Here is a 45,262-nt window from a genome sequence, read left to right as displayed (position 1 = left end):
GTTCGTTTCATCCTCCATGAAGTGTTTGATCTCCGCCTTCATAATGGATTCCAGGTTTTCTTTTACAAACTGAGTGACAAGATTTTCAAATAGGTTTGTGAGCTGGTTTTCTGCTATTATAGTCATGGAGTAGAGTCCCTTCTTGGTGCGTGGTAACCCCGAGGATACTCTACTTTTTTGTTCCCTGTTAAGGGGCCAAATCTTGGTACACAAACTATTGTACGTCATCCTAGAGCGGGAGAAAAGCCTGCTTTTTTGCAGGGATGCTCGCGGTTCCGACGGAACGCTAGTCGGGCCAGGTGGCATAGATCGGCGTTTTTGCAGGGATGCTCGCGGTTCTGGCGGAACGCTAGTCGGGCCAAGTGGCATAGATCGGCGTTTTTGCAGGGATGCTCGCGGTCCGGCGGAACGCTAGTCGTTCCAGGTGGCATAGATCGGCATTCTAGCAGGGATGGTCGCGGTTCCGGTAAAGCCGTCCCACTGTACAGGCCGTGGTAAACTGTTTTGCGGATAGCGGGTGGTCGGCCTTCTATTTCCGCTTGGAGGAGAATAAACATTATAGAACCAATACTGGGCGAATATCATAGGATGAGGAATGAGAAGTCCGATGACCGAGGAGGGAAACGACTGGTGATGGTGAACAAGCAAACGCGTGATTGGTATCCGTTTGTCGGCCCGTTTGATCCATGCCCGCCGATTTATGTGAAATCTTATTATGTGCCGCCGAATCAATATATCCCGTTTCAGCCGATGGGTTTACAGCAATTCTCGCTTCAAGAGGCGCTCAGGCTGGGCACATTATGGCCTGCTTTGTACAGCCCTTATGAATCGAAATGCGGCAAGGGGGCAGGCAATGAATAAGAAGCTGGATGCGAATTATTACAGCAAGCTCCTTGAGCTGCAGCAGCTTGATTTTGCACTCGTTGAGCTGACGCTGTATTTGGATACACATCCGAATGATCTGCAGGCGATTCAGCAGTTTAATCAACTCGCACAGCAGCGGCAGCAGTGCGCCCATCAATTCGAGATGCAGTATGGGCCGCTATTGCAATTTGGACATAGCTACTCCAAATATCCGTGGCAATGGATAGAGACCCCTTGGCCTTGGCAGGTGTAGGTCAGGTGTAGCACATGATAGTTAAGAACATAGAAGCGGGTACGGGAGGGATGGACACGAATGTGGATTTATGAGAAGAAGCTGCAGTACCCTGTTCGAGTGAGCAAGTGTTGTCCGCGTACGGCAAAATATTTGGTCGAGCAGTATGGCGGAGCGGATGGAGAGCTGTCAGCGGCTCTGCGGTATTTGAACCAGCGGTATACGATACCGGATAAGGTTGTGGGTTTATTGACAGATATTGGAACGGAAGAATTCGCTCATCTGGAAATGATTGCCACAATGATCTACAAGCTGACGAAGGACGCAACGCCCCAGCAGCTGCAGGAAGCCGGATTAGGAGAGCATTATGCCAATCATGACAGCGCGCTGTATTACAATAATGCTGCTGGCGTCCCGTGGACTGCCGCATACATTGCCTCCAAGGGCGATCCGCTCGCCGATCTCTACGAGGATATTGCTGCTGAGGAGAAGGCGCGGGCGACCTATCAATGGATTATCGATATGACCGATGACGTAGATCTGCAGGACAGCTTGAAGTTTCTGCGAGAGCGGGAGATTGTGCATGCGATGCGGTTTAAGGAAGCGGTCGAGATCATCAAGGCGGATCGGGATACGAAGAAAATATATTAATGAATAAAGGGCTGATTGCGTCGTGCTTGTAACGCAGTCAGCCCTTTATTGCGGCATTTCTAATATACATCCCGTGCGTATCTCTTGGATTGTGCCATTTCCTTCACATAGGCCTCCGCTTCGGCGGGATTCATTCCGCTATGCTGCCCAATAATCTTTTTCAGTGTGGCATCCACCTCCTTGGCCAGCTTGCTTGCGTCACCGCAAATATAAAAATGGGCGCCCCCTTTGATCCATTCCCACAACTCGGCTCCTTGTTCCATCATTCGATGCTGAACGTATATTTTCTCCGGCTGATCCCGGGAGAAGGCGGTATCCAGGCGGTGCAGGTACCCGTCTCTTTGCATAGTTTCCAGCTCATCCTTAAAGTAGAAATCCAACGCAGCTCTTTGTTCGCCGAAGAGGAGCCAGTTTCTCCCCTTTGCTCCGGTTGCCTGACGTTCTTGAAGGAACCCGCGAAATGGCCCGATTCCAGTGCCTGCCCCCACCATAATGATCGATACATCGGAATTAGCGGGAAGGCGGAAATGTGCAGACTTCTGGATGAAGACAGGGATCTCGGTATAATTCTCCGCCCGATCTACGAGGAAAGCGGAGCAGACCCCTTTTCTAAGTTTGCCATCATGCTGGTAACGGACGGTTGAAACTGTAATATGAACCTCGTCCGGACAGGCTTTCGGGCTTGAGGAAATGGAATATAAGCGATGCTGCAAGGGCTTGAGTATGCCGATAAAATCCTCCGCGCTAACGGACAACGGGAACTGCAGCAGCAGGTCAGCCAGTTGCCGTCCCCACAGCCATTTTTTTAACTGCGCTTTATTCTCGCTTCGGAGTAGGTTGGCAAGCTCCTCGTTATTCGAGCGCTCCTGAACGAATTGAAGTATCGCCGGGGTTATGCGGGCAATCTCGAAATGCCGGAGCAATGCTTCGCTGAGGCTCATCTCCCCGCGTTCTTTAATCGTGACGCGGTCGAGCGGATTGAGCTTGGCTGCTGCTAGTATCTCTTCCACGAGATCCGGGCAGTTGGTTGGCCATATGCCCAGAGCATCGCCGGCTTCGTATTGCAAACCGCTGTTTTTGAGGTCGAAGACGTAGTGGCGCACCTCTTTCTCTGAGCCTTCTTTATTTAAATGCCGGCTGGCGGCGACATGTGTGAGCAGCGGATTATGGCGGTCATAAACCTTAGTCTCTGCGATCTGATCCGCAGCAGCAGCGGCAGATGATTCAGTCTCTCGAATCGCATTATCGAGCGCCTTCTCGGATGCAGCAAGCCATGCACTGGCCTTCTCTTCATAATCGGTATCGCAATCGCTGCGATCCAGAAGCCGCTGCGCGCCAAGCTGCTCAAGCCGGGCATCCAGATTGCGGCCGAATCCGCAGAAGGGATCATAGCTGGAATCTCCGAAAGCGAGCACGGCATAGCGGAGCTCAGGCAGCCTCGGCGTGTTGTCATCTTGCAGGGATTTCCAGAAACTCTCGCCATTATCTGGCGGATCACCGGCTCCGAAGGTGCTTGTTATGAACAGGACATATCGTTCTGTGGCCAGTTCTGCGATGGGATAAGCATTCATGCTTACAAGCCGGATACCGTAACCGGACTGCTGTAATTTTTGCGCACAGCCGTTTGCCACCCCTTCCGCATTTCCGGTCTGTGACGCCCAAAGAATAGTAACTGCCGGTTTGGCTGCTCCCTGCGCTTCTTCTGGAGAAGACGAAACGGACGCCTCGGTTTCTGCTGGCCGTATGGGCAGCGCAGGAGCTGGCAGCAATTCTGCGCCTTGCAGATAGGTGCGGGAGAATAGTCCGGCCAGCATGCCATCCAGCCAAAAACGTTTGGCCGGCTCAAGGGGAGCGGTGGGCGGCAGTACCGGAATGCCAGGAGCGGGCCGTGATTCCTCGGCGCGCAGACTGGTTATGAAGCCAGCGAGATAAATTTTCTCATGGTTATCCAACGTCATCGTCGATGAGGATGGAATACCCAGCATGTTTGCAAACGTGTCGATTTGTGCCATGTACACGGCCTCCTTCTGTTTGACGACCGCTTCGTCAGCATGAATGTGAGCCTTGGTTTCATCCTGCTGCGGCGGTGAATGTTCCCTTATTGGCTGCTCAGTAACGGGAGTAAGCGAAATTGCGCAATATTTGAATTCGGGTTGAAGGGATATCGGATCGATCGCGTCGTTGGTGACGGCATTGATCGCCAGCTTCTCGCCAAATACGTCATTCCAATGAAAAGGAGCGAAGCAATTGCCAGGCCGTACCCTGTCGGTAACTGCCGCAGGCAGAACGGCGAGACCGCGCCGTGAGCGGATTTCTATGCGCTGCCCTTCGCTAACGCCGAGCATCTCCGCATCTTCAGGATGAATTTCGATAAAAGGGCCCGGGTTTAGCTTGTTTAAAGTCGGTATCTTCCCAGTCTTGGTCAGGGTGTGCCACTGATGCTGCAAGCGGCCGGTGTTCAATACGAAAGGAAACTCCTTATCCGGCATCTCCGCAGGCGGCAAGAACGGTCGGGCGAGGAAAATGCCCTTTCCGCTTTCGGTCGGAAAGACGATTCGCGGGCGGCTGCCGTCCGGATTCTCCTTTAATGTCTGGCTAGCTCCATTGTTCAAATAGCGAATTGGATTCCGATCATTTTCGCTATCTGGAGCACAGGGCCATTGCATCGGCGTCTGGAGCAGACGTTCATAGGTAGCGCCGCGAATGTCGTAACCGGTCTTCGGGTTCCAAGCCTGCTGAATCTCAAGGTAGACCTCGGCCGAAGAATTGTAGGAGAAAGCGGAGGCATAGCCCATTTCGCAGGCGACTCGGGCGATGATCTGCCAGTCCGGCAGTGCCTCTCCGGGAGGATCAACCGCTTTCTGCATCAAAGTCAGGTTCCGCTCGGAATTGATCATGACCCCTTCGGCCTCTGACCACAACGCGCCAGGGAGCATAATATCGGCATATCGGTTGGTCTCGGTATCGAAGAAAGCATCTTGTGTTATGACGAGCTCGGCTGCCTGCAGAGCTGCAATGACGTTCTGGCGGTTCGGGACAGTTGCAACGGGATTGGTGCAAATAATCCAGCATGCTTTAATCTCTCCGGCCTGCATGCTTTGGAACATGGAGATTGTTCCGGAGCCTAGCTCGGTTCTAAGAGTGCCAGGGGGGACTTTCCACAGCTCCTCAATAAAGGTGCGCTCGGATTCGACGAGCACCGAACGCTGTCCGGGAAGCCCCGGGCCCATATATCCCATCTCTCGGCCGCCCATTGCATTGGGCTGGCCGGTTAGCGAGAAGGGGCCGCTGCCGGGGCGGCATATGGCGCCTGTAGCCAGATGCAGGTTGCAGATGGCATTGGTGTGCCATGTGCCGTGTGTGCTCTGGTTAAGTCCCATCGTCCAGCAGCTCATCCACTCCGGAGACTTGCCAATCCACTCGGCGGCTTTGCGAATATCCGCTTCAGGGATGCCGGTTATGCCGGCTACCTTGTCAGGCGGGTAATTTTCCAGGAAGGTGGGCATGTTCTTCCAGCCCGATGTGAATGCAGCGATGAAAGCCGGATCAGTATGTCCGTTCTTGACAATCAGATGCAAGAGGCCATTAAGAAGGGCGAGATCAGTGCCGGGCGTAATTTGCAAGAAGAGCGATGCCTTATCTGCGGTCGCGCTGCGGCGCGGATCAACAACAATCAGCCTGGCTCCTGCTTTGACCCGATCCATAACCCGGAGGAATAGGATGGGATGACAGTCAGCCATATTTGCTCCAATGACGAAAAACAAGTCGGTATGATCCATGTCCTGATAAGAACCGGGAGGTCCGTCGGCGCCAAGCGACAGCTTGTAGCCGCTGCCTGCGCTCGCCATGCACAATCGTGAATTGGACTCAATGTTATTCGTGCGAACGAAGCCTTTGGCCAGTTTATTGATGAGATACTGCGCTTCCAATGACATCTGGCCTGAGACATAAAAGGATAGAGCGTCAGGGCCATGTTGATCAAGGATGGCACGCAGTCTCAGCGCCGTTTCGCTGATGGCTTGATCTGCTGAGGTTTGTACCGGTTCGCCGTTGCGCGCTGGACGTCTATAAGCGTATTCCATCCGCCCGGATTCAGCGATCGCTTGAGCACAGGTGCTGCCTTTTGTACATAGTCTTCCGAAATTGGTCGGATGCTCCTTGTCGCCAGCAGCTTTCACTACGCGATTGCCGGACACTTCGAGTACGATGCCGCAGCCGACGCCGCAGTAAGGGCAGACACTTTTAATTTTTTTAGTTGACATGTTTGTTCACCAGCATTGACGTGCATAGCACGAATGGATTTGATTGATCGAAGGATGGCGAGAAATGGGTTATAACCAAACATAACTAAACATAACTGATTATGCTTAATATATATCGCACTACGATTGAAGTCAATACTTTATGTTAGGTAAAATGACATAAAAATAGCGGAATAGGATATTGTCGCTGGATCCCCTTCTTTTATTCGGAAATATCTTTCGTTCTATGTCAGGTTTAGGGTAATTGTCCTCTTTCTTGGTATGCGGTACACTGAAATTATTATGCTGCAAGGAGTTGGAGACATGGCTGATGAGCGTTTGCCGAAGCATGTGTATGAGCAATTGGCTCTCTTTCGATATCGTATTCGCAAATTTATCAGGTTCAGCGAGGAAGCGGCGCGGGTGAAGGGACTGACTCCTCAATACCATCAGCTCATGCTTTCTATTATGGGGTTCTCGGGTCGGGAGCAGGCTACGCCGAAAGAGCTTGCCGAGCGTCTGCAAATTACCCGTCATGCTTGCGTGGAGCTTATTAAACGCTGTGAAGAATTGAAGCTGGTGCAGCGACTTCCTAATCCGGAAGATGGCCGCAGTATTTTTATTCGACTCACCGATTACGGAATGGGTATTCTTGAGGAATTATCCGAAATTCATCGGGATGAATTAATGAGAGCGGGGCTGCTGGAGTTTCGGTACGACCCCATTCCACGGGAACAGGATTAACTTCGGAGCCGCTGCAATACTCGAGCCTTAACGGATTCATTCCTATCCATCGGCCTCTTCGATAGCCGAAGAGGTTTTTTGTTATGTTATTAAATATAACATCAGTATTGACTTTATCGCAGAACGATATATATTTAAGTATAAATGATTATGTTTAGATATAATTGGTTAATCATTTTTTTGATGAGTTTATTGTAAATTATGCTTGTACACGATGGGGATGCAGCTCTAATCGTCGTGACTTGAGGGAGGGGATTAACGCCGGCGGGGTAAAACGGACAATGGCCCCTTAGGGCCATATAACAGACGAGCATCCCCGTAAGGATAAGAATCATTGCTGTGGAGGCATAACGTTCAGGTTTCGTACAAAATTTGTCCTGTTCGGGACAGATCATAACCTGCAATTGCTGTAAGCTCCTGTATGAAATCCTCGGAATGAAGAACGGCCATAAGGGAGCGTATCCAGGATTGATTGTCCGGTTTTTTGATCACAACGAGGTCATAGCTTTCTTGAATCAGGGGCAGAAATTCGACATTGCCGACAATGGACACTGCTTTCTCGATGCCTACGCCAATATCAGCTTCGCCGGAAGCTACTTTGGCAGCTACAGACAGATGATTGGTGAGCACATGGTCATAGCCATGAAGCTGGTTCGGTTTGATGCCGTGAAGCCGGAGCTGTTCATCAAGCAGCACTCGGGCGCCTGAGCCCCTCTCCCGGTTAACAATACGCAGCTGGCTGCGGCTTAAGTCGGCCCAGCCTTTAATGTTATGCGGATTCCCTTGTGCGACAACCAATCCGGCGCTTCTGGCAAGCAGATTGACGACCATATAGGAGGAACCGACAAACAGCTTGCGAATATAGGGCAGGTTGTACTCGCCGGTATCGCCGTCCAGCAGATGAGTGCTGACAATATCCGATTGGCCCGAGTACATGCTGATCAGGCTGTCGAGACTGCCGACATGAGACCGCAATGGCCTGACGCCGGCCGCATGTTTCTCCAGATGCTTGGCCAATATGTCTAGACTAATGTCCTGGCCTGTAATAACAAGCGGACGGATGCCATGATTAACCGAGGTTGCAGAGGTGACGGCGGGAGCTGGATGCTCTGATTGAGCCTGGGGCGGAACTCCCTTGCTTTTGAGCTTGTACGCATTCAGATCAGAGGCATCGACCCGCATTTGTTTGCCCACCCGATAGGAGGGGAGCTCGCCTTTTTTGATCAAATCGTAAACGGTGAGCTTGGAAATCTTTAATAGCTTGGAAATTTCTTCTGCTGTATAGGATATATCCTCGGACATCTTATACCTCCTGGTAGAAGGATCAACGAAAAATCTCTTTATATTGTATCACACCTGATATTGTTAGCGTTAACACAGGGCGTTGCAGTTAGAATTGCGTTTAGCTGAAGAACATATATAGACGGAGGGAACATCATGTTTAAATTTATGAAAAGCAGTATGCTGGTATCGATTATCTTGATCTTGTCGCTTCTATTGGGCGCATGCGGTGCGGGTACGAATTCGAATTCGCAAACAACGCCCCCGGCACAATCACAGGCTGAGGCGCAAGGGAACGAGACGCCAGCGGAAACAGTTGAACTGACCGTCTCGGCAGCGGCAAGCTTGACGGATGCTTTGAAGGAGATTCAGACTCTGTATGAAGCAAGCCATAAGAACATTAAGCTTGTTTATAATTTTGGAGCATCGGGAGCGCTGCAGAAGCAGATCGAGCAAGGAGCTCCGGCGGATTTGTTCTTCTCCGCATCATCCAAGAATATGAAGGCGTTGGTAGAGGGGGAATTGATTCATGCCGACAAGCAGCGCAACCTGTTGTCTAACGAGCTTGTTGTTGTCATGCCTTCTGATGGAGCGGCGGGCATTGGAAATGAACAGGATTTGAAGAAGGATGATGTGAAAATAGTCGCCATCGGCATTCCAGAGAGCGTGCCTGCCGGAAATTATGCGAAAGAAGCGCTGACTAATGTTCAGTTATGGGACGAGCTGCAGCCGAAAATGGTACAAGCCAAAGACGTTCGCCAAGTGCTGCAATATGTAGAAACAGGCAATGCGGATGCAGGGTTTGTGTACAAAACGGACGCCTTGACCACGTCAAAAGTGAAAATTGCGTTTACAGTCGACCAGAGCGCTTATACGCCTGTGAAATATCCTGTCGGTATCGTGGAGGCTACAAAGCATGCCGGAGAGGCGGAGGAATTTTACAATTTTCTAGGAACCAAAGAAGCGCTGGATGTATTTCTTAAATACGGGTTCACAATCCCGAAATGATAAATCGACATAGAAAATGGAGCTGAGATTTCTAAAAAGTCCTTTTTTGGAAATCTCAGCTCCCACTTTAAGAAGCTGTACGATGTGGAAGGCCTGCGGCCATGGGACTGTTCACGTACTCCTCGCCAGAGGACGATCCGTCATTCAAACGCCGAGACAAACGAGATACGACATGCGAGCCAGGCGAAACATGCGAAACGGCATTAATGTTCTCGTTTCTGACCCCATGAAGGTGAAATGCCTGCCAGAGCGCAGGTATTTCACCTTCATTTCCCCTTAACGGCCGATTTCTTCTCACATTCATGCTTCATCGCAGGAATTTCATCATTATGGCGTCTTCTAACCGAAATTCATGCACATTCGCAGGCTTCTTGCTCCGTCACTCCCCCTTCAAAAACAGTCGGAGTAGGGGGTGCCCCCACCCCCAGAACAGTTGTTTAATGATTTCAGAGTCCCCGCTAAGACGCCCTATAGGATGAAAAAGATGTTTCCAGCCCCTCTTTTAGCTTTTAGAGTGGTTTTCGAGGCATCTTTTCACATCTTTTGGGACTGACTCCTTGGATATTGGACTATTCGGACAGCCTCATTTGCTATTCTGCCGACCTAATTCCCCGATCAGCAGTGACAGATTAATCATTTTTCTGTTGATAAACGAACATACATTCGCTTATAATAACAGAACATACATTCGCATTTAAGGAGATGTTCCTCATGCTTGATGAAAAGTATGCAGGGCGGGTAGTTGAAGTCATATATGAGGATCGGACGGGCAAATTTACGAAGCGTCATATTGAAGTGCGTGGGATTCGCAATGGCATAGTGACAGCTCGGTGCCTGAGAACGAATGCGCCCCGAACCTTTCGGCTGAGCGGCATTTTGGCTGTCAATCTGGTGAGCAAGAATGCCGGCTGACAATCGGACGATCTTCCTTGCGGACTGCGAGTCATTCTATGCATCAGTGGAGAAGGCGGCGAATCCCGCTTTGGCGCATAAACCGGTCGTGGTAGCTGGCGATTCGGAACGCCGCTCAGGACTTATACTTGCCGCATGTCCGCTGGCGAAAGCCAGAGGGATTGCAACCGCCGGGCGGCTTGGCGATGCACTTGGCAAATGCCCCGATCTGGTCATTGTAAAACCCCGCATGCAGCTGTACATTGACGTGTCCCTTCAGATTACGAAGATTTATGAAACTTACTCCGACCTTGTAGAGCCTTATTCGATCGACGAGCAATTTATCGATGTAACAGGCACGCTGCACTTATTCGGAGACGCACGCATGACCGCCCATAAGATACAGCAGCATATCCTGGCCGTCACAGGTGTCTATACCCGGTTCGGTATTAGCGATTGCAAGGTTCTGGCCAAGCTGGCATGCGATAATTACGCGAAAAAGAACGAGAGTGGCATTTATGTGCTGGAACGTGAAGGGCTGGGAGATTCCCTCTGGCAGCTTCCGATAGGGCGCATGTTTATGGTCGGCAATCGAATGGCGAATCATTTCCTCAGGATGGGCATTCATACGATGGGTGACCTCGCCCGAATGCCGCTTCAGGAGCTAAAGCGCAAGCTGCGTGCAAGGTTCGGCAGGAACGCCGATGTGCAAGCTGAGGTATGCTGGAGAATTGCCAACGGAATCGACGATTCACCGGTTATAACCGGCAAGCATGCGGGTGAGAAGTCAGTTGGACATATGATGACGCTCCCGCGGGAATATGCTGCGCGAGATGAGATCAAGGTCATTATTCTCGAATTATGCGAACTGGTGGGAAGGCGCTGCAGATCCATCGACAGGCTGGGGCGAACGCTCTCATTAGGATGCTATGGCGCTGGCTTCAAACGGTCAACAGGCTTTAACCGCCAGATGACGCTGCCGTATTCTACGTATGTGACGAATGATCTCTACCAGTACGCCCTTCAATTGTTTGATCGCTATTGGGATGGTTCGCCGGTGCGCAGAGTCGGGCTCTCCTTGTCAGGCTTTCAGGAAGATGGACAATATCAATTGATACTGGATGACCACAGGGAGCGTCTTGGAGCATTGGAGGCTGCAACAGACAGCCTCAAAGACAAGTACGGAGACGATATTATTATTCGCGCCGCGTCCAAGTCAAAGGCTGGACAGGCTGTTGACAGGGCAAGCAAGCTCGGCGGACATTACAGGTAAAGGGGCGGCATCATGGGAGACTTGAGAAAATTAACGCCCGGCGGCAACTGGCTGTGGGAAGGCAGCCGCATGATGCTTCCCGAGCACAAGCTGGGGCTTAACGGGCATCAGAATGAATTGCTGCAGCGGCGGCAGGTCGAATTAAGCGGTGATGAATGGGAACAGATTTCATTCCTGTTCCAACAATCTATGCAGCACCTGATTGCGATTCAGATCAAGCTATTCGACGAGAATGAGGATTTATACGTTGTCGGTATTGTGTCACGACTTGATCCATTGGGCAGAAGATTTATGGTGGACGGGGAATGGTTTGCTTTTTCCAAGATCGAGGGAGCCAGTTTGCTCTCATACTGACTCTATGAAGCTTTCTTCTGCATAAATATTGGGCGGCATGGGAAAATTCTAACTGTCGCACGCATGTTTCGGGGCGGGCAATGGAATGGCAGACGGGAGGTAGTATGATGATGTGGAGGACACTGGTTGCTTACCTTCCAGGCTGGGAAGTGCTCCTGCAGGCTGCAATTGTATTTCTGGTTCCTTATGTCTTATCGAGCTGCTACGGCCGGATTAGCAAGCAGGGGAGAGATAGATGACAAGGGGGTATTCCGGCGGGGCAGCGGGATCGGATCAACTGGCGAAGTCGGAGCACTTCACAGGAGATATGGAGCTTGATCTGAGGATTGTCGGGCAGTGCTGCGAGCGTCATTCTGATGCACGCATTCGTGAGCTTTATATCGGTCATACGGATATTCGTGCAGCGATTGTCTTCATAGAAAGTCTGTCGGACAATAGCGAGATCCAGAACAATATTATCCGGCCGTTGATGTCCGATTTTGCCGAAAGGTATGAAGGGGACGCCTCCTATGCGGAGGGAACGGTATCGGGTTCATTCCTTATCAATAAAGTTCTGTCAGTCAGTGAATGGGCGGCACAGTCGCGTGTACAGGAGGTTATGAGCGCAGTATTGTCTGGCAGCACCGCACTTCTAATCGCCGGGTCAAAGGAAGTCCTCGTTCTCGGAACTGTCCAAGGAAAGGCCAGATCGCTGGAAGAGCCGGTGTCCGAAGCGGTCGTAAGAGGGGCTAGAATCGGATTCACCGAATTATTGAGCGATAATATCGCTATTTTGCGGCAGCAGGGCATATGTGATGAGTTGAGCGTCGAGCGGTTCCTGGTCGGCAAGCGAGTGAAGAAGGAGCTTGTTATCGCTTATATGGAGGAGATCGCCAATCCGCAATTGGTTGAGGAGATTAAGCGGAGAATAGCCGGGATCGATATCGATATGGTTCAGGAATCCGGTTATGTGGAACAACTGATCGAGGATAATTATCTCAGTCCCTTTCCACAGCTTCAAAGCACAGAGAGACCGGATCGAGTCATGGCCGCATTGATGGAAGGCAGGGTTGGCATTCTGCTTGATGGAACACCCTTCGCGCTTATTGCTCCCGTCACGTTCAGCATGCTGCTGCAATCTCCGGAAGATTACGCTGAACGCTGGATTTCGGGCACGCTCTTTCGTCTTCTCCGGCTGCTGGCTGCAATCAATTCACTGCTTATACCTGCGCTGTATATTTCGTTCATCTCATTTCATCCGGGATTAATTCCGACGAAGCTTGCCATGTCGATTCTTGGAACGAGAGAAGGAGTCCCTTTCTCCTCGCTGGTGGAAGCGTTGATTATGGAGGTTTCCATTGAAATATTAAGGGAGGCGGGGTTGCGTTTGCCTAAGCCGATCGGGCCTGCTATGGGAATCGTTGGAGGACTGGTCATCGGTGAAGCCGCTGTGCAAGCGGGCATCGTCAGTCCGATTCTTGTTATCGTGGTAGCGGTGACGGCGATCTCCTCCTTTGCCATTCCTCAATACAATGCAGGGATTACGCTGCGGATGCTTCGCTTCATCGCTATGTTCTGTGCGGCTGTGCTTGGATTATATGGCGTTGTGCTGTTTTTCCTTCTGCTTTGCAGCCATATGGTCAAGCTCAAGAGCTTCGGCGTACCTTATGCCAGTCCTGCTTCATCCATCCGGATAAGTGATTGGAAGGACTTCTTCATTCGTGCTCCTATTCCGTTCATGAAAAGCAGGCCTAAGCTGCTCCATACGAAGAACACGAAACGGAAGGGCTAAGGGGTGAAGCTGCATGAAGGATGAGAATGATTATTTAACGCCGGTCCAAGTAGCAGTCGTCATTATTAATACGATGCTCGGAGCAGGGATTCTCACCCTTCCCCGTACAACTGTGAATGCGGCGCATACGCCCGATGTATGGATCAGTATTATGCTAGGCGGATTCATTATCATTCTGCTTGGAATGGTGATAGTGAGATTAGGGCTGAGATACAGGGGACAGACATTCTATCAATATGTCAGCAGAATTACCGGGAGATGGATTGGAGCATTTCTGAGTGCGATAGTTATTCTTTATTTTATGCTCGTTGCCTCCTATGAGGTTAGAGCTTTGTCTGAGGTGACAGGGCTCTATCTGTTAGAGGGAACCCCCTCTTGGGCCATCATCATGCCCTTTTTGTGGGTAGGAGGCTATTTGATCCGCGGGGGAGCAGGTGCCTTGGCCCGTCTGTGCGAGGTCATACTTCCGATCACGGGCATTATCTTTTTTCTGACGATGTTTCTGAGCTTTGGCATCTTCGATATTCACAATTTGCGTCCGGTGCTGGGATTAGGCGTGACACCGGTGCTTAAAGGAATCGAACCGGCAATACTCTCTTTTATCGGCTTCGAGACCCTTCTCGTTCTGCAGGCATTTATGAAAACACCCGAGAAAGCTGCCAAATCTGTCATCGTAGGGACATTGATTCCGACTGCGTTCTATGTCACGACTGTAGTTATGGTGATTGGAGCATTGACTGTAGATGGTGTTGTAACGAGAACATGGCCGACAATGGATCTGATACGCAGCTTCGAATTGTCAGGTCTCATCTTCGAGCGCTTCGAATCCTTCCTGCTCGTCATCTGGATTATGCAGATTTATTCTACCTTCACTGTAACCTGTTATGCCTCGGCTCTTGGCATTGCGCAGCTGACCGGAAGGAATCTGAAATCCGTCATTAACGTGCTGCTGCCTGTTATCTATGTACTATCTATGGCTCCGCACAGTCTCAAGGAATTAAACAAGCTCGGGGATGTGCTGGGCCTTACTGCTCTCTGCTTGTTTGGCCTGCTTCCGCCGCTGCTGCTCATTCTGTCCAAATGGAAGGCGGGAAAGAAGGATGGGATTGTATCCTAATCTCAAACGGGTGGTTGTCATCCTGTGGCTGTTGTTATTAACCGGCTGCTGGAGCAGCAATGAGATCGAGGATTTAAGCGTCTATGTGGGAATCGCGCTGGATAAAGGCAGAGAGACTGCTGAAGAGCAGCAATTGAGAGAGCAAGGCGCGACAGATGAGAGCATGGACAGGGTTACCGCAACGCTCCAGATCATTTCATCCAAATCATCCAGCAGTGGAGACCAGTCTGCGAAGGCCAACCAGAAGCCGTTCATGAATACGGCAGGGACTGGAGATTCTGTATTCGAGATTTTTCGCGAGTTCGCCTCAAGAAGAGATCTTCCTGTTATCGGTCATCATATGAAGATCGTTGTCATTAGCGGAGGGCTGGCACGGGCTAATCGGCTGGACGATTTGCTGGACTTCTTTTATCGGGACAATGATATCAGGCCAAGCTGCTATGTAGTGGTGAGCAGAGGAGAGGCCAGGAAGACGCTTGAGACAAAGGTCCCCGGCAGCATTCCCGCTTTTCGGCTGGTTGGCATGATGGATAATCGGAATCGGACACTGGAAGTTATTCCGGCAGTCTCGCTTTCCAAGCTGCAGGGCTATCTGCAATCCGGGACGAGCTTTATACTGCAAAATGTTTTGTCCGCCCAGGGAGAAATCAAATTTTCAGGCGCTGCTGTCATAAAGGGGAAAACGAAGAAGCTTATCGGTTATCTCAATGAAGGGGAGCTTAAAGGGATTGTCTGGCTGAAAGGCAGCGGCAAAGGCGGGCTGGTCAAAGCCTATGACCGCGATTCCGGCAGGGCAATGGCCTATGAGATAAAGTCGATGAAGAGCACAATCAAATCCCGTGCAGACGGCGAGAAGCTGTCGTTTGATGTGAATATCGAATCCGAAGGCCGATTAATCGAATTATGGAACCATGCTAATCTATTCAATCGGCCTTCAACGAAGCAGCTTGAAGCTATATTTGAGCAGAAGGTTCGGCTGCTGATCGATCAAGCAATCAAGAAGATGCAGCAGCAGTACCGGGTAGATGCCGCTGACTTTGGCAGCCATGTTCGTATTGAGCATCCCCGATTGTGGCAGTCGGTGAAGAAGGACTGGGATTCGGTATTCAGCCAATCTCCGATCCATTACAAGGTACAGCTGAAAATAACGGAGTTTGGTAGTTTGATCAATTAGGGTCACAGTGGAGGCAGGTTCCCCAATGAATGGCTTTCAAGGAAACAGGCCAAATTATAAGGGAACGAAACCGAAGGGAGACCATGACATGATTGAAACCAATGATATGAAGCAGGTGCTTCATTATCTGCATGCGGAGATAGTCCGGATCGAAACGATGAGTGGAACATTATCCAGTGTTGAACGTGAACATTACCAGAAGCTGACGAACTTTGAACAGAAGGAGCTAATTGACATTGCGGTGGAGGAGCAAAGCGCTGCCCGCCAGCTCGGTACAATTAAACAGATGTGTCTCAATATGTCCCAGCAGCTTGACGGTTTGATACGCAACATGGATCGGGGAGCCGACAATGAAATTCATTAAGAACATGGTCCGCTCCGTCATGAATGAGGCCATGGATGAAGCACTGTCCCGCTTAATAAAGGATCAATATACCGAGAATATGGCAGCGATGGTTCCGGTCGGGAGGAAAGTCGGCTTTCCGAACTTCATGGAGATTCTGATGCGGTCAGCGCAAGGAACGCCGGTTCCCCGGCCGCTCGGAAGCTATATTCATTTCTCCCCCTGGGAGAGCCTGCTGTTCAACCCTGTCCATTTGTTCCGCATGCCGACACCGGAGCAGCTTGGCATTGGAACATCGGTCACAATCGGACCGCTCGCAAGAAAGCCGCTTACGATCTCGATCCCGATTATGATTGCTGCCATGTCGTTCGGAGGCGCCTTGAGCAAGAGTGCCAAGCTCGCCCTTGCCAAAGCAGCAACAGCCGTCGGAACGGCCACTAATTCGGGAGAAGCCGGGCTGATGAAGGAGGAGCGGGAAGCAGCCCGATTGTTCATTGGCCAGTATAATCGTGGAGGGTGGATGAATACGCCCGACAAATACAAGCAGCTGGATGCGATTGAAATTCAGCTCGGCCAAGGAGCACAAGGCTCCACCTCGCAGCGCACCTCGGTCAAGAACATCGGAGAGGAGTATCGGGAAGTCTTCGAATTAAAAGAAGGAGAGCCCGCAATTATTCACTCCAGGCTCCCTGGTGTTAATACGACAGACGATTTCATTCAGCTTGTGAGACGTCTAAGAGATGAAACCGGCGTTCCGGTCGGACTGAAGATCGCCGCCACGCATCACCTGGAGAAAGAGCTTGAAGTTGCGCTTGAAGCCGGGGTGGATTTCTTGACGCTGGATGGAGCAGAGGGAGGTACGCATGGGGGTGCTCCAACGCTGCAGGATGATGTTGGCTTACCCACTTTGTTTGCTATAACTCGCGCCTCACAGTTTCTGGCGCGCAAAAGAGCGACCGGCAAAGTGAGCCTGATCGCGACAGGAGGCCTGGTTACACCTGGCAGCATGTTAAAAGCGATGGCACTGGGAGCGGATGCCGTCTATATAGGAACAGCCGCGATACTGGCTCTTATAGGAGAGCAGGTTGTCAAATCGGCGCCATTCGAGGCGGCGACAAGCTTGGTTGTCTATACGGGCAAGCGGACCTCCGAGCTGGATGTAGATATGGCGGCCCTCAGCTTGCAGCGTTATTTGAACGCCAGTGTGACGGAGATGGAGCTTGTCGCTCAGTCGCTCGGCAGAACGTCACTTTCAGAACTATCCAAAAGCGATTTATGCACCATGGATGCCGATATAGCCCGGACGACCGGAATTCAGTGGGGCTGGGCCGGTCCGGAGGAGCGGATTCAAGCGGGAGCAGAGTCCGCCTTATTCATGCCGCATCCAAGTCAAATCAGTGAACCGGAATCCGCAGAACGCTATACGACGAATTAGAGTGAATCTTGCCAAGTAAGGGAGGCTTCGGTCAATCCCAAGCTTCCCTGGAATAATGCCTCAATATTAATAAGCGATGCCTGCCCGTGCCCCGATGTAGCTGTTGTCCCACAGCTGCTTGTATGCAAATTGGGCCGTGTCCGCAACGGATATGGACAATCCGTCAAGGGGCAGGCAGTCCCGTTCCACGCGGTAAACCCCCGTACGATCTCCTAAGGGCAAATAAGTCGGACAAACGATGGTCCAATCGAGGCCGGATGCCGACAACAGCTCCCAGACCCGTCGATGCTCCTCAGCCGCCCGGGTAGAGGAGCGGCGGGAGTCGGGTGTCTCATAACGGAGCAAGCCGGGATGCCGCCTGCTGTCAAGAATGCCAGCCGTTCCTATTGTGATTACGCGCTTCACTGCGCAGGCATGCATTGCCGCGATCAATAGGGGCGTGCTGTCGGTTAGCACAGACCCGCCATCCGTGCTTAATGCGCTTATGACTGCGTCCATGCCAAGGACAGCCCGAAATAGATCCTTTTCCACACATGCATCACCGTGCACGACTGTCGCGCCAGAGAAAGAGTTATCAAGCTTCTCAGGGCTGCGAACCAGCAAGGTGACCTGATGCCCGTCCTCGATTGCCTGTGCAGCAACCTCTTTTCCCACCCGTCCTGTTGCTCCTAGTAGAAGCAGCTTCATCGTCACACCCCCACATTTTTTATTCTATCTTAGCGTGGTGTTGCCGGTTTATTCAAGCCCGAGCCGCCTGGACAAGCCTCCGACTATCAGGTTCATAAATTCAGTTGGCCCCGGCAGTTCCGGATGAATGATCAGGATCAGGGCCAGCACAAGCGCACTGCATGCAATAAAGGCGACGGCAAGCCTGGCCTTCCTCTCCTTGGCGGATCTGTATTCACCCCATATGATCAAGCCTGTGACCAGGCAAAGGCCTGCAGCAGCCAGCCATTTCATGACGAATCGCTCCTCTCGCGCCAATTATTTGCGAATAATCGTATCTTCCGGTACACCCTGCGGGCTTTCTGATTTGCCCGAGCGCATAATGAGAACCTTTACTTGCAGACTGGTCTCAACATCAGGGTAGATGCTCTCCCATCTGGAGCGGCTGGCATTCCATTGCTTGGGATAGTGGCGGCGGAAAGCGGCAGCGTAGCCGTAGAAATCAGTTTTCAGCTTCTTCTGCGCGAGATCTATGGACGCTTGAATAATGCCGGTCATTTTCTCCTTCCACAATCGCTCGATGGCTTTCACCTGATCGGGAGCAAGGAGCGCCAGATCGGTCGTGTTCAGCACGATATCGCCCTTAGTCTCGACCTGCACATGCATGCTCCACACCCCCTTTTGAATGCGGGGAGTCATTGTGGTGCGGATCTGGAGCGGCTTAATGGCAACAAAGCCTTTGCTGTCACCAAGCTTTACTGTAAACACATAGTTCTCCAGCTGATTCAGCATAATTAGCACCCCTATGCTAATTGGCTCGGTGACAGTGCGGATATAGGCATCCTTTCTGAAGAGCGCGATCCCCCTCATATAAGGCATGGTAGCCAGCTTGTCCCTTCCCTGCTCCGGGGGCAGTATCCTGAGCCGGGACAGCACGGCCGATTGCCCGACTCCCTCAATCGACTTGGCCAGATCGAGGATCGTCACCTTCGCGCCGAGCTTCAAATTGCCCATCTCACGCAGCGCTTCAGCCGAGCTGCGCTCCAGAGGCGGGAGCAGCGCCAATATTTCCCGGGCAGGCGGCTCGCTCATATAGACGTAAGCATGCTCACGGAATTGGGCGTACCGCAGCAGGAAATCGAGATATTGGCGCAGCCCGCGCTTGGCGGCGTTCTCCCCGATGACGACGGTCTCACAGTGTCCCCAGAACACATGGCGGGATATTTTGGTCTGCAGCCGGATCATAGCCTCGGCCAGATTGCTGCCCGTCGCACTTTTAACAACTGTGACTCCACCAGGAGTGGTTTCGCTGCTTCCGCCTGCTTTTCCACCACTGCTTTGGCGCGGAACAAAAACTTGAGCGGATAAAAGATAGTCCTTCCCCTCACCGGGGCTGTCAATGCCTGCCGCAAGAACGATGGCCAGGTCATTGATTTCGGTCCGGTCCCAGCAGCCCGCCAACAGAACGGCGATTAGAGAGAAGGAAAGCGCCAGTGCAGCGGATCGGAGCAGACAAGCATTGCTCCATGCTGCGGCACAGCTGCGGCAACCAGCTATCCAGGCCATCATGGCGCAGCTTTTCCTTGTCCCGATATTTTTTGCCTCATCATCCCGATTGCCAGCAGGAGACTCGGCAGAATAAGCAGCGCGATCAGTGTATAAAGATTGCTTGAAGCGCTGATTATGCCGCTAATATCTGATTTGCCGCGGGCAATCCAGTAGGCAAATACCGTGCATAGGAATGCTGTCGGAAACACTACTGGACGGTAATCCTTCATGCCAAGCCACTGGGCGATGGTCAGCGAGTAGACGTATAAGAAGACAGAGATTTTGACGAAAATGCCGGAGATCCAGATCGCAATGACAAACGCTTCAAGATGCTGCATAAAGTCGGCAATTGTAATGTAACGGGCGGCGATCATCACGGGGTAGGCGAAGCTTGTCGTCATATCGCCCATGAGGAGCAGACAGACCACATTGATGACGACCATCGACAGCGTGACGTATAGAACGGCTATTATGCTCTTGCGGACAACCTTGCTCCGGTTGTGAACGAACGGAAGCAGGAAGGCAATGAGAATAAATTCCGTTAACCAGGCTGCAGGCGCCAGCGCTCCAACAATCGACGGCCGCAGCCCCTTTTCCCCAATGGGCAGAAACTCGGCGGGATGAAGTTCTCCGATTAATAATGCAAGCAGGAACGTAGCAAGTATAACAAACAGCGCAACGAAGATTTGGCCGCTGCGTGCGATGACCTCAAGGCCGGAGCGGACATTGATCGCGCAGACCAGCACCATTGTGCCCATGATGGCGTACATAGGGGTGTGGGGCAAGGCATTGCTGATGATGAATTCACCATAGGTGCGAATGATGACTCCGGTAAGATGGGGGAGGTACAGCATATAGAACAGACCGAATATTTTGCCCAGGACAGAGCCCAATATAGCAGTGCTCGCTTCGATCATCGTGCGCTCCGGGTACAGCTTGTTCAGCCCAAGTGCTATGAATACGGTCAGAAAACCAACCAGTGCGCCCCAGATGGGGGTAAACCACATGTCATGTCCGGCATGAGCCATCGTAATGCTGGGCACGGAGAGGATCGAAGTGGCGAGAATAGCGGGATAGATCAAAATATTCATTTGAGCCAGAGATATTTTTCCCTTTTCTATCATTGCAAGTCGTACACCTCCTGTTATCTCTTGTTTGCCTGTCTGGCAATGATCGGCATGCCGGGTTTGCGGTTGCTGCGGTGGTTTGAGGACTGATTTCGATTAGCTCCCGGAGGTGAGCGCCAGAATACATCTCTCCACACAGAGGAAGAGGTTGGCGTCACCGGAGAGAGATAGGGCACACCGAAGGAACGGAGTCCGCACAGGTGAATGACGATGAGCATCATTCCGAGCATCATTCCCGTTAGTCCCAGCGTGCCTGCCAGCAGCATAATTGGAAATCGGAGCAGCCGCGATGCGAGACCGGCGGAATAACGGGGAATCATGAAGGAGGCGATGCCCGTTATGGCGACGATAATAACCATGGGCGCAGAGACGATGCCAGCAGTTGTGGCGGCCTGTCCGATAATAAGGGCGCCTACAATGCTGACGGCGGCGCCGACCTGCTTGGGCAGCCGAACCCCCGCCTCCCGCAGCGCTTCAAAGGCGATCTCCATAATGAGCGCTTCAATCAGAGCCGGGAAGGGAATTTCCTCCCGTGCCTTGGCTACGCTCAGCAGCAGCACGGTAGGGATCATTTCTTGATGATAGGTTGTGATCGCTACATAAGCCGAGGGCAGCACCAGCGACAAAAAGTAGAACAGATAGCGCAGCCAGCGAATGAAAATACTCATCATAAAATGCTGGTAATAATCCTCGGGCGACTGGAGCATAGAGAAGAGAGTTACCGGAGCGACAAGGGCGAAGGGCGTACCGTCGATCAGCAGTGCAAACCGGCCCTCCAGCAAATTGGCGCAGACCACATCAGGACGCTCCGTAGACAGCATTTGCGGAAAAGGTGATTTGGGCTGGTCGGAGATCCATTCCTCTATGTATTCACTTTCAAGAATGCCGTCTGTCTCAATGGCTGAAAGACGGCGCATCGCTTCCGCAACGATGGCGGGATCGGTCACTCCTTCCAGGTAGGCCAGTCTGACCGTGGTGTGTGTATATTGGCCGATAGAAATGCTTTTCATTTTGAAGTTGGGATTCTTCATCCGTTTGCGAAGCAGCGAGATATTGACAGTCAAGCTCTCCGTGAAGCCTTCACGGGGGCCGCGCAAGGTGGATTCCGCCGTCGGCTCCTCAACATTGCGGTGCTCGGATTTGGGCAGACCGAAAGTAAGAGCGCTTGAGCTGCCTTCAACAATGAGAATCGGATGGCCGCTGCTGATATTCAGGCTGGCCTCCGTAAGCGTCCCTACTAATTTGGAAGAGGATACAGGCACGATACGATGAAGGGTGTCGGCGTTGAGCGGCAAATTGTCCGGGATGCCCGTTATGAGCGGGCCAAGAATCTGGCGGTCAAGCAGCGCGGTATCGCATAGCTCGGAACGAAAGATAAGGACGGCTTCGATCTTCTGATTGATTTGGAAAGCGTGGAATGTAACATCCGAGCCTTCAGCATAAATAGCGTGCAGAGCTGCTACATTGTCTTGCAGATGAGAGGACAAAGGATGAACGGCTGCTGGTTCGGTATGCTCTTGCAAATGGCGGCGGAGCGGTAAGGGCTTACCGGAGCGACGCAATGATTTTGTCATAGCTGCACCTCATCATCTGAATAATGGAATTGTTGCGTGAGGTTTAGCTTTTCCAAAAAGCCCCTTGTATATGTGCCCGTTCAGCCGCAGCGCAAAGCAGGGAGCCGATGCATCGTCACGACGCAATCGGCTCCCTGCTGCCCATACTATGAAATTGCTTTTCTTTCCTCTTTCAGTTTCTGCAGCTCGGCCTGCACTTCCTCCTGCACATCGAGGGAATGGGGGGTGCCGTATGCGGATTGCTGCACATTGCGTGCAGCGTTCGCTTTGGATTCCAATATCCATACCTTTTCTTCCATCCGGGCAAACCCGCGCATAATTTTATCCCTTTGAAAAGGCGGCATCGCCGCCGCAGCAGCCTCGATTGCCTGCGCTGCATGAGCTCTGGAGATTAAGAAAGACAGCTTGTTCTGCAGCTCCCTATGGGCTTCCGCCAATCTGGCCTGCTCCTCCTTCAAGGCGGAGGCCTGCTCGCGGATCAAAGCCTGCTGCTCGACGTAAGTATTCAGCATTTGCTGATGGTAGAGCTTCTCCTGCAGGGCCAACTCGGCGATGTTGTCTTCCTGCCTGTCCACGGCCAGCCGGGCTTGACGGGCCCGCTTGCTGACGATGGCTTCCGTTCTGGTGATAAGTGCGCCGTTCTGCCTTTCAGCAGCATATTGCTCGGCAAGCGCGTGATGGATCTTCTCGATTTGTTCCTCCAGCTGGCGGATATACTGCTTGGCCATACTGATGGGATCTTCATAGCGATCCAGCATGTGGTGGATATCTGCTGCAGCAATTTCTTTCATTCGTCCGAAAATTTTCATATTAATGATCCTCCTTGGTGATGTTTTTCTCCCATTCGTCAAGTGCATGAGCCCGGTTGTAGTCCTGTCCCAGCGGGGGGATCAGCACGGCTTCCGTAAGCTGCGCAGCCTGTCCGTATTTATTTAATCTTCTGCGAATCAAATAGACGATTCCGGCAATTAATGCGCATACGAGAGGGTTGAACAGGGACAGCAGAACGATAATTGCGAGTATTCCGCCAGCCCATCTCGCGAGCCCTTTAGCCTTGGCCCAGACCAGGCTGCCAGCGAGCAGCAGGCCAAGCTTTATTAGAAGCGCTCCCCATTGGAAGGAGTGATGGAAACCGGGAGGCTCACCGCGGAATCCGTGCCGGAAAAAGGGGGCTTGTCCATTCATCGTGCGAAATTTCTCTTGGACAGCGTGGCCGTTATTCCAATGGAACCATGGCATATGGTAGAGGAGATAGCCCAGCAGAGCCAGTACACCTCCGGCAATCAGCCATTTGATCGTGCTATATTGTTTTCTCAATGCCGTTCACCTCTTCCTATACATAATAGTCGGCTCTATGCCGGGAGCCATTACAGCTCTTAGTAACTTCTTGCTGCCAGCTGATCTTCTCCACCCGCTCATCCTCCTTCCGGTAGATTTGGTGCAACAAACGGTGCAACAAGCGGTGCAACAAATTGTGCTACAAATCCGAGTATAAAGCCGCTACCTGAATACAGCATGAGGTCAAACTAAACATGGGCTGAACGTTTGCTTAACGTTTGTTGAGCATCCAGGCGTTAATTCACTAGCTTTATTCCTCTGTGCAGAAATAGAAGGCAGCCTGCGTGTGGGCAGGCATTGCGCCTATAGCAGGCAGGGACGAGAGAAAGCCTGCGCGTTTGCAGGCATTTCGTCTACAGCAGGCGTGAACGAGAGAAAGCCTGCGCAATGGCAGGGATTTCGTCTACAGCAGGCAGGGACGAGAGAAAGCCTGCGAAAGTGCAGGCATTTCGGGTAATAGAGGCAGTTGCGGGCAGAGTTTCCTGCGAAAGTGCAGGAATATATGGCGGAATTGGCCGACAGGGGCAAATAGGGCGAAAATGCCTGCGCGCAGGCAGGTATTTCGCCTCCAGCAGGCGTAGACGAGAGAAAGCCTGCGCGTTTGCAGGCATTTCGTCTACAGCAGGCGTGAACGAGAGAAAGCCTGCGGCAGGGATTTTGTTTATAGCAGGCAGGGACGAGAGAAAGCCTGCGAAAGTGCAGGCATTTTGGGTAATAAAGGCAGTTGGAGGCAGAGTGCCTGCGAAAGTGCAGGAATATATGGCGGAATTGGTCGGCAGGGGCAAATAGGGCGAAAATGCCTGCGCGCAGGCAGGTATTTCGCCTCCAGCAGGCGTAGACGAGAGAAAGCCTGCGCGTTTGCAGGCAATTCGTCTACAGCAGGCGTGAACGAGAGAAAGCCTGCGCAATGGCAGGCATTTCGCCTCCAGCAGGCGTAGACGAGAGAAAGCCTGCGAAAGTGCAGGCATTTCGGGTAATAGAGGCCGTTGCGGGCAGAGTACCTGCGAAAGTGCAGGAATATATGGCGGAATTGGCCGACAGGGGCAAATAGGGCGAAAATGCCTGCGCGCAGGCAGGTATTTCGCCTCCAGCAGGCGTAAACGAGAGAAAGCCTGCGAAAGTGCAGGCATTTCGGGTAATAGAGGCAGTTGCGGGCAGAGTACCTGCGAAAGTGCAGGAATATATGGCGGAATTGGCCGACAGGGGCAAATAGGGCGAAAATGCCTGCGCGCAGGCAGGTATTTCGCCTCCAGCAGGCGTAAACGAGAGAAAGCCTGCGAAAGTGCAGGCATTTCGGGTAATAGAGGCAGTTGCGGGCAGAGTACCTGCGAAAGTGCAGGAATATATGGCGGAATTGGCCGACAGGGGCAAATAGGGCGAAAATGCCTGCGCGCAGGCAGGTATTTCGCCTCCAGCAGGCGTAAACGAGAGAAAGCCTGCGCATTGGCAGGCATTTCGGAGCTCGAAAAGTTACAGCTTCCGCTGCGCGACTACTGTATCTGCAATGACGGCTCTGTTTCTTCCAGTCTCCTTTGCCTTGTACAAGGCTTGGTCGGCGAGACGGAACAGCTCGTCAGGGGAAGGGGAATGCAGCGGATATTGCGCAATGCCCAGCGATACGGTTATCGGCTTGCTGACAGGACTCGTACTCTTCATCAGCGAAGCACGGATGCCCTCCGCGACCATATGAGCTTCTTGTGCTGAGCAGAGATGGAGCAGCAGGACGAACTCCTCGCCGCCATAGCGGCAGCATACATCCTGGAGCCGGACGGAGGAGGAAACGGTGTCTGCAATATACTTAAGCACCTCATCCCCGGCTTGATGCCCGTAGGTGTCATTAATGGCTTTGAAGCGGTCGATATCGAGCACGATGATGGAGAAGGGAGTCCCCTCCTGCGTCCATTCGTGCATGATGGATTCAAAGGTTCTGCGGTTGAGCAAGCCTGTCAGCGGATCGGTGATGGCGTCCAGTGTTAATTGGTCCGTTTGCCGCTTGAGATCGGTTAATGCCAGCGAGATGGCCTCCGTCAACAAGTCGGCCTCCCGGTTCCAATGCTGCTTTCTCTCCGGCAGCTCGAACTTGTCGGTTCCGATATGACTGACGAGATCCGCAAGGGAGACGAAGGGCTTGGCCAATCCTCGCGCAAGCAGCACAACGGCCACCATTAATACTGCAAAAGGAAGCAGGGTGTAGAGCAGCATCGTCATAATATGCCGGATCAATTGCTCATACATGACACTGAACGGCGAAACGACGACAACGCCCCAGCCGTTGGCGGGAACGGTGGAGTACCCTGCCAGCAGGCGAACTCCCTTCGTATTGACGACCTGCTCCTGTCCGCTTCGGCCTTGAATAAGCTTCTGTACGACTTTGTTGGCGGTGACATCCTCACCCAGCCGCTCCTGGTCAGGATGGTAGAGCAGATGGCCGTCCGATCCCACCATGTAGAAATAAGAGCCGTCATCGTCTCTTGCCGTGTCACCGAAGATCATATGCAGCACATTGTTCTGCTGAAGGTAGATCGTGCCGCCGATGACTCCCCTGTAGACACCGTGCTTGTCAAACAGCGGCTCGCTCATAAACACGATCAGACGTCCGGTGGAAGACGTCGTATAAGGCTCGGAGACGTAAGATTCCTTGGCCGCCAAGGCTTCCAGGGCCGCTTTGCCCGAGATGAATTTCCCCTTGGTGCCGACAGCCTGGGGAGATACATTGCTTACCAGTCCCTTTTCATTCACCAGAATGATGGAATTAAAATAATTGCTGCTATTGCGCATAAGCTCAAGCTTTCGGTCAATCTCATCTTCTCCCATATCGTCGATAGCCATGAAGAGGCTGGCGCTGTACTTCAGGCTGTTCCGCATGGAAATGAACAGTGAATCCACCGTATGGCTCATTTTGTTCGCATTGGAGAGATTGAGGCTAAGCGTCGTGTCCATCAATGATTGTTTCTTGGACTGGTAGGAGGCAGTAAGCAGGATCGTAGAGGTCAACAGAACGGATAGAGAGGCCAGTCCTGTCAACAGCGTGGTCAAGCTGACCTTGCTCCATGTTTTTTCTGATATGCTGCGAAGCTTTGGCATGATAGCAATCTCCTTGTTGTAAATGCAGCTTATTCTCATGCTGATCCATGATTCAGAAATAAAATTCGACATTGTTCACGCCTTTTCCTGTCCCGAGAACATGAAATTGATGTCAATTTGACAAGAGGGGAGGGTCTTTAGTCCTGGAAATTGCTTTTCAACACAGGGTCAGTATGGTAGCATTAACCTAATATGGACGGTACATTTTGGAAAGCCAAATAAACGACTGTCTGTAAGCGTTTACATAGTTGGAGAGCAGAAGGAGGAATTTGATGAGAGCAGGTTCTGAGGAGGACCTGGCAGGTTATGATGCCGTCATCGCTATATCGGAGGATACGCTGAACTCCCAGCTTCTCGGCTTATACAGGGCGGGATGGATCAGCGAGGAGTTGAAGCAGCAGGGCGAGAGCGGCGATGTCATTGAATCTGCCCTTGGCGCCCCGACAATTACGCTCAAGAAGAGCGCCAAGGCGGAGGATGTCGTGCTGAACCTCAGCTTTGACAAGGGAATATTGACGTACAGCTCTGGCGAAACAGTTGAGTTCGAAGGCATGGTGCTGAGCTTCAAGGCGCGGATCGGCCAGCAGTCTCTATCCAAGCAACTGCTGCTCGGCAGCCCGATCGTTCCCTCTTCAGTGAAGAGCCGGCTGGAAGGGCTGCCGGAGAAAGATTTTGACATTGAACAGCTTTATCTGGATATTGTCCATTCCATTGACCAGAGCCGGCTTGTTCGGATCGATAATTTTGCTGATTTTGACGCGCTCAAGGTCATGCTCCCTCTTATCGTGCAGTTCTATCGGGATGGGATTCAAGAGGTGCATCCCTTCGGTCTCGGCTATGTGCCGACGGGGCCATCCGGAGCTAATGGGGAAGATGCGCCGCTGAGGCCCACATCCATCGATTATACCATTACGCGTCATGAGAGACAGGGCTGGAGCACCTTCAACTATGTCATGATGACGGAGAATCGGGAGATGCCTGCGGGCAAGCCGCCGATTCCGATGACGCTTGTTGATTCCGGCGATGTGCAGGGACGATACTGGATTGCAGCTCATCTGATGCAGAGGCTGTTTTTTGATCCGGTCAGGGAAGCTATGGGGTCCGAGGAGCCATTTCAATGGCATGCGGAGAAGCAGTGCTGGACACTGCAAAGCGAGATCGTCATTGATGAAATCGACGAGATGCTGGCAGATCCGGCAGTCCGGTTAACCGCTCAGGGCAAGGTGTATCCGGTATGCACTATTATAATGAAGACGCGGACATTTCCGAATGTATTCGACTATACGTTTGAAACGCTTAGTGAAGTGGTCTACAGTGTAGATGGCCATTCAGGGAGCCTCAGTCCGCTGCAGGTTCAGGAGGACGGGTTCGGCGGAGTCTGGAAGTTGACGCTGACGGACGATAGCCGGATTACGGTTAACGGTGAATTTACCCGATCCGGCGATTACACTGCGAATGCCAATCATGACGCATTGTACAGAGAAAGCTATCCGAGTGCATCCGGTGTGCATAAGAAAATTCGGGACCGGTTCGCCAATCTGATGACCGGGACGTGGGGAACGTTTAACTTTTTCAATCTGCTGGCGGTCAATACTGATTATCCTGTTCTGCAGCCGTTCATTTTGCCGCTTGGCGACCGGTTTTTCTTCGCGAGTCCGGCGTTTGACGGTCAAAAGGATTGCAATTTGCGCTTCAATATCACTTATAAAGAATAATGCCGACTCCGGTCACCGTGCGTTCGTTCATTCCGAGATCTTTTGAGGAGGAGAAAGATGAGAAATATTGTCGATCAACAGTTTGAGGTTTCATTGTCCAGGCCGGGAGCGAACGAGGAGTCGAAGCTCACTGTCTCTGTTTCGTCCGAGCTGATGGAATATACGCTGCAGGGAGCGCTGCTAAGTGCGGATGAGAGCTTCCCGCTTAATGTTGTGGAGGATTCCAACGGGAACTCGATGGTTTTTGCTGTGATGAAGGATCACCAGCTGCATCTGGTGTTGAATATTAACGGCTCTGAGACGGGCTGGAAGGCTGTCAATCTATCGGACAAAGCGGCCAATGAGCCGGTTGTCACCTATACGGTGTCCCAGAACAGAAGCGGCGGCGTGATGATTGCTCTGGCAACCGCAGAGGGCAGCTCCCATCGGTTGTGGGTATCGGAGATGCTGCCGAACACGGCGGGCGACTACGAGCGCTGGGAGGGGATGGAATGGATCCAGCGTCCCGATAGCAAGCCGCATCGAATCGGCAGCCTCCATCTGGGAACCAATGACGACAAGGCCGGTTTCCCGATGCTTGTAGCGGCAACACAGGACGCTGAAGGCCATGATAAGGCGCAGCATTACATCGTCCAAACAGCGCCAAACGTGCAATCCGGGCTGTGGGAGCAGTTCCCGATGCCGGAGAATGCGCAGGAGATCCTTGCACTGACACCGGGCAGCCATGCTCTCGGAAGGGGTGTCTATACACTGTACCGCAAGGAATCCGCATTGCGGCTTGTGTTCACCTCCGTCAAGGATAGCTATGGCAAAACACATAACGTTGAGCTCCCGGTACCGCAGGGAGCACGCTCGCTCGACGCGTTGGCCGCGGGCTCGAAGGGGTTCACCGATCTGTATATCGGCGGGGACGGCATTTACCGCATTCCAGCGCGGAATCAATCCTCTGTGAAGAGCAGACAGTATGTGGCTGAGCTTGCAGATGCGGCGACTACGGCTGGTATTAAGCAAATTATCGTTCGTGATGATGAAGACAAGGTTTCCGTATGGGGTTTGTCAGGGGACAACCGGCTGCATTATATTAGCGGTCTCAAGAATGTGATGGCCGCAGCGGCTTTGGAAGCAGAGACAGCGGATGAGATGGATGAGGGGCTTATGCTTGGAGCGGAAGATACCGCCTGGGAGAAATCTATTGTTATCCGCAGCGGTGTCACTGCTCTCGCACCGATCCGCAACAGCAAGCAGGGGGCGGATACTGTACTAATGAAGGAAGGGGAGAATAAGCTGCTGGTCATGGCGCAAGCGCCGGAAACACGGCTGTGGAGCTCGACGAGCATCTCACTGCCTGATGATGGACAGGTTCGGAAGCTGAAAGCATTCGCAACAAAGCTGCACATGAAGAAAGCGGACGGCTCGCCATACTTCCCGGAGCTGGAGCAGAAGCTCTCTGAGAGGGAAGACAGCGGCACCAATGCGGGAGCAGAGCCGCTGCAGCTTCGCCTCTCAGCCTCTGATTATGTTCAGCTCGAGGTTAACGGCATCAGCTACGCGCTGAACAAGGGTGAAGCCGCCACGATAGCACCTGATGCTTACGGCGATATTTCCATCATTACATTCGCAGATGATATCAGCACTCCTATGCTGCATGTGGATCATCCGTCTCTCGGAAGCCGGATTACGATTAATCCTGCGGCCAAAGTGCATGACGGACTAGACGCGATCAAGTCGGTGGACGATCTGGGCAAGGTGAAGCTGCAGGACGGCAGAGATCTTGTCGATGCCAGCCGCAGAGACAATCTGGATTCAGCTGTGAAGGGTGTTCTCAGGCTGCAGAAGGTTGCCTCCGACCTTCCCAAGGACGGAACGGTGGCAAACGCCTATCTGCCGAACGAGGCGGAGAGTGGCGGAGGACGCTGGTCCGGAGCGTTCGGCATGTCTTACAGCCCGGAGGAGGGGCTGAAGTATTACGAGGAAGAAGACGCCCATATGATGATGTCTTCAGCGGTGGCGATGGCGATACCGGGTGCCGCTAACGGGGATTGGTTCGAGGAGGCGGTTACGCGGTTTGCCGGCGATGTGCTGGCATGGGCGAGAAACGCGCTGCATGAGGCCTACGAGTTTATCGTCGTCAAGATGGGTCCCGTCTGGCAATTCGCCCTGAAGATTGGACGGGTTATATACAAATTTACAATGAATTGCTTGAGCCATCTGTACAGCTCACTGAGCTGGCTGCTTGAGAATACGCTTGGGATCGATCTGGATAAAATCATCGGCTGGCTCGGGTTCCTGTTCAATTGGGACGATATTCTGGCTACGAAGCGGGTTCTTGTACAGGCAGTCAACAACAATCTGGAGTTTGGCCGCAATGAAATCCGCAAGGCAGAGAAGAAAGTGGACAAGTTCTTCGATGATATTGTCCATTCGCTCAAGAACAGGCGTGGAGAGCTGAAGGATCTCAAGGGTGTCCATGCAACGCTTCAGAGCGCTGACAAAGGCAGGAAGGATGAAGCGGCGCCGGAGGGCAAGAAGGCGCTTCAATTCATGGATCAGAGTCCGGCCGGGCATTATTCCAGTTATCTGATGCGCGGCGGGGTCATGCATGAGAAGGTTCTGGCGTCGCTTCAGGCTCCCCATGTGATGAATGACAGTTATCTGGACAGGCTGCGCAAGCTGTTCAACGATACAATAGTGCCGACCCTTCATGATGTGGAGGAGGATGTGAAGCGATTCGGCCAGGACTTCCAGCAATTGTTCACGGATAAAGAGCTGTCTGTGACGAGCTCGCTGGAGATGCTGGCCGGAGATGCGGCGATTGGGCTGCTTAATTTGGGCAAAAATATGATCGTCAGTCTCTTCAAAGTGATCGAGGAGATTCTGCATACGGTCGAGGACCTGATCAACAAGGATGTCAATCTGCCCATCATCTCGGCCTTCTACAAGGAGTTCGCCAAGTCGGACAAAATGTCGCTGCTCGATATTATTTCGCTGCTGCTGGCGATTCCTTCGACGTCTGCCTACAAGCTGTTGAAGGGCAAGGCGCCATTCCCGAAAGACGGAGGAGAGCTGGCGTCGATGGACAGCGAGACATTCTTCCGCCGGATCAAGGAGGAAGGACTGCTCGCGGAAGCTCCGGAAGGATCGGACGCTGCCGGCAACGGCGTCGATATTATGAAGCTTTATTCCTACATCGGCGGCCTGGCAAGCGCAAGCATGTACCATATCTGGCGCAAGGCAGAGGTCGTGGCCACCTGCATGGAGTCGAAGATTCCTGCGGCTGTAGAATCGCCGTTCTGCCTGCTGCAGGTAGCATTAACGATCCCGCTCGGCAAATGGACCGATCCCGGCAATCTGTTCGCTTGGGCGGTCAAGTGGGCGTTCCTGATCAAAAATCTGTATGATATTTGCTTCCCTGGCGAGTCGAAGGCGGGGCATATTCTGAAGATTATTATTTCCGTTATTGCCGAGATCGCTAATGTGGCCAAGTTCATCTATGCGGTGTATACCGACCGGGACAAGGCCGGGCGGATCGTTCTGGCGACATGGAAGGGCATCGAGGACCTCATTACCTTCATCGGCAATATAGTGGGCGCAGTGGCAGGCCTGCTGCCGCCTTCTACGCCTTATGGCGGCAAATATATTGCGGCATTAGTCGGCTGCGGCGCACTTGAGCTCAGTACAGGCTCTGCCGTGCTTCGTACGGGAGCAACCATTCTGGCGGATGAGCTTATGTATAACAGTTGATTCAGATATGCGCGTATCCCCGCACATGGCCATTCGCGGCCGTATGCGGGGATTTTTTTATGCTAAAGCTGGACTAGCAATGCTAGATGTTGGTAGTATAAAATCGCAAGCCAGTCGATTTGTTCACGAGTCTTATCTATCAACTTGTCTATCAAACTCATTAGCAGGAGGAACTGAGTATGTCCGAAATGAAGCTGACCATCGGTTATGATGGATATGAAGAAGGAAAAAAAATGCAGGAAATGCTGGAGGAGTTGGCTAATAGTCCAGCCGCCAAGGAACTGACCAGTCTCATTATCGGGGACTGGGGAGGCTCCTATGAGAATGATTCCAGTGAGATTGTGGAGACGCTTGTCAGGCTGAACGGTGCATTCCCGCAGCTGCGTAAGCTGTTTATCGGAGATATGGATGGTGAGGAATGTGAAGTATCCTGGATTCTCCAAAGCAATTTGGCGCCGCTGTTGACCGCATACCCAGAACTGCTGTCGCTAACGATCAAGGGCAGCAGCCAGCTTGAGCTTGAGCCTGCCCGTCACGAGAAGCTGGAGGAGCTCGTTATTATTTGCGGGGGGCTTAATGCCGACGTTATAACGAGCATTAGCGGGGGCCATTTCCCGAGCCTGAAAAAGCTGGAGTTGTATCTTGGCGTGGATGATTATGGCTTCGACGGCGATCTGGAGACGGTTCGTCCGCTTATGGAAACCGGCAAATTTCCAGCATTGACGTATCTAGGTTTGAAGAACAGTGAAATACAGGACGAAATCGCCATTGCGCTGGCCCAGGCTCCCATACTTGACCAACTGCATACGTTGGATCTGTCTATGGGCACGTTGACTGACAAAGGGGCGGAAGCGCTGCTGGGCAGCGACAAGGTGCAGAAGCTGCAATTTCTGAACCTGAGCCATCATTATTTGTCTGATGGAATGATGAAGCGCATCGAGCAATCCGGGCTTCACGCGGATATTAGCGAGCAGCAGGATTCGGAGGATGAAGACTATCGATATCCTGTCTTGACCGAATAAGATGGAGCGGATGATCGTTATTGGCAATCCGGAGAACCGGAGGACAGCCAGTCTGCAGAGAGCGCGGGAGCGGGTCGGCCTGCCCCCGGCTGTCGTTGTGCCATACCTGGATCTGCTTAGAAATCATATTTCCCTCACGGAAGCTGCGGAGCAGGGAGGAATGCTGGATGGCATTCCTCCCTTGCTGCGGCTGGATGCACCGGGTGAGAACTTCGACGTGGAGCGGGAACTCATCGCGCTGGGAGCCCCTGATGCCGCAAGGGATGAGGGGGACGACCGGCTGCTGCCATTCGGCGGCAGAGACGATCCGCAGCCCATGTCTGTACGGGCTGCATCTGCATTGATGGAGCAGCGGGGACGGCTGTACCATCCTTCGCAGTGGTTCCGGGGATACGGCAGGCTGCTTGCCCGGCTGGAACGCGAAGCGGGAGCAATATGGCCGACTGCCGGATGGCTGAATGCTCCAAGGGACATTGCAGGCATGTTCGACAAGCGCAGCACCCATAACGTGCTTAAGGCAGCCGGAGTATCCGTACCCCGGCGCTTGGCGTCTCCTGAAGCGCTGCCGGATTATGATGCGCTGTACGATACAATGAGGGATGCGAGGCTGCACCGGATTTTTCTGAAGCTTGCTGTGGGATCAGGCGCCTGCGGGGTTGTCGCATACCAGATTAATCCGCATTCGGGAGCCGAGCTCGCCACTACTACGCTCGCCTTCGATAGCTTCATCTCCAAGCCGCCTCAATTTTACAATGTGCTTAAGCTGCGCCGCTATACCGATAGAGCAGTCATACGCCCGATTGTCAATTGGCTGCTCAAGCATGGCGCGCATGCTGAGCAGTGGGTGGCTAAAGCCGCATATGGGGACCGGACGTTCGATATCCGTCAGCTTGTCGTCGGCGGGGAAGCGTGCCACAGCATTGCCCGGGTCAGCCGGACTCCTATAACGAACCTTCATTTGCGCAGCGAGCGAATGAGCATGGAGGAGCTGAGTCTGCCTCAATTGGTGCAGGAGAATATGCGGAAATGCGCGGAGGCAGCGCTTGCGGCTTACCCGTCTTCCTCTGTGGCGGGAATCGATGTTTTGATCGGAAAAGACTTGCGGCAGCCGCCCTCTGTGGTGGATGTCAACCCATTCGGAGATCTCTTGTACAACGTCGCCTATCAAGGGATGGACGCTTATGAATGGCAGATGAGGCGGCTTGGCTCCGGGAGAAGGGACATAGCGAGATAGTCTGACAGGGAGATACAACCATGGATATGAATCAAATTGTAGGCAGTCACGATATTCTTATGATTACATTGGATACGCTGCGTTATGATGCAGCCGTGCTGGAGGAGGAGAACTGCCCGAATCTGTGCGGCGGCGGACATTGGGAGAAGCGGCACACGCCGGGGAGCTTTACTTATGCGGCGCACCATGCCTTCTTCGGGGGATTCCTGCCCACTCCGGCCACGACGGATAAAACCGGTCATATCCGGCTGTTCCATTCCCGCAACACGGGCATGAAGACACATCCCCATACCTGGCTGTTCGATACGCCTGATATCGTGTCGGGGCTTCAAGCCGAGGGGTATAGGACGATCTGTATCGGCGGCGTTATTTTCTTTACCAAAAAGGTGGCGTTAGCCAGGGTGCTTCCTGGTTACTTCCAGCAGAGCTTCTGGCGGATGACCTTCGGCGTCACGAATCCCCGCTCTACCGAGCATCAGGTTAACCATGCGCTTCGGCTGCTAGAGCAAACGGAGCAGAATGAACGTCTATTTCTGTTCTTGAACGTCTCGGCCATTCACGGCCCCAACTATTATTATGTGCCTGGAGCCAAGCGAGATTCGATTGAGACGCAGCGCGCCGCCCTGCGTTATGTGGACGGGGAGCTTGGACGGCTGTTCGCGGCTATGCGCAGACGCGAGCGGCCGGTTCTCTGTCTTGCCTTCTCCGATCATGGCACTGCCTATGGCGAGGATGGCTATGAAGGGCATCGCCTCGCCCATGAGGTCGTCTGGAATGTGCCCTACCGCGAATTTATTTTATAGACATAATGGGAAAGGATGTGGGTCTCTTGATGATGGAAGCTCATCCTCTCTATAAGAAGAATACGGGCCATGACGCAGCGTCTCTCCATAATTGGAAGGAGAGCCTGGTCTCCGAGCCTTACCGCTCGTATTTGTACTCCTATCCGCATAAGACAGCTTATGGCGAGCTGGAGAAAAGGATCGAATTGTCGGAGCTGTGGAGTGCCGAGCCGGCAGAGACCTTTTTCCTTTATATGCATATTCCGTTCTGCGGAGCGCGCTGCGGCTTCTGCAATCTGTTCACCCTGCCGGACAAGCGGCAAAGTGTTCATGAGCAGTATGTGGACGCCTTGGAGCGCCAGGCCAGGCAGTGGGCTCCCTATGTGGGACATAAGCCGTTCGCCCGCTTCGCCATTGGCGGAGGAACGCCTACATTGCTGGAGCCGCAGCTGCTGGAGCGTCTCTTCCATATCGCCGGGGAAGCCATGGGACTGGATGAGCAGCAGGCCTCTATCTCTGTTGAGACATCGCCGGAGACGGTGACCAGGGAGCGTCTTCGCATACTCAAGGATCACTATGTGGATCGGGTCAGTATGGGGATTCAAAGTTTTGTGGAGCAAGAAGCGGCGGCTATATACCGTCCGCAGCGGCCGCTTGAAGTAGAACGGGCGCTTGACCTGTTGAAATCACAGCAATTCCCCGTCCTGAATCTGGATTTGATCTATGGCCTGCCGGGACAGACGATAGAATCGTGGATGTATTCTCTCGGCCGCGCGCTGTCCTATGAACCGGAGGAAATTTTCCTGTATCCCTTGTATACACGCGAGCATACTATCGTGAAGCCGGAGGATATCAGGAGGGACGGAGGCGGAACGGACAACCGCATGATGTGTTATCTAGCCGCTCGCGAGCACCTGCTGTCACAGGGTTACACCCAGTATTCCATGCGCCGGTTCGCCAAGGCTGACGTCAGCCTGGCCAAAACGATTCTGCCTTACGGCTGCCAGGAGGAAGGGATGGTAGGGCTCGGCTGCGGTGCGCGCTCCTATACCCGGAATGTGCACTATGCCTCACGCTATGGCGTCAGCCGGAGCGCGACGGAAAGCATTATTGCCGACTATGTTGCGGCAGAGCGGTATGATAGGGCAGATTACGGTTTCATTCTGGATGTGCCCGAACAGAAGCGCCGCTTCATTCTGAAGGCGCTTCTTCACCGGGAGGGCTTGGCGCTTGGCGCTTATGAGGAGCGGTTCGGAAGCCGTGTGATGGAAGACTACCCGGAGCTGCATCTGCTGCCTGACACGGGACTTGCGGAGATGGATGCGGAGTCGCTTCGCCTTACGGATGAAGGCATTGCTTATTCCGATGCGATCGGAGACTGGTTCATCTCGCCTGAGGTACGGAAGCGGATGGAAGGATATGTGCTTGCATGAGGGCGGTTCTTTATTATCGCGGAAGCTTGTCCTCCTGCAATTATGACTGCCCCTATTGTCCGTTCAGCAAGAATATGGACAGCAGTGAGACTCTTGCGAAGGATCGCTCGCAGCTGGCGGCATTCGTCGATTGGGTGCGTGGGCAGGGGGAGCTAGGGCATACGCTGTCCATCTTTTTCAACCCTTATGGCGAAGGCCTTACCCATCGCTGGTATCGTGATGCAATGAAAGAATTGTCACATATGGAGCATATCGAGAAGGTGGCGATCCAGACCAATCTCTCGTCAAAACTGGACTGGACAGATGGACTCCGTCCGGGCAAAGCCGCCTTCTGGGCCACCTATCATCCCGGACAGACAGAGGAGGGGCGGTTTGTTGCGCAGTGCGGCGAGCTGTATCGTCGCGGCATACCTTTTAGCGTTGGCTCTGTCGGGGTGAAGAGCGCGTTCCAGGCTATCGCAATGCTTAGGCGCGCACTGCCTGATGATGTATATTTATGGGTCAATGCCTTCAAGGATAAGCCCGATTATTACTCCGCAGCAGACGTCGGATATTTGCGTGCGATTGACCCGCTTTTCGACCATAATTTGAGCGATTACAACAGTATGGGCCGGGACTGCAGAACTGGCCATGACGTATTTTATGTACAGGGCCCCGGGATCGTGAAGCGCTGCTACAAGGACCGCCAAGTGATCGGGCATCTGTATCGCGATGGCCTTGAGGGATTAGCCAAGCGGCGTCCGTGCCGGATGGAATGCTGTGATTGCTATATTGGATACATCCATATGCCTGAATTGGAGCTCCACCGCGTGTATGGCGATCAATTGCTGGAGCGGATTTACAGCTGAGAGCTGCTGAAACCTTTTTCATCGACATTTCGTCAACTGAATGATGAGATAAGATGGGAGATGGCAAAGCATGCTGCAGCCGGGGATCAACCGTTCAGATACATTTCGGAGGAAACGCGTCAAGAAACGAAAGGGCCGCTTCGTCCGGTTCATACTATATCTTCTTACGATTGTAATGCTAACGGGGACGCTGGCGCTGGGATGGCTGCTGCTTACTCCTTCCGGCACGAACTTCCGGTATTTGATGGCGGATACGCTGATTACGACACAGCATCGGCACTGGGCCAAATATATTATCGGGCAAGAGGCGCTGGACCGCCGGGTTGCCGAATACAAGAAGAGCTTCGAGGCGATGGGGGATGAGCGCGATACGCATGTCATCCATCTGCCTGAAGCTGATCCTTCCCATGCCGGGGGAGAGGATGAAGCGCAGGAGAAGCCGCTGGTGGAAATCAAGCCGATATCCGGCAGCGGCTACAAGGGGTATCTGATGATTGTCAGCGACCCGACCAAAATCCGCCTCGGTGTACCGTCCAAGCGGGGCAGAGGCGAGAAGGTCGATCATATGGTGAAGCGGACGGGAGCCATCGCAGGTGTGAATGGCGGCGGCTTCGCGGATCCGAACTGGCAGGGGAACGGGTTTCAGCCGATCGGCGTCGTTATTTCGCAGGGCACGGTTTATTACGATGACGTAGGCACGAGCAAATCGACCCAGGTTGTCGGGATTGACAAGAACGGTACCATGGTTGCCGGGCGCTATTCTGTAAAAGAGATGCTGGAACTGGGCATTCGGGAAGCTGTGACCTTCCAGCCGCGAATTATCGTGAACGGCAAAGGCTTGATCAAGAATGCCAAGGACGGCTGGGGAATCGCGCCCCGCACGGCGATGGGCCAACGGGAGGACGGCGCGATCCTGTTCGTCGTTATTGACGGCAGGCAGCCGGGGCACAGTATCGGTGCCAACCTGTATGATGTACAGCAGATCATGCTGGATAATGGGGCTGTCATCGCTGCTAATCTGGATGGCGGATCATCATCGGTGCTCGTCAAGGATGGAGAGATTCTGAATAAGCCATCGGACAAAAGCGGCGACGGCCGCTACTTGCCTACCGCCTTCCTTGTGTTCGAGCATCCGGAGACGGTCGATATGCCGAATATTTGGGAGGGACTGCGGCCTAAAGATATCGATGCTGCCAAGTGGTAAGCTGCGCTTGCCTCCATACTGACTTTTCAGTATTATAAGGGCAGTATGGGAAGGGGATAGCGAAATGAACAACAACTCAGGAGCAGTTGCATCTCAGGCGTTCATTTTTGATATGGACGGTACTTTGTTTGAGACAGATACGATACTTGCAGGTGTCCATGAACGTATTTTCCGTACGCTCAGGGAAGAGGGCCTGTATATGAAGCCGGAGCCGCCGCTTGAGCAGGTGCTGGGCTGTCTTGGCATGCTGCTTGAGGATATTTGGACGACGATCATGCCTGATAGCTCAGAGGCTGCACGGAAACGGGCGGATGAGCTGATGCTCCAATATGAGCTGGAGGCTATGGAAGCGGGCGAGGGCAGGCTGTACGAGCATGTCGAATCAACGCTGCGGGAGCTGAAGTCACGCGGGTTCAAGTTGTTCGTGGCCAGCAACGGCCTGGAGCATTATGTGAAAGGAATCGCGCATCACAAGGGCATCAGCGAGCTGTTCGACGGCTTGTACAGCGCAGGTGAATATCAAACAGCCTCCAAGGTCGATCTGGTCGCCCGGTTGATGCGGGATCACGATATTAAGACAGGATGGATGGTCGGTGATCGTTCATCTGATGTGGAAGCAGGCAAGAGCAATGGTCTCGGCGTCGTTGGCTGCGCATATGCCGTATATGGCCGCCAGGAAGAGCTTCAAGATGCAGACAAGCTCATAACAGATTTCCGAGAACTGCTTGAGCTTGCTGTCTAGCCGCAGAAGAAGGGGCTGTCCGCCAAGTCCAATATCCAACGAGCCAGTCCCGAATAATGTGAAAAAGATGCTTCCAAACTACTGAAAAGTGGAAAATGGAAGCATCTTTTTCGTTGTATAGGGGGCTTATTGGGGACTCCGTTAAACTGACTTTAAGTGTCTTATGCTCCACGAAAGATGCCCGATCCTCGTTCACAGCTGCAAGCCTGCCTCTCACCACAAACCGGATGTTCGGTAGTCAGTCACTCTCGTACGTTAGGGGACTAGTTGACGATTGACGGGAAGTCCGGAGGACTTTCTCAAAAGCCTGCGAATAGGCTGGCTTTTTATCATTTCGGTCTGCTAAAGACCGAATGCCTGCCAGAGTGCAGGCTTTTCGCCATGTTTGCCCTCTAGTGGCCCAGTCGGCCATATATTCCTGCGTAATCGCAGGCATTCTGCCTTCACTGGCTTCTTTTAGTTGAAATTCCTGCACTTTCGCAGGCTTCCCTCTCACCACCAACCGAATGTGTTGCAGCCACTCACTCGCATACGCTTAGAAGCTTAGTTAACGGAAACGCACCAACAGACTTTCTCAAGAATCTGGTAGATGCATGTTTCGCCTGGCTCGCCTCTCGCATTTCGCCTCTCGCATGTCCTGGCGTTTGAATGACGGATCGTCCTCTGGCGGGGAGTACGTGGGCAGTCCCATGATTGCAGGCGTTCCACATCGTACAGCTTCTTAAAGCGGGAGCTCTTCTTTGTCCGCTTCGGATGAATGCGCGGATGCGGTGGGGGATCCCGACTTTTCTTTGCGCTGCTTCTTCTGGTTATAGAGCCAGAGCGCGTATTCCAGCGGCTTGACGATCGCGCGCCTGTAGGTATCCCGCTCTCCCGCCTGAATGAATACTTCGCGGGCAGGCTTTGGGTTCACCTCAAGCAGCCAAATATGGCCTTTGCGGTCTATGGCAAGATCCAGCGCGAGCTCGCACAGCCGTCCGTAGGACTGCTCCAGAAAGGCAGCCATGTCGATGCTGACCTCTTCGGCTTGTTCTTTAATGGACTGGACGATTTCATCATCCTTGATCCACTGCTTGAGCAAGGGCCGCATCGTTATCGCTTGCCCGCCTCCATGCAGATTGGACGTAATGCTGCCGGAAGCGCCGATACGTCCGGCACAGCCGGTAACTTCCCACTTGCCTTCGCCATTCTTCTGGACAAGCATGCGGTAATCATGAACGCGTCCGTTCGGAAGCTTGAGCTGAATCCCCTGCTGCACCAGATAGTTATTGTTCTTCAAGTTCCATTCGGCCAGCCGTCCATGGAGCGCGGACAGCTGTACCCGCTGAGGACTAATAATGCGGCGGGATTGGTCGCGGCCTTGAATCAGATACGTCCCGTCACGCTGCTTCTCAATCCGCAGAATGCCTCGTCCGCCTGTGCCGTTGATCGGTTTTAAGTAGACCAGCGGGTATTTGCGAATCATCTCTGTCAGATCGCTCGAACTTTCATACATCCGGGTTAGAGGCAAATGAGTCCGAAAGCGCGAGTCCTGTTTCATCGCACGGTAGACGATCCACTTATTGCGGAGCACCCGGTTAAGAAAGGTGAGATGTCCGTACTGCTTGCGGAATTTCCCGAGCTGCTCGAATCGGTGGCTGCGCTGAATCCGGCAACGGTCGAAGATCATGTGCGGGAAGGAGCGCCATTTGCGTGTCCAGCTCTGGGTGCTTGGGTTATAGATAAGCGCATTGATTTTGTTCTGCTTGTAGTTCACATCCTGAGGGGTGAATACAAATACATCCAGTCCAAGCTTGCGCCCCGCGGTTGTCATCTTCTGATAGATGGGCTTCTCCTCTAGCAATCCGTTGTCATTGAGATACAGGGTTAATATGCCAAGCACAGGCTGGCCCAAGCGGGATACCTCCTCGATATTTTTCTGCGCCTCTATGTGAGCGGACAACTCTCCTCCCCGCTCTGAAACCGCAGCGTGGGCTTGCCGGTCGGGCCTTGTTCCATGCCGACTGCCTTCATGCCCGCGCGAAAGCACATGCCCATGCTGGCCGGGTTGTCGGTAGCCACCGTGCATGTAAGCCGAACGCAGTGGCTTTGCAGCGCCCGCAGCAGCTCACTTCCTACTCCTAGTCCGCGTGAATGAGGACGCACAACGACGAGACAGGCATGCTCCCCGCCGCCAAGCGAGAAGGCAAAGCCTGCCAGAATTCCGTCATGCAAGGCCACGGCAATCACAGCAGAGGTATTGTCTGCCGCCGTAGTTGAATCAAAGGAGGAGGAACCGTCCCTCTCCAGATTGGAGGGCTCGAGCTCGCTCAATGCACGGATACCCCCGGCGCTCAGACGGGAATCACCGTAGCGTCTGGCGAATGCAAGCAGCTTCTTCCTGGCGGAGTGCCACTGCGCTGCCTTCAGAATCCGCACTTCCATCCGGGAGTCCTCCTTCTTAATTGCTTTTCATCTTGACGACAAATCTGCCATATTGAAAAATTCGGTCGAGCGATCTTTTGCGAATATCCGGCTCATCGAATTTCATCGGCTTGGCATTTGCCTCGAAGAACCAAATGTTGCCCTCTGAATCGACGCCGAGATCCATGGACATCTCCACCAGGCTCTGGCCTGAGCCGCGTTCGATCTGTTTGGCGATGAGCAGCGCGGTAGTGCGTGCCTTTACAAGTAGTTTACGCGCCGATTCTTGGCCGAATGCACTGACAAGCAGCCGCTCAGGATCATCGATGCTGCCGCCCCGGGGAACATGAGTCGTAATGCTTAGTGTTCCAGCGACCCTTGCTCCAATGCCGGAGATATCCCATTGGCCTTTTTGATTCTTTTGTACAAGCACCCTGAGATCAAAGCTTCGCTCATTAATCGAAGCCAGCTGAATGCCTTGCTGGGCGATATAGCGTTCACCAGTGCTTTCCTTCTTAATCCGGTTCCAGAGCTTCGTGATTGATCCGCAGTTGTAGGTAATGCTTTTTTTATGCGCCTGGATTTTGAGCTTGTAGGGAAACGGCTTCTCAGGCTGCAGCCTGAGCGTCATGATGCCTTTCCCTGCTTTGCCGCTTATAGGCTTCAAGTACAGAAATTTATGTTTAATCATCATTTTCCCGAGTCCTTGTCTGGACACCATCCGTCTCGTTGTTGGAATGAACGGCCTGGTGACTCTCGACTGCCGCAGCCATTTGAACAGGCTCCATTTGTTGAAGAAGGATGGATTAAACAGCGTCACCCGGGGGTTGTGGAGACAGGCGTGAATCTTGCGCCTAACCCCGGGCTGAAGCTCATCCTCTCTAAGCGGTATCCGGTTGTATATCAGATCGGGAAAAGGGAACTTCTGCCGCTGCCAGCCCTCTGTTGCTGCATCATAATGGAATCCGTTCAACTGCTTCATCGATAGCTTCAGCTGTTTCACCGTCAATACATAGACAATAAATCCATGCTCGCGTCCGGCGAGGATGATGTCGGCAAAGTTGCTGCGATTGCCGCGGAACAGCTGGAGGTCATCCTCGATGGTCAGGATGGCAAGAACGGGATTCTTGCTCTGGATTTCACCAGTTGCTGTTTCATCTTGGACTTCACATTCCATTTAGCTGTCCCCCTCGTGGAACCTGCTTAGGTACATGCAGTGATCCAGTATATGGGAGAGTGAGTCACGGCCTTGTGACCTAAGGGCGGGATGGCTGAAGATTGAACGTCCGGGCTTGGCGTTGGCTTCGAACATCCAAACCTCGCCGTCTTTGTCAATGCCGATATCGAGCCCCAGCTCGCCCAGTGTATGCGGGAAATTGCGTTCAATGGCTTGCGAGAGCTGAACGGAAACCGTTTTTGCTTTGGCCAGCATCTCGTCTGCGCGGTCTCCGAACGTTCTGCCAAGCGCCTGATCAGGTGTAAGCAGCGAGCCGCCGTTCTTGATATGAGTCGTAACGCTGCCCCGTCCTGCTTTTTTGGCGCCGATGCCTACCGGGACCCATTCATTGCTGCCATTCTTGTGCATATGAAATCGGAAGTCGATTGGACAACCGTCAATTTCGATGAGACGTACGCCTTGCTGGCTGACGTAACGGCCAAGCGCGTTGCCATGCTTTGCTTGCAGCATGCGCATTAGACTGCTGAAGTTCGTGAACCGGAGCAGCACATTCGTATTGCCTCGGCGGTAGCGGGCGAAGTAGCCCCGTTTGGGATGGTAGGTCAATCGATATATTCCGGCGCCAAGGCTGCCGGCGGTCGGCTTGTAGTAGATGAATTGATGCTTTTCGAGCATTTCCTTGATCTTCTCCGGCCTTGGATTGTTCACGGATTCCGGCAGAAATTGCAGCGCTTCGACATCTTGATCGAGCAATTTATACACATCTGATTTGTTGAAGAAGCTCCAGTTGAAGAAAGGGATTTGCTTGCGGATAAACCGTTCGCGAAGTGACATGATGGTAGCGGTGGTCTCGGCTCTTCTGCTCGGAAGCCGGTTGTAGACGACATCCGGCAGCGGCACGATTTTGCGGTACCAGCCGCTCTGGCCGTTCAGGAAATAACCGTTGATCGTTTCCTGCTGCCAATTAATATCCCTCGGGGTGAAGGCGAACAGGTAGGCTTTGCGCTCGCCCGTCTTCAGCAGCTGCCGGATATATCCCGTCCGGTTGCCGAACGGATGGCTGGAGGTGCGGGTGCTTGAATCCGTCAGCACGCCGATCAGAGGTCCGATCTGCACTTCATTGCCTTCAGCTTGCAGCAGTGAGATGCTGCCGGACTTGGGCACTCTTATCGACTGTCTGATGCCTGCGGACAAATAGAGATGATGCCCTTGACGCTGAATGGCCTTGACATTGGCGACAATCGTTTCTTTGCCGAGCTTCAAATGAACGGTTTTCTTGCCGGACAGCTTAAGCGACTTGAGGAGCGAACCCGACAAGTAGACTATCTTTTCACTGGCTGGCGAAAAATGCACATGACATGATGTCAAACTCATGGATGAACCTCCTGGACGTATCTCCTTTGGAATCGGGCAATTGCAATATTGTCGCGTTGCTGGGACAGGTTCTGAGCAGCGGTTTGAACAATCGGATAGCGGTGATTGGCGATGAGCTTGGCATAGCGCAGCGGCCGCTCTACGGCAAGACGCGCAAGCTCCGGCTCGGCTGCGAAAGCCGCTCTGCCCGGCTTGGCATTGGCCTCAAGCAGCCAGATTCGTCCATCCGGTTCTATGCCGAAGTCGAGGCCCAGCTCGGCAAATCTGCCGAACCGGCCTTCCAGGCAGTGTGCTGCATCCTCGCTTAATCGCTTTATGAGGGCCAGCAGGTCGGCGGACATTGTCCGGCCAAAGCGGGCTTCGAGCGCTTTGCTTGCCGGAAGCGGCGTACCGCCTCCATGCAGGTTGGCGGTTACGCCGCCGGGCACTCCTTCACGGAGCGCAATGCCGGTTAACGACCAGCGGCCATGCTCATCCTTCTGAATGAGCGAGCGAATATCATAAGGAGTTCCGTCATGATCGGACAGCTGCAGATAGGGCTGAACAATATAGTCTGAGAAGCCGATGAACTGACGAACAGCGTGGAGAGAAAATAGCAGGGAAATGGGTTTGTTGTGGCGAGTTCTCCCGTCCAGATACCATTCCCTGTACCCGCGGCGCAGCCGCAATGTGCCTCTTCCTTGCATGCCTGCGGATGGCTTGAAGAACAGGCCGTCAGGATACTGATCCATCAAAGCCGCAATGGAATCATTACCATCATAGCGGAAAGTTGGCGGGAGGAAGGGCTGCAGCTTGTTATCCTCCCGCATCGCGCAATAAACATCCCATTTGTTCGGAAGCTCGCCATTCAGCAGGATATAGGGGTGCTGCC

The 45,262-nt window shown here is 53.0% G+C and carries 39 protein-coding genes and 1 pseudogene (1 of these 40 running past the window's edge); 23 read left to right on the top strand and 17 right to left on the bottom strand.

Annotated features, from left to right (window positions below; translation table 11 throughout):
* A pseudogene (locus K0T92_RS25695) lies at nt 1-126 on the bottom strand (IS256 family transposase); the annotation flags it as partial.
* Nucleotides 127-633: 507 nt separating this feature from the next.
* Here K0T92_RS25695 and K0T92_RS20385 point away from each other — a divergent pair.
* Genes K0T92_RS20385 through K0T92_RS20375 form a run of 3 tightly spaced genes read left to right on the top strand, consistent with a single transcriptional unit; the run spans nt 634 to nt 1,747 of the window.
* Nucleotides 634-861 (top strand): spore coat associated protein CotJA, encoded by a 228-nt coding sequence (locus K0T92_RS20385; protein ID WP_219874334.1) that lies wholly within the window; start codon nt 634-636, stop codon nt 859-861.
* Nucleotides 854-1,117: a spore coat protein CotJB gene (locus tag K0T92_RS20380; protein ID WP_219874324.1), complete on the top strand. Its 264-nt coding sequence runs from the start codon at nt 854-856 to the stop codon at nt 1,115-1,117. Before K0T92_RS20385 ends, K0T92_RS20380 begins: the two co-directional genes overlap by 8 nt.
* 60 nt (nt 1,118-1,177) lie before the next feature.
* Nucleotides 1,178-1,747, top strand: a complete 570-nt coding sequence (locus tag K0T92_RS20375; RefSeq protein ID WP_219874323.1) for a manganese catalase family protein — start codon at nt 1,178-1,180, stop codon at nt 1,745-1,747.
* A 59-nt stretch (nt 1,748-1,806) separates the two neighbouring features.
* Here K0T92_RS20375 and K0T92_RS20370 read toward each other — a convergent pair whose 3' ends face one another.
* Nucleotides 1,807-6,009 (bottom strand): bifunctional nitrate reductase/sulfite reductase flavoprotein subunit alpha, encoded by a 4,203-nt coding sequence (locus tag K0T92_RS20370; RefSeq protein ID WP_219874322.1) that lies wholly within the window; start codon nt 6,007-6,009, stop codon nt 1,807-1,809.
* A 303-nt stretch (nt 6,010-6,312) separates the two neighbouring features.
* Between K0T92_RS20370 and K0T92_RS20365 the strand changes: the two genes are divergently transcribed.
* Nucleotides 6,313-6,732, top strand: a complete 420-nt coding sequence (locus K0T92_RS20365; protein ID WP_219874321.1) for a MarR family winged helix-turn-helix transcriptional regulator — start codon at nt 6,313-6,315, stop codon at nt 6,730-6,732.
* Nucleotides 6,733-7,086: 354 nt separating this feature from the next.
* On the opposite strand, the gene K0T92_RS20360 is transcribed toward K0T92_RS20365, so the two are convergent.
* Nucleotides 7,087-8,034, bottom strand: coding sequence for a helix-turn-helix transcriptional regulator (locus K0T92_RS20360; RefSeq protein ID WP_219874320.1), 948 nt, complete (start codon nt 8,032-8,034; stop codon nt 7,087-7,089).
* A gap of 135 nt (nt 8,035-8,169) precedes the next feature.
* On the opposite strand from K0T92_RS20360, the gene modA reads away from it, so the two are divergent.
* From modA to K0T92_RS20315, 10 genes are all read left to right on the top strand, one after another.
* Nucleotides 8,170-9,021, top strand: a complete 852-nt coding sequence (gene modA, locus K0T92_RS20355; RefSeq protein WP_219874319.1) for a molybdate ABC transporter substrate-binding protein — start codon at nt 8,170-8,172, stop codon at nt 9,019-9,021.
* Nucleotides 9,022-9,732: 711 nt separating this feature from the next.
* Nucleotides 9,733-9,933 (top strand): hypothetical protein, encoded by a 201-nt coding sequence (locus K0T92_RS20350; protein WP_219874318.1) that lies wholly within the window; start codon nt 9,733-9,735, stop codon nt 9,931-9,933.
* On the top strand, nt 9,923-11,185 hold the full coding sequence (locus tag K0T92_RS20345) for a DNA polymerase IV (RefSeq protein WP_219874317.1): 1,263 nt from the start codon (nt 9,923-9,925) through the stop codon (nt 11,183-11,185). Before K0T92_RS20350 ends, K0T92_RS20345 begins: the two co-directional genes overlap by 11 nt.
* Before the next feature lie 12 nt (nt 11,186-11,197).
* Complete coding sequence (locus K0T92_RS20340) at nt 11,198-11,539, top strand: YolD-like family protein (RefSeq protein ID WP_219874316.1); 342 nt, start codon at nt 11,198-11,200, stop codon at nt 11,537-11,539.
* A 104-nt stretch (nt 11,540-11,643) separates the two neighbouring features.
* The gene (locus tag K0T92_RS25345; protein ID WP_281423174.1) at nt 11,644-11,778 is read left to right on the top strand and encodes a hypothetical protein; all 135 of its coding nucleotides are present in this window, start codon (nt 11,644-11,646) and stop codon (nt 11,776-11,778) included.
* On the top strand, nt 11,775-13,310 hold the full coding sequence (locus K0T92_RS20335; RefSeq protein WP_219874315.1) for a spore germination protein: 1,536 nt from the start codon (nt 11,775-11,777) through the stop codon (nt 13,308-13,310). Before K0T92_RS25345 ends, K0T92_RS20335 begins: the two co-directional genes overlap by 4 nt.
* Nucleotides 13,311-13,323: 13 nt before the next feature.
* On the top strand, nt 13,324-14,427 hold the full coding sequence (locus tag K0T92_RS20330) for a spore germination protein (RefSeq protein WP_219874314.1): 1,104 nt from the start codon (nt 13,324-13,326) through the stop codon (nt 14,425-14,427).
* On the top strand, nt 14,411-15,601 hold the full coding sequence (locus K0T92_RS20325) for a Ger(x)C family spore germination protein (protein WP_219874313.1): 1,191 nt from the start codon (nt 14,411-14,413) through the stop codon (nt 15,599-15,601). The genes K0T92_RS20330 and K0T92_RS20325 overlap by 17 nt, the downstream gene beginning before the upstream one ends.
* An 88-nt stretch (nt 15,602-15,689) precedes the next feature.
* Nucleotides 15,690-15,965 carry a hypothetical protein gene (locus K0T92_RS20320; RefSeq protein ID WP_219874312.1) on the top strand — a complete coding sequence of 92 codons (276 nt, stop codon included), beginning with the start codon at nt 15,690-15,692 and terminating at the stop codon, nt 15,963-15,965.
* The gene (locus tag K0T92_RS20315) at nt 15,952-17,379 is read left to right on the top strand and encodes an FMN-binding glutamate synthase family protein (RefSeq protein ID WP_219874311.1); all 1,428 of its coding nucleotides are present in this window, start codon (nt 15,952-15,954) and stop codon (nt 17,377-17,379) included. Before K0T92_RS20320 ends, K0T92_RS20315 begins: the two co-directional genes overlap by 14 nt.
* A gap of 66 nt (nt 17,380-17,445) precedes the next feature.
* Here K0T92_RS20315 and K0T92_RS20310 read toward each other — a convergent pair whose 3' ends face one another.
* The 9 genes from K0T92_RS20310 to K0T92_RS20270 form a co-directional block, all read right to left on the bottom strand.
* On the bottom strand, nt 17,446-18,066 hold the full coding sequence (locus K0T92_RS20310; RefSeq protein WP_219874310.1) for an NAD(P)-dependent oxidoreductase: 621 nt from the start codon (nt 18,064-18,066) through the stop codon (nt 17,446-17,448).
* Nucleotides 18,067-18,114: 48 nt separating this feature from the next.
* On the bottom strand, nt 18,115-18,339 hold the full coding sequence (locus tag K0T92_RS20305) for a hypothetical protein (protein ID WP_219874309.1): 225 nt from the start codon (nt 18,337-18,339) through the stop codon (nt 18,115-18,117).
* A gap of 24 nt (nt 18,340-18,363) precedes the next feature.
* Complete coding sequence (locus tag K0T92_RS20300; protein WP_219874308.1) at nt 18,364-19,614, bottom strand: Ger(x)C family spore germination protein; 1,251 nt, start codon at nt 19,612-19,614, stop codon at nt 18,364-18,366.
* Entirely contained in the window at nt 19,611-20,717 is a 1,107-nt protein-coding gene (locus K0T92_RS20295) for a GerAB/ArcD/ProY family transporter (protein ID WP_219874307.1), read from the bottom strand. The genes K0T92_RS20300 and K0T92_RS20295 overlap by 4 nt, the downstream gene beginning before the upstream one ends.
* A 20-nt stretch (nt 20,718-20,737) precedes the next feature.
* Nucleotides 20,738-22,294, bottom strand: a complete 1,557-nt coding sequence (locus K0T92_RS20290; RefSeq protein ID WP_219874306.1) for a spore germination protein — start codon at nt 22,292-22,294, stop codon at nt 20,738-20,740.
* 146 nt (nt 22,295-22,440) lie between these two features.
* Nucleotides 22,441-23,103 carry a PspA/IM30 family protein gene (locus tag K0T92_RS20285; RefSeq protein ID WP_219874305.1) on the bottom strand — a complete coding sequence of 221 codons (663 nt, stop codon included), beginning with the start codon at nt 23,101-23,103 and terminating at the stop codon, nt 22,441-22,443.
* Between the two features lies 1 nt (nt 23,104).
* Nucleotides 23,105-23,611, bottom strand: a complete 507-nt coding sequence (locus K0T92_RS20280; RefSeq protein ID WP_219874304.1) for a hypothetical protein — start codon at nt 23,609-23,611, stop codon at nt 23,105-23,107.
* A 374-nt stretch (nt 23,612-23,985) separates the two neighbouring features.
* The gene (locus K0T92_RS20275; protein ID WP_219874303.1) at nt 23,986-25,086 is read right to left on the bottom strand and encodes a hypothetical protein; all 1,101 of its coding nucleotides are present in this window, start codon (nt 25,084-25,086) and stop codon (nt 23,986-23,988) included.
* 16 nt (nt 25,087-25,102) lie between these two features.
* Nucleotides 25,103-26,716 carry a sensor domain-containing diguanylate cyclase gene (locus K0T92_RS20270; RefSeq protein WP_219874302.1) on the bottom strand — a complete coding sequence of 538 codons (1,614 nt, stop codon included), beginning with the start codon at nt 26,714-26,716 and terminating at the stop codon, nt 25,103-25,105.
* Between the two features lie 272 nt (nt 26,717-26,988).
* Between K0T92_RS20270 and K0T92_RS20265 the strand changes: the two genes are divergently transcribed.
* The 9 genes from K0T92_RS20265 to K0T92_RS20225 all read left to right on the top strand — a co-directional run bounded on the left by K0T92_RS20265 (nt 26,989) and on the right by K0T92_RS20225 (nt 39,437).
* Nucleotides 26,989-28,431 (top strand): hypothetical protein, encoded by a 1,443-nt coding sequence (locus K0T92_RS20265; protein ID WP_219874301.1) that lies wholly within the window; start codon nt 26,989-26,991, stop codon nt 28,429-28,431.
* Between the two features lie 57 nt (nt 28,432-28,488).
* Entirely contained in the window at nt 28,489-32,172 is a 3,684-nt protein-coding gene (locus tag K0T92_RS25140) for a hypothetical protein (protein ID WP_246628308.1), read from the top strand.
* Nucleotides 32,173-32,351: 179 nt separating this feature from the next.
* Complete coding sequence (locus K0T92_RS20255; protein WP_219874300.1) at nt 32,352-33,194, top strand: STM4015 family protein; 843 nt, start codon at nt 32,352-32,354, stop codon at nt 33,192-33,194.
* Between the two features lie 10 nt (nt 33,195-33,204).
* Nucleotides 33,205-34,428: an STM4014 family protein gene (locus K0T92_RS20250; RefSeq protein WP_425517673.1), complete on the top strand. Its 1,224-nt coding sequence runs from the start codon at nt 33,205-33,207 to the stop codon at nt 34,426-34,428.
* A 20-nt stretch (nt 34,429-34,448) separates the two neighbouring features.
* Nucleotides 34,449-35,231 (top strand): STM4013/SEN3800 family hydrolase, encoded by a 783-nt coding sequence (locus K0T92_RS20245; protein ID WP_219874298.1) that lies wholly within the window; start codon nt 34,449-34,451, stop codon nt 35,229-35,231.
* 32 nt (nt 35,232-35,263) lie between these two features.
* On the top strand, nt 35,264-36,643 hold the full coding sequence (locus K0T92_RS20240; RefSeq protein WP_246628312.1) for an STM4012 family radical SAM protein: 1,380 nt from the start codon (nt 35,264-35,266) through the stop codon (nt 36,641-36,643).
* Nucleotides 36,640-37,491, top strand: coding sequence for an STM4011 family radical SAM protein (locus tag K0T92_RS20235; RefSeq protein ID WP_219874297.1), 852 nt, complete (start codon nt 36,640-36,642; stop codon nt 37,489-37,491). Before K0T92_RS20240 ends, K0T92_RS20235 begins: the two co-directional genes overlap by 4 nt.
* A gap of 70 nt (nt 37,492-37,561) precedes the next feature.
* Nucleotides 37,562-38,695, top strand: a complete 1,134-nt coding sequence (locus K0T92_RS20230) for a phosphodiester glycosidase family protein (RefSeq protein ID WP_219874296.1) — start codon at nt 37,562-37,564, stop codon at nt 38,693-38,695.
* Nucleotides 38,696-38,759: 64 nt separating this feature from the next.
* The gene (locus K0T92_RS20225; RefSeq protein ID WP_219874295.1) at nt 38,760-39,437 is read left to right on the top strand and encodes an HAD family hydrolase; all 678 of its coding nucleotides are present in this window, start codon (nt 38,760-38,762) and stop codon (nt 39,435-39,437) included.
* 721 nt (nt 39,438-40,158) lie between these two features.
* Here the strand turns inward: K0T92_RS20225 and K0T92_RS20220 are convergent.
* The 5 genes in view from K0T92_RS20220 to K0T92_RS20200 are tightly spaced (at most 16 nt apart) and all read right to left on the bottom strand, a layout consistent with a single transcriptional unit that may run on beyond the window.
* A complete protein-coding gene (locus tag K0T92_RS20220; protein WP_425517672.1) occupies nt 40,159-41,379 on the bottom strand; it encodes a YheC/YheD family endospore coat-associated protein in 1,221 nt (406 codons plus the stop codon).
* Nucleotides 41,364-41,861, bottom strand: a complete 498-nt coding sequence (locus K0T92_RS20215; RefSeq protein WP_219874294.1) for a GNAT family N-acetyltransferase — start codon at nt 41,859-41,861, stop codon at nt 41,364-41,366. Before K0T92_RS20215 ends, K0T92_RS20220 begins: the two co-directional genes overlap by 16 nt.
* Nucleotides 41,862-41,877: 16 nt before the next feature.
* A complete protein-coding gene (locus K0T92_RS20210; protein ID WP_219874293.1) occupies nt 41,878-43,017 on the bottom strand; it encodes a YheC/YheD family endospore coat-associated protein in 1,140 nt (379 codons plus the stop codon).
* Nucleotides 43,018-44,391 carry a YheC/YheD family endospore coat-associated protein gene (locus tag K0T92_RS20205; RefSeq protein ID WP_219874292.1) on the bottom strand — a complete coding sequence of 458 codons (1,374 nt, stop codon included), beginning with the start codon at nt 44,389-44,391 and terminating at the stop codon, nt 43,018-43,020.
* On the bottom strand, nt 44,388-45,262 hold the 3' portion of the coding sequence (locus tag K0T92_RS20200) for a YheC/YheD family endospore coat-associated protein (RefSeq protein WP_219874291.1). The gene runs 337 nt beyond the window's last position; only the last 875 of its 1,212 coding nucleotides appear in the window; the start codon falls outside the window, past its right edge — the gene reads right to left on this strand; the stop codon is at nt 44,388-44,390. Before K0T92_RS20200 ends, K0T92_RS20205 begins: the two co-directional genes overlap by 4 nt.

Origin of the sequence: Paenibacillus oenotherae, from assembly GCF_019443105.1 — a bacterium.
GTDB classification, from domain to species: Bacteria; Bacillota; Bacilli; order Paenibacillales; family Paenibacillaceae; genus Paenibacillus_Z; species Paenibacillus_Z oenotherae.
Note: the sequence above shows the minus strand (reverse complement) of the source record. Positions and strands in the feature narration are given on the sequence as shown.

Excerpts from the sequence above, each read along its gene's own strand:
- K0T92_RS20385 (WP_219874334.1), top strand. The coding sequence starts at position 634 with ATGGTGAACAAGCAAACGCGTGATTGGTATCCGTTTGTCGGCCCGTTT.
- K0T92_RS20380 (WP_219874324.1), top strand. The coding sequence starts at position 854 with ATGAATAAGAAGCTGGATGCGAATTATTACAGCAAGCTCCTTGAGCTG.
- K0T92_RS20375 (WP_219874323.1), top strand. The coding sequence starts at position 1,178 with ATGTGGATTTATGAGAAGAAGCTGCAGTACCCTGTTCGAGTGAGCAAG.
- K0T92_RS20370 (WP_219874322.1), bottom strand. The coding sequence starts at position 6,009 with ATGTCAACTAAAAAAATTAAAAGTGTCTGCCCTTACTGCGGCGTCGGC.
- K0T92_RS20365 (WP_219874321.1), top strand. The coding sequence starts at position 6,313 with ATGGCTGATGAGCGTTTGCCGAAGCATGTGTATGAGCAATTGGCTCTC.
- K0T92_RS20360 (WP_219874320.1), bottom strand. The coding sequence starts at position 8,034 with ATGTCCGAGGATATATCCTATACAGCAGAAGAAATTTCCAAGCTATTA.
- modA (WP_219874319.1), top strand. The coding sequence starts at position 8,170 with ATGTTTAAATTTATGAAAAGCAGTATGCTGGTATCGATTATCTTGATC.
- K0T92_RS20350 (WP_219874318.1), top strand. The coding sequence starts at position 9,733 with ATGCTTGATGAAAAGTATGCAGGGCGGGTAGTTGAAGTCATATATGAG.
- K0T92_RS20345 (WP_219874317.1), top strand. The coding sequence starts at position 9,923 with ATGCCGGCTGACAATCGGACGATCTTCCTTGCGGACTGCGAGTCATTC.
- K0T92_RS20340 (WP_219874316.1), top strand. The coding sequence starts at position 11,198 with ATGGGAGACTTGAGAAAATTAACGCCCGGCGGCAACTGGCTGTGGGAA.
- K0T92_RS25345 (WP_281423174.1), top strand. The coding sequence starts at position 11,644 with ATGATGATGTGGAGGACACTGGTTGCTTACCTTCCAGGCTGGGAAGTG.
- K0T92_RS20335 (WP_219874315.1), top strand. The coding sequence starts at position 11,775 with ATGACAAGGGGGTATTCCGGCGGGGCAGCGGGATCGGATCAACTGGCG.
- K0T92_RS20330 (WP_219874314.1), top strand. The coding sequence starts at position 13,324 with ATGAAGGATGAGAATGATTATTTAACGCCGGTCCAAGTAGCAGTCGTC.
- K0T92_RS20325 (WP_219874313.1), top strand. The coding sequence starts at position 14,411 with ATGGGATTGTATCCTAATCTCAAACGGGTGGTTGTCATCCTGTGGCTG.
- K0T92_RS20320 (WP_219874312.1), top strand. The coding sequence starts at position 15,690 with ATGATTGAAACCAATGATATGAAGCAGGTGCTTCATTATCTGCATGCG.
- K0T92_RS20315 (WP_219874311.1), top strand. The coding sequence starts at position 15,952 with ATGAAATTCATTAAGAACATGGTCCGCTCCGTCATGAATGAGGCCATG.
- K0T92_RS20310 (WP_219874310.1), bottom strand. The coding sequence starts at position 18,066 with ATGAAGCTGCTTCTACTAGGAGCAACAGGACGGGTGGGAAAAGAGGTT.
- K0T92_RS20305 (WP_219874309.1), bottom strand. The coding sequence starts at position 18,339 with ATGAAATGGCTGGCTGCTGCAGGCCTTTGCCTGGTCACAGGCTTGATC.
- K0T92_RS20300 (WP_219874308.1), bottom strand. The coding sequence starts at position 19,614 with ATGATGGCCTGGATAGCTGGTTGCCGCAGCTGTGCCGCAGCATGGAGC.
- K0T92_RS20295 (WP_219874307.1), bottom strand. The coding sequence starts at position 20,717 with ATGATAGAAAAGGGAAAAATATCTCTGGCTCAAATGAATATTTTGATC.
- K0T92_RS20290 (WP_219874306.1), bottom strand. The coding sequence starts at position 22,294 with ATGACAAAATCATTGCGTCGCTCCGGTAAGCCCTTACCGCTCCGCCGC.
- K0T92_RS20285 (WP_219874305.1), bottom strand. The coding sequence starts at position 23,103 with ATGAAAATTTTCGGACGAATGAAAGAAATTGCTGCAGCAGATATCCAC.
- K0T92_RS20275 (WP_219874303.1), bottom strand. The coding sequence starts at position 25,086 with ATGCCTGCCAATGCGCAGGCTTTCTCTCGTTTACGCCTGCTGGAGGCG.
- K0T92_RS20270 (WP_219874302.1), bottom strand. The coding sequence starts at position 26,716 with ATGCCAAAGCTTCGCAGCATATCAGAAAAAACATGGAGCAAGGTCAGC.
- K0T92_RS20265 (WP_219874301.1), top strand. The coding sequence starts at position 26,989 with ATGAGAGCAGGTTCTGAGGAGGACCTGGCAGGTTATGATGCCGTCATC.
- K0T92_RS25140 (WP_246628308.1), top strand. The coding sequence starts at position 28,489 with ATGAGAAATATTGTCGATCAACAGTTTGAGGTTTCATTGTCCAGGCCG.
- K0T92_RS20255 (WP_219874300.1), top strand. The coding sequence starts at position 32,352 with ATGTCCGAAATGAAGCTGACCATCGGTTATGATGGATATGAAGAAGGA.
- K0T92_RS20250 (WP_425517673.1), top strand. The coding sequence starts at position 33,205 with ATGATCGTTATTGGCAATCCGGAGAACCGGAGGACAGCCAGTCTGCAG.
- K0T92_RS20245 (WP_219874298.1), top strand. The coding sequence starts at position 34,449 with ATGGATATGAATCAAATTGTAGGCAGTCACGATATTCTTATGATTACA.
- K0T92_RS20240 (WP_246628312.1), top strand. The coding sequence starts at position 35,264 with ATGGAAGCTCATCCTCTCTATAAGAAGAATACGGGCCATGACGCAGCG.
- K0T92_RS20235 (WP_219874297.1), top strand. The coding sequence starts at position 36,640 with ATGAGGGCGGTTCTTTATTATCGCGGAAGCTTGTCCTCCTGCAATTAT.
- K0T92_RS20230 (WP_219874296.1), top strand. The coding sequence starts at position 37,562 with ATGCTGCAGCCGGGGATCAACCGTTCAGATACATTTCGGAGGAAACGC.
- K0T92_RS20225 (WP_219874295.1), top strand. The coding sequence starts at position 38,760 with ATGAACAACAACTCAGGAGCAGTTGCATCTCAGGCGTTCATTTTTGAT.
- K0T92_RS20215 (WP_219874294.1), bottom strand. The coding sequence starts at position 41,861 with ATGGAAGTGCGGATTCTGAAGGCAGCGCAGTGGCACTCCGCCAGGAAG.
- K0T92_RS20210 (WP_219874293.1), bottom strand. The coding sequence starts at position 43,017 with ATGGAATGTGAAGTCCAAGATGAAACAGCAACTGGTGAAATCCAGAGC.
- K0T92_RS20205 (WP_219874292.1), bottom strand. The coding sequence starts at position 44,391 with ATGAGTTTGACATCATGTCATGTGCATTTTTCGCCAGCCAGTGAAAAG.